The 57,671-nt window shown below is 36.6% G+C and carries 23 protein-coding genes and 1 pseudogene (1 of these 24 running past the window's edge); 10 read left to right on the top strand and 14 right to left on the bottom strand.

Features of this window, described 5'->3' with window-relative positions; all coding sequences use genetic code 11:
• On the bottom strand, nt 1–557 hold the 5' end (the start) of the coding sequence (locus VKJ25_RS16375) for an ABC transporter ATP-binding protein (protein ID WP_324237706.1). It extends 583 nt beyond the left edge of the window; 557 of the gene's 1,140 nt are visible here — the first part of the coding sequence; it begins with the start codon at nt 555–557; its stop codon lies beyond the left edge, outside the window.
• Between the two features lie 361 nt (nt 558–918).
• Here VKJ25_RS16375 and VKJ25_RS16370 point away from each other — a divergent pair.
• Nucleotides 919–1,149, top strand: a pseudogene (locus tag VKJ25_RS16370) (element excision factor XisH family protein); the annotation flags it as partial.
• Between the two features lie 278 nt (nt 1,150–1,427).
• Complete coding sequence (locus tag VKJ25_RS16365) at nt 1,428–1,667, top strand: element excision factor XisI family protein (protein ID WP_324237705.1); 240 nt, start codon at nt 1,428–1,430, stop codon at nt 1,665–1,667.
• Nucleotides 1,668–1,711: 44 nt separating this feature from the next.
• Here VKJ25_RS16365 and VKJ25_RS16360 read toward each other — a convergent pair whose 3' ends face one another.
• From VKJ25_RS16360 to trmD, 4 genes are all read right to left on the bottom strand, one after another.
• Entirely contained in the window at nt 1,712–2,329 is a 618-nt protein-coding gene (locus VKJ25_RS16360) for a DUF4340 domain-containing protein (RefSeq protein WP_324237704.1), read from the bottom strand.
• A gap of 173 nt (nt 2,330–2,502) precedes the next feature.
• A complete protein-coding gene (locus VKJ25_RS16355) occupies nt 2,503–23,070 on the bottom strand; it encodes a DUF4347 domain-containing protein (protein WP_324237703.1) in 20,568 nt (6,855 codons plus the stop codon).
• 664 nt (nt 23,071–23,734) lie between these two features.
• Complete coding sequence (locus tag VKJ25_RS16350) at nt 23,735–25,315, bottom strand: GldG family protein (RefSeq protein ID WP_324237702.1); 1,581 nt, start codon at nt 25,313–25,315, stop codon at nt 23,735–23,737.
• A gap of 486 nt (nt 25,316–25,801) precedes the next feature.
• A complete protein-coding gene (gene trmD, locus VKJ25_RS16345) occupies nt 25,802–26,494 on the bottom strand; it encodes a tRNA (guanosine(37)-N1)-methyltransferase TrmD (protein WP_324237701.1) in 693 nt (230 codons plus the stop codon).
• A 375-nt stretch (nt 26,495–26,869) separates the two neighbouring features.
• On the opposite strand from trmD, the gene VKJ25_RS16340 reads away from it, so the two are divergent.
• Nucleotides 26,870–27,742 (top strand): cyanophycinase, encoded by an 873-nt coding sequence (locus tag VKJ25_RS16340; protein ID WP_324237700.1) that lies wholly within the window; start codon nt 26,870–26,872, stop codon nt 27,740–27,742.
• Nucleotides 27,743–28,185: 443 nt separating this feature from the next.
• The gene (gene cphA, locus VKJ25_RS16335) at nt 28,186–30,900 is read left to right on the top strand and encodes a cyanophycin synthetase (protein WP_324237699.1); all 2,715 of its coding nucleotides are present in this window, start codon (nt 28,186–28,188) and stop codon (nt 30,898–30,900) included.
• A gap of 138 nt (nt 30,901–31,038) precedes the next feature.
• On the opposite strand, the gene VKJ25_RS16330 is transcribed toward cphA, so the two are convergent.
• Complete coding sequence (locus tag VKJ25_RS16330; protein WP_324237698.1) at nt 31,039–31,185, bottom strand: high light inducible protein; 147 nt, start codon at nt 31,183–31,185, stop codon at nt 31,039–31,041.
• A 324-nt stretch (nt 31,186–31,509) separates the two neighbouring features.
• Between VKJ25_RS16330 and VKJ25_RS16325 the strand changes: the two genes are divergently transcribed.
• Complete coding sequence (locus tag VKJ25_RS16325) at nt 31,510–33,891, top strand: DUF4912 domain-containing protein (protein WP_324237697.1); 2,382 nt, start codon at nt 31,510–31,512, stop codon at nt 33,889–33,891.
• A 29-nt stretch (nt 33,892–33,920) separates the two neighbouring features.
• Here VKJ25_RS16325 and VKJ25_RS16320 read toward each other — a convergent pair whose 3' ends face one another.
• The 3 genes from VKJ25_RS16320 to VKJ25_RS16310 form a co-directional block, all read right to left on the bottom strand.
• Nucleotides 33,921–34,787, bottom strand: coding sequence for a pantothenate kinase (locus VKJ25_RS16320; RefSeq protein ID WP_324237696.1), 867 nt, complete (start codon nt 34,785–34,787; stop codon nt 33,921–33,923).
• A gap of 433 nt (nt 34,788–35,220) precedes the next feature.
• Nucleotides 35,221–36,162, bottom strand: a complete 942-nt coding sequence (locus VKJ25_RS16315; protein WP_324237695.1) for a hypothetical protein — start codon at nt 36,160–36,162, stop codon at nt 35,221–35,223.
• A 283-nt stretch (nt 36,163–36,445) separates the two neighbouring features.
• A complete protein-coding gene (locus VKJ25_RS16310) occupies nt 36,446–36,607 on the bottom strand; it encodes a hypothetical protein (RefSeq protein ID WP_324237694.1) in 162 nt (53 codons plus the stop codon).
• A gap of 212 nt (nt 36,608–36,819) precedes the next feature.
• On the opposite strand from VKJ25_RS16310, the gene VKJ25_RS16305 reads away from it, so the two are divergent.
• A complete protein-coding gene (locus tag VKJ25_RS16305; RefSeq protein ID WP_324237693.1) occupies nt 36,820–37,776 on the top strand; it encodes a sulfotransferase in 957 nt (318 codons plus the stop codon).
• A 445-nt stretch (nt 37,777–38,221) separates the two neighbouring features.
• Here the strand turns inward: VKJ25_RS16305 and VKJ25_RS16300 are convergent, their stop codons facing one another.
• A complete protein-coding gene (locus tag VKJ25_RS16300) occupies nt 38,222–43,144 on the bottom strand; it encodes a CHAT domain-containing protein (protein ID WP_324237692.1) in 4,923 nt (1,640 codons plus the stop codon).
• Nucleotides 43,145–43,564: 420 nt separating this feature from the next.
• Here VKJ25_RS16300 and coaE point away from each other — a divergent pair, with 420 nt between their 5' ends.
• Nucleotides 43,565–44,251, top strand: coding sequence for a dephospho-CoA kinase (gene coaE, locus VKJ25_RS16295; protein ID WP_324237691.1), 687 nt, complete (start codon nt 43,565–43,567; stop codon nt 44,249–44,251).
• Between the two features lie 671 nt (nt 44,252–44,922).
• Here coaE and VKJ25_RS16290 read toward each other — a convergent pair.
• The 3 genes from VKJ25_RS16290 to VKJ25_RS16280 all read right to left on the bottom strand — a co-directional run bounded on the left by VKJ25_RS16290 (nt 44,923) and on the right by VKJ25_RS16280 (nt 49,639).
• Nucleotides 44,923–45,669, bottom strand: a complete 747-nt coding sequence (locus VKJ25_RS16290; protein ID WP_324237690.1) for a ComF family protein — start codon at nt 45,667–45,669, stop codon at nt 44,923–44,925.
• Between the two features lie 239 nt (nt 45,670–45,908).
• Nucleotides 45,909–48,434 carry a LamG domain-containing protein gene (locus VKJ25_RS16285; RefSeq protein ID WP_324237689.1) on the bottom strand — a complete coding sequence of 842 codons (2,526 nt, stop codon included), beginning with the start codon at nt 48,432–48,434 and terminating at the stop codon, nt 45,909–45,911.
• Nucleotides 48,435–49,027: 593 nt separating this feature from the next.
• Nucleotides 49,028–49,639 carry a TetR/AcrR family transcriptional regulator gene (locus tag VKJ25_RS16280; protein WP_324237688.1) on the bottom strand — a complete coding sequence of 204 codons (612 nt, stop codon included), beginning with the start codon at nt 49,637–49,639 and terminating at the stop codon, nt 49,028–49,030.
• A gap of 390 nt (nt 49,640–50,029) precedes the next feature.
• Here VKJ25_RS16280 and VKJ25_RS16275 point away from each other — a divergent pair, with 390 nt between their 5' ends.
• Entirely contained in the window at nt 50,030–51,628 is a 1,599-nt protein-coding gene (locus VKJ25_RS16275; protein ID WP_324237687.1) for a M16 family metallopeptidase, read from the top strand.
• 1,030 nt (nt 51,629–52,658) lie between these two features.
• Here VKJ25_RS16275 and VKJ25_RS16270 read toward each other — a convergent pair.
• Nucleotides 52,659–53,531, bottom strand: a complete 873-nt coding sequence (locus VKJ25_RS16270; protein WP_324237686.1) for an FkbM family methyltransferase — start codon at nt 53,529–53,531, stop codon at nt 52,659–52,661.
• Between the two features lie 71 nt (nt 53,532–53,602).
• On the opposite strand from VKJ25_RS16270, the gene VKJ25_RS16265 reads away from it, so the two are divergent.
• Both VKJ25_RS16265 and VKJ25_RS16260 read left to right on the top strand, forming a co-directional pair.
• Nucleotides 53,603–55,933 (top strand): TIGR03032 family protein, encoded by a 2,331-nt coding sequence (locus VKJ25_RS16265; protein ID WP_324237685.1) that lies wholly within the window; start codon nt 53,603–53,605, stop codon nt 55,931–55,933.
• A 655-nt stretch (nt 55,934–56,588) separates the two neighbouring features.
• Nucleotides 56,589–57,254, top strand: coding sequence for a DUF1295 domain-containing protein (locus VKJ25_RS16260; protein WP_324237684.1), 666 nt, complete (start codon nt 56,589–56,591; stop codon nt 57,252–57,254).
• Nucleotides 57,255–57,671: the final 417 nt, after the last annotated feature.

The raw sequence follows: 57,671 nt of genomic DNA, 5'->3' as shown, positions 1-57,671 counted from the left end.
TGTTTGCGTAATTTCAAGTCTAAGGCACCAAGGGGTTCATCTAATAATAATACTGCTGGACGATTTACTAAAGCCCTAGCTAAAGCTACCCGTTGTTGTTGTCCACCAGATATTTGATTCGGATAGCGCTCGGCAAATTTCTCCATTTTCACTAACTGTAGAGCTTGTGCTACCTTTTCCTCAGTTTCTACTTTTCCTAAACCTTTGATTCGGAGTCCAAAAGCAATGTTATTTTCAACAGTTAGATGGTTGAATAAAGCGTAGCTTTGAAAAACAGTGTTGACTGGGCGACGATAAGCCGGAATTTGGCTCATCGATTTACCCCTAATCATTATTTCACCTGCTGATGGGGTTTCAAATCCAGCTATTAAGCGTAATGTGGTAGTTTTACCACAACCAGAAGGGCCGAGAATACTGAAAAATTCTCCTTGACGAATATTGAAGTCCACGCCTCGTACTGCTGCATGGCCATCAAATACTTTGAAGACTTTACGCAATTCAACGTCGTTTTGGGTTTTGGTTAGGGTTGTCCCAATATTTAGTGCAGTTTGAGTCATAATTGCTATGTTTTAATTTGGGAATATGATTGGGAAATTGGGTCTTAATAAATTTAAGTATGAGATTGTTTAGTATTTTAAATTATTTTTAAGGTCTTTGTAGTTCATTTCACTTCAGTGAAGTAAAACACTAACAGGTATCTTGTCTGTTTTATAGATAAAGTATAACTATCTTGGCTGTAATAGCTATACCAGACTTTATTTCAGTCTTCCGATAATTTAGAGGAAGGTAGAAGGAAAAGAAAAATTCAAAGGAAGAATCTTTTTTCAATAATTGTCAAAGTATGATATAATAAAAGTTTTATTTATAACTCAATGCCTCCTGATTTCAGGAGATACTAATAACTGAAATGACCCTTATCCTATTAAATATGAAGAAGTTAAATTGTTTGCAGATATAGCTGGTGAAAAAACAATTTCTGCAACCAGAGAAGGGCAACAAATTGTGATTGAAATTAAAAGTTTTGTGACTCCCTCTCCGATGCTTGAATTTGAAACAGCATTAGGACAATACTTAATTTATCAAACATTTCTTTCTATAGCGCTGCTTTTAGGGAAGAGGCAACAGGGAACAGGTATGGAGGAAGAATGAATAGCCTATAATATAAAGTTTTTAGCTATTCGACACCTCCGGCAATTTGTAAATATTAAGTGCGCACATTGCTATATTATACATCCTAGTTATCAAGTTTATTTAGCAGTTGATCGCGAAATTTATGATTTTTTTTTGTACAAGTTGCAATTGAATTAATACTGCAAAAATATCAAATTATACTATTAGTAATTGACGTCAAAAAAGAGGAGATTATTAAATGTACAAATTGATTAATTATCAAACAGGTTATCGCTCCTGATATTGATTAGCTATTAATGTTTAATGACCAAAGAAGTAAATATCCTTGGTTTAATATTGGTTGGAAAAATGGTCAAATAATTAAAGCAATTTCTGTTTATATTCGGATTAAAAATGAGAAGATTTATATTCAGGAAGATTGGACGGAAGAAGGAATTGCTAATGAGTTATTAAGGGAAAATGTACCAAAAGAAGATATTCTTTTACCTTTCTACGATCTGGAAACTCTTAATTTAACTGAGTTTGCTGTTGTTTAAATAACAGGAAATACCTCTAGAATACTAAATTAATTTTAATTTTATCACTCATCTTTTTTATCTAAAGATTCTTCTGTTTTATCCGATGATTCTTCAATTTTTTCTTGTTCTTCCCATTCAGAAACTGGTTTAGTTATTATATTTTTGAAGTTGATAGATAACAACAAAATAGATACTTTTTCCGGTGCTTCTCCCTCCAATTCTAATTGAGAATATATAAATCTATTATCAAAGTCTGGTTGACCTAAAAATAAACGATTTGTTTTACCATCTTTAAGTTGAATTTCTAAAGTTATTTCTGGTTTTTCTAAACCATATTCTGATAACTGAGAAACTGAAGTAGTAATTGAGTGATCGCTTTTGAGATTTTCTAGTTCATCTAACAAAAATTCGACTGTTTGTAAATCAGCTTTTTTGGCTATAGGTGCAGTTATATTCCAAGATTTTTCTTCTGCTTGTTCGTCAATCTTTAAAGTTAATATTCCTGACTTTTGTTTGATAGTAACAGCCTGAATTTGTTCGTCCTCAAAATCAAACACTCGTTTTCTTTGTTCTTGAATTTCTGCTTGCTTTTGTTTACCTACAATTTCAAATAAGTAAACGAATCCTCCTAAAGTAAGTGCTATTAACATTAATATTAAAGTTGTTTTTTGAATTTTCATATTATTTATTTAAGGAAGTAGGGAGTAGATGGCCACTTGCCCCTATAAATCCTATAATATTACTCAGGACTTACGCAAGTGAACCCAGAAACCCGGTACGAGGGTAGACGTCTATTGCTCAAAACAACAATTTATCCTAGAAACCCGGTTTCTTTGCGTAAGTCCTAATTACTTTAACTTTCAGCAATGAGAAAATCTTCTGCTGTTAGCAAACCAGAAGCTACCCCCGAAACAATAGCCAAGCGTTCCGAGTTCAACTCAACCACAGTGTTTCCTGATTCTTCAGTTAAAGTCAAATCCTCAAAAGCAATACCATCTTCAAGCTGTAAGAAATCAATACCATCCTCAAAATCTAGAATCAGATTGCTGTTACCTGGAGCTAATACAAAGCGATCGCCACCCTGACCACCACTAAGAGTATTATCTCCCTCACCACCATCAATCAAATCATCCCCTTCATTACCTTCTAATAAGTCATTACCCTGATCGCCAAAGATAGTGTCGTTATCTGCACCTCCCAAAATACGATCAGAATCTTTACCACCATAAAGTAGATCGTCACCATCGCCACCATTAATAAAATCTAATCCACGATTACCATGAACTTCATCGTTACCCCCTTCACCTTCAATAGTATCATTGTCATTATTTCCATAAAGAAGGTCGTCACCGTCGCCTCCAATAATTAGGTCATTCCCTTTACCACCATAAGTAGTGTCCTCTCCTGCATTACCATAAAGCACATCGTCATCCCGCATACCGTAAAGCACATTATTGTCCGAACCGCCTGACAAAGTATTGCTACCATCAGTACCTATTGTAACTTGACCTGCTTCTACTTCCTCTTCTATAGACTCTTGTCCATCATTAGGGTCGAGAGTTGTCTGTTCTCCTGTTTCATCTTCTAGAGTTGAGGTATTTTCTGTATCTTCAGTCTCATCAGATATGGTACTTTCTGTATCTTCAGTCTCATCAGACGTAGTATCCTCTGTGTCTTGAGTTTCATCAGACGTCTCTGTATCTTCAGTCTCATCAGGTGTGGTAGTATCAGCAGCATCAATTTCATCATCTTGTTGTTGTGGCGAAGAGTCTTCCTGAATAGGGACAGTTGGTTCATCTTCAGTAACTGGAGGTACTCCCAAAGGATAAGCATATTGTAAGCCAAAGTCGCTCAATAATTCGTTAGTACCCCGAGGCAAAATATTGCTATTAAACTTATTAAAGTGGCGATCGTAAGCTTCCCCATAGTTACCCACAGCTTTAATTATTTGTACCGCGTAATCTTTAGGTAAACCTAGAGTTTCGCCTATATTTTCTTCTAAACCTAAGAAACGACGAATCTGGAGATTTTCGCTATTAGCAATAACATCATCTACATTTTCTTGAGTAATGCCAAATTCTTCTGCTTGTACCAGAGTATGAGTCACCCATCGGACAACATCTGCCCAGTCTGACTGATTTTCATCAATCACTAATGCTAAAGGTTCTTTAGACAAGACTTCATTTAAGATGCGATGTTCCGAAGGATTAGAAAAATCATTAATCCTGGTAGCAATAATCGTTAAATCTGTTGCTAGGGCATCTATTTCATTACTTTCATAGGCAGCAAACAGGTCCTTATTGCTGTTAAATTCTACGGGAACAAAGGTACCTCCTATTTTTGCCAAGTTATCTTCCAGATTTTGCTTAGTAGTCCTTTCTGCTACCACTCCTATTCTCAGACCATTTAACATGGGCAAAGAAGTGATACCACTATTATTTCTGACTAATATTCCTTGTCCGGTATAGAGATAGGTAGGACCGTAGTCGATACCTAAACCTGCATCTCGTACTAAGTTGTGGGAAACAGCCATTGCCGAAACATCTACTTTACCATTGGCTACATTGGGGAAACCCTTAGCAAAATCCTGTTCCACAAAATTAACTCGATCAGGATCGCCAAATAAAGCTGCTGCTAATGCGCGACCTAAATCAACATCAAAGCCTTGCCATTCTCCTTCTCTTTGTTCACCAAAACCAGGACTATTACCAGGGAGACCTACATTTACCACACCACGCTCCAATATTTCCTGCAGAAGACCTCGTTCATCATTATTAATCAATTCTGATGAAATTGTTGTACCGGAGAAAGGTAGTGAGTAATGTAAACCTTCGTTAGTCCAGAGATGGTTGCGTTTACGTTCTAAACCAGGGAAAACACGTTTATATATTTCATCGTAATTACCAACAGATTTAATTACATTTTCTGCGAAGTCTGCGGGTAAACCGAGGGTTTCCCCTAAATTACCTTCTAAATTGCCACCTAATCCTAAGAAGCGACGTATAGCTGGGTCTTGGCTATCGGCTTTCACTTGGTCAATGTTTTTAGAGGTAATGGCAAATTCTTCAGCTTGAATAGGTACATAAGTTACCCAACGCACCACATCTGCCCACTCTGATTCATTTTCTGGCAGGATTGGTGCTAAAGGTCCTTCCGAAATTTCTTCGTCTAGTATTTTGTGGTTGTCGGGATTAGAGAAAGTGGGAATCAAGCTTGCTAAAACAGTACGATCGCTTGCTACTGCATCTATCTCACCGTTATCATAAGATACAAATATATCTTGCTTGCTACTAAAGCTTATGATCTCAACTTCTATACTATTTTCGGCTAAGAAATCTTTGAGATTTTGCTCCGTAGTCGAACCGGCAAATACACCAATAGTCAAACCTTGGAGTTCTTGAGCATTATCAATATCCCTATCAGCTTTAACAATTATTGCATCGTTATCATAAAAGCGAACTGGAGCAAAGTCAATATCTAATAGAGCATCTCTGACTAGGTTGTAAGTTGCTCCCGAATCTAGAATATCAACTTCTTTGTTAGCTACTGCTTCAAACCCTTGGTTAAAGTCTAAAAGTACATACTCAACTGCATTCTCATCACCAAACAGGGCACTTGCTAATGTTTTACCCAATTCAGCACCTGTTCCCCGCGCTGTTCCATCTTCTAGTTCCTCATAAACTACGGGATTATTTACAACTCCCACTTTGACAACACCCCTCTGTAATATTTCTGCGAACAAATTGGCTGGTTCTTTACGAGAGACAATATTAGAAGATGTTGATGGTTCTTCTGCTTCAGCGCCCTCTGTTTCTTGGATTGTAACTTTAGGACTAACCGGAGTTTTCAGAGTTTTAGTGTTTTTGATTTCCAGAATTTCTGATAAATATGAGAAGTAGTTGTAGCTAACTCCTTCATTTTGGATCAGAGCAATTTGTTGCTTTTGGAAATACAAGTAACCATTGAGGAATTGGAAATCCTCCAGGGTAGGATTGTTGAAACCAGCAGAGTCAATAATAATTTTGTCACCCTGAGTCGGATCGAAGTCAACTACTATATCTAATCCTTCCTCTGGAGATTTTAAGACAAAGTAATCTGCCCCATCACCTCCATTGACTACATCTTGACCTTCGCCACCAGTGATGACATCGTTACCAACACCGCCTTGTATCCAGTCATTATTAGCATCACCAGAAATATTATCATTGCCTGTATCACCAGAAATATTGTCATTGCCTGCACCACCAGAAATATTGTCATCATCTGCACCACCATAAATGTCATCGTTATCTGCACCACCGGAAATTCTATCTACCCCAGAACCCCCATGAATTTGGTCATTTCCTTGGTTTCCTTGAAGGAGGTCATCGCCATAGTTGCCTTCAACAACATCTGAACCAGTTCCACCAATAATGGTGTCATTGCCATGACTACCTTGGAGGACATCTGCACCTGCCTTACCCTTGATAGAGTCGTTACCATAATTACCACTCAAGGTGTCTTGTTTTTTTGTGCCCACTAAAGTATCATCGTCAACTGTTCCTGGTTTCCATATTCCTTCTGGTTGATCTCCAGTTGTTAGTTCTTCATCATCAATAATCCGAACCACAGCAGTTTGCATTTCCGAATCTATGACAAAACTTTCCGCTGCGTACCGGAGATTCAAAGTGATAAATTCTGTTAGCTCGCTAATCTCATCGTTTTCGGGAGAGATAGTTATAGTTTTTTGAGTTTCTCCTGGTTCTATGTAAATTTCGGAACCACCATTAGGTAGTCCTACTATTTGATAATCTTCCCCTTCGGTAGCAGTACCGGAAATATTGTAGAGAATATTCACACCTTGATTTGGTGCTGGTTCTCCTAATTCAATAACGATGTCAATAGTTTTACCAGTGTTTTCATCTATCTCCCCATCTCCTGTGGAGTAAACTTTGACCTTGCGAGTATCACTAATGAGTTGTGGCTCCAACCGGTTGCTTTCTTCTAGCTGGGTTGTAAATTGCTCTTGTGCAGTTTCGGGAGTTGATTTGCCCGCAGCAAGTTCTTTTGTGATTTTCGTCAGTTCTCCTTGGGTAGATCGCTTAACGGGAGCAACAGTTGGCATCACCAGTTCGAGACTTTGTTTTTCTGCTGCGGTTGCCATTTCATCAATGAGGGCGTTAGCTTCAGCCACCATTTCGGCTACTGTTTCGATGATATCAGCAGATATCTCTTCACCATTGGCAATATCTGGTTTAGTGCCTTCTTCTTCTTCACCATTGGCAATATCTGGTTTAGTGCTTTGTGCAGCAATTTCTTTTAATATAAATTCTACATCCTCAGCATTGCTGAGGTCGAAACTTACTTTCTCAGATGTCAATGCTTCAGCTAACCCTTGAGTGACGATTTTCTCTAAGTAGATAGAATCAATTTCAGAATTAACACCTTGAACCAAAGCGTTAGCATGAACGATGATATTTTGCAATTCCACATGAGCTAGATAAAATTCTACACCTACTTTCTGGACTAACCCTTGGTCGTCACCAATATCAGCTATGGGGTCGTTGTCTGCTAAACTTCCTCCTTTTGGTAAATCTAATTTCTCAGTCATCAGTTTGTCGGCTGCTTTGTTAGATGCTACATATTCTTCTTGGACTAAAAACTTTTGTAGGTTAGTTAGAGGTGTTAGCACTGCAGATTCTACGCTGCCCACCATTTGAGTGGTAATGTTCACGCCACTGGAAGTATCGACACCCCCCATGGCAACTATTTGCCCTTCTTCTGCATCCAATTTTCCATTGCCGTTAGTATCGTAGTATTCGATGTCAAATTCTAGGTTGTAGTTACCATTGCTATCAGTGACGGTGACAGGTTCATTGTCGTCTAGTAATCCGTTGAGGTTGGCATCTAGGAAGATAGTGGCATCAGCAATATAACTGGTAGAATATTTGCCACCAATAGCGGAAGCACTAGCACCTGATTTGTCGATACGGAATTCTGCTAAGTTGAAACGAGCAAATTCTTTCTCCCAAACTGTTCCCAAACCAAAAACTTTAGCTTCTCCTTTGAGGTAAGCATCGATCTTACCGTAAAGCTCAAATAAGGATAATGGGTCGTTAATTCGAGAAAGAATTTCCGAACCTCGGATTTTACCATCGTTTTTACCAGTTTTCTCGCCCACATCTTCGACATCAAAACTAACATTGCCATCAACACCACCTTTTACTTCAGCAGAGGCGGCTAATATGCTGACATTCACGCCTGCACTAATGTCACCGTCCAAACTGAACTCCGGCTTATCCTTGCCGTCTTTGTCAAAGTCGTCTAAGTAGAAACCATCAAATACTAAATAAGCTTTAGCAGGATCGAAATTATATTTTTTCCACCATTGATTAACACCGTAAGTATCAAAACCAATGGCTAGGTCTGTTTTCGCCGTAATACCTCCTCCTAATTTGCCGGAAATTAGAGGCGGAGTCCAAAAGGGGAAACTTTGGCTGAGTTCAAAACCAAATTCAAGATCGGGAATATCATACTTAATCAAATCCACATTTTTTCCTAAAAGCAAGTAAGCTGCATTGATAGGTTTCTCAATCAAAGGAATAGAAATTCCTTCTAAAGAACTAAATGACTTATAAGCCTCATTTTCTTTTGCTTGTTCTTCTGGTGTAGATTTATCTTTCGATTTATCCTCGGATGTGTCTTTCGATTTATCATCTGTATCTAACTTAATGGAGTCACTCTTCTTGCTGGCATCATCAGCATCATCCTGACTTGCAGCTTTAAAATCATCTAGATTGTAGCTTCCTAAAGGAATTCTTTTATTGCCTTCCTGCTTATTTAAAGCATCAACTGTATCAACTATTCCGCTGACAGTCTTGGCAAATGTAATTGCTGTTTGTATTTTTTTGTTTTCAGGAAGTAGTGTTTCCGCAATCTCTAATATAGATACACCTGGTTTTCCATCTTTATCAAACTTGCTTTCTAACTTTAATTTGGACAGTAACTTAGTATCAGCTTGTAGAGCTTTAATAACTGGCTTAATCGGATCGATAATTCTGTCAACTTCAACGACTACAGGTTTAGCAAGGTCGCTCAAGAAGGTGCCGAGGTCGATTTCGAGATTATTGAAGGCAATATCGAAACCTCGATCATCTGCTTCTTCCTGACTGCCATAGTTAAATAAAGGTAGATCGGCAGCGATATCAACATTAAAAGAAGGGAAAGCTGAGTTACCTTCTATGCTCGTCTTGGTTTTTAATCCCAGATTGGCATCACCCTTAAATTCATAGTTAAATAAATCTGTAAAACTGTATTCGTCGTTGGTGGCGACTACTCCTAAGTCTGCTATGGTTAGGCGATCGCCATCCTCTATAGCTGCTAATTTCCATTTATCGTTTTCGCGCTCTAACCGGATAGCTCCTAGCACTGGCACTCCCAATTGCAATCCAATATCACCAGAGCTTAATTTGCTAACTGCAATATCTCCCGATACCTCTAACCCTGAAGCTGTTGCCTCTATACCTGGTAACAAATCGGCAATTTCTGTAAAATCATCAAAAGAGTCTTTAGGTAAAGTCAGTGTCCCGGTTCCTGAAAAATCGAAGCTCTTATTTTTATCTGTCCCTTTGACGCTAAGATTGGGGTTTTTCAAACTTAAATTTAATCCATCTGGTAAATTTAACCCTACGAAGTCTGCAAAGTCTTTGACAGCAATTTCGCCATCAACACTTAAACTCTTCTCAGTGGGACTGATTGTCGCATCAACTATCCATTTTGGTAAATTACTACTGCTTAATCCTAGTCCGCTAGCAACGACATTAGCGATATCTCCTATTGGGAAGTTATCAACCTTAAAAGTAGTTTGCCCTTTAGCATCTTTGGCGTAGCTAATAGATTTGCTCGTATCTGAGAAACTGTATTTAGTTTCTCCCCCTAGAGTTGTGTAGCTTAAGGTAGGTTTATTAACTTTCCAAGAAACATCATAATTAATGAGCGGTTTCATAAACTTGCCAAAATCTACAGTGCCATCTAAAACTATTTCTTTCTTATTGGGGCTGATTTCAACATCAAGGTTCCCTTTAAAGACTTCACTAGCACCAGAGATGCCCAGATCAGTGTCAATCCATTCGCTTAATTTACCAATGGGGAAATGATCTACGATAAACTCATAATCGTTATTAGATTTTTTGGTGTAGCTAATTGATGACTCATCTGCCAGGGTGAAACTATATTTTGTCTCAGAGTCATCCTTGCTGTAAGTCAGACTAGGTTTATTTAAGCTGAGGGAAGGAATTGGTAAATTAGGATCGTTAGCTGCTGCCTTCACCACAGCACTCAGGTCTAACTCGTCATCAAATTTGACTTCATAACCACCATCTGTTAAGTCTTTATAACTGACATCGGCGTTATTTATCTTACCGCTGATATCATAATTATTTACCTCTTGCTCGCCTTTGGTGACTTTGGTAATTTTAATTACTGCATCATCTACTTTGGCATCTATAGGTAACTCGACTTTGGTGGTATCTTTGACAAATTTCTGCAAATCAAAATTATCTAGTTTGACTTCATAACCACCATCTGTTAAGTCTTTATAACTGACATCGGCGTTATTGAATTTACCTGTAATATCGTAGGATGCTTTACCATCTGTATCTTTAGTGATATTGAATTTGGCATCATCAATTTTTAAGTCTATGGGCAAAGTCACGGTGGTAGCTTTTTCCACAAAGTCTTTCAAGTCAAACTCTTTAATTCCTAGTTCATATCCACCATTGGCTAAGTCTTTGTATGTAACATCGGCATTATTGAATTTACCCTGAATATCATAACTATTAACTTTCTTACCATCTTTGGTACTTTGAGTAACGTTTAATACCGCGCCAGTTATTTCTAAGTCAATGGGTAACTGAATAGTAGTTACTTCCTTAACTAATGCTTTGAGGTCAAAATTATCAATACTAAGCTTATAACTACCATCTGCAGTAGTTAGTTCAACTGTTACATTAGTTGGTAATGTAACACTGAGTTCGTTAATACCCAATTCTGATAAACGGTTAGTTAGGGCATTTCCAGTTAAAGTTTCTGTTGAAGTTGTTGTCCCGCTGCGACGTTGAATTAAAGGCCGATCGCTAGTTTGAGATTCTTGAGTTGCCTCTTCTTCAGTTTCTGAAGTCGTTCCAGACTCACTAACTAACTTAGAATCATCATTATTTTTTTGTTGTTTTTTGTTCTTATTCTGAGATTTTTTACGAGAAACAGTTTCTTCTAATTCCTCACTCTCAGAAAGTTCCGACTCACCTACAGTTTTGCCCTCTGATTTTTTCGGTTTATTCTTGAGTTTCTGAGACTTTTCAGCAGAAATTGTTTCTTCTAATTCCTCACTCTCAGAAAGTTCCGACTCACCTACAGTTTTGCCCTCTGATTTTTTCAGTTTATTCTTGAGTTTCTGAGACTTTTCAGAAGAAATTGTTTCTTCTAATTCCTCACTCTCAGAAAGTTCCGACTCACCTACAGTTTTGCCCTCTGATTTTTTCAGTTTATCTGGGTTCTCTGATTTTTTGCTAGTAGCTTTTTCTACTTCTTTTGATAACTTATCTTTGCTTAACTCAGTTACCTCAACTGTCCCTAATCCTTGATCTACTTTTTCTGCATCAGCAATCTTATTCTCAATAGCTGCCTCTTCAGTAGCAATCTTCTCTGCTAAAATTTCGTCGTTTTCTAGAGAAGTAGATGCAGGAACGTCAATTACTAAACCACTATCAGTAATTAAACTCTTTTGAACGATAGTAGTAGTGGGCTTCTTTGTCTCATCAGTGTCCTTCTTGATATCATCAACGTCATTTAGAGTCGCTGTAAAACTAACCTGTAAAGCTGTAGGGTTTTCTGGATCGTCGGTGAACTCTAAAGCCAAGAATCCTAAGCCGCCACGACCCTTGAAGTCTTTTAAATCAACTTTGATGCCTGTATCAAGAAAGGTGTTGTAGATCGGTTTGCCATCTTTATCCTTAATCTCATCGCCATTTTCATCTTTCTTAGTACCAGTGTCTAGGTAGAAACCAAACTGTTTGTGGATGCCAAAGGTTAAAGACATATCGAAATTGAAAGCAGCCCGTAGATCCCCTTCAGTTTGTAATCCCAGGGCGGGTATCCCTAAATTAGCATCTAGGGGTAGACGGTATTCTTGTTGTTTGCTTAAGTTGATACCGACGATCGTTTCTAGTTCGTTAATTTCGGTAGTAACGTTGAAGAATTCTAAACCTAACTTGCCGAGAACATTTTCGATGGTTTCCTTCAACTTTTCGGAAGTAAGTTGGGTTTGAGATTCCGTATCTTTAGCGAGGGCATTACCCAGATCGCCGATAATACTGGGATTTTTGCCCTTGAGTTTACCAACTAAAGGCAGGGACAATTCGTCGATGCTATCTTGTAGTAAACCTAAGCCTTCCTTCATACCTTGGGCTGTTTCTTTAGCATTGAGAACTCGGTCAACTACTTCTATGGTTTGATTGGGTACGAAAATTTCGTTGTAATTATTATCGCTGCTGGTAACTTCATACTGAATCGAAGTGTTGTGGAAGATACCAGGTTCAGATACCAAATCTTGACTGCCAGCAACGGTTACAGTTTGGAGCTTGAACCAATCTTCTGGCTGAATAGTGATGGATGTGGTTTCTTTTTTAACTTTCTCAACTTTACTGTTAATTGCTATTTCTTGTTTTTGACCATTGACTTCAAGAACAAGCTTGTAATTACCACTTGCATCTCGATCTAACTCATATAGATTAACTTTTCGCAGTTCGTTCCAGTTGCCCGACTTCTTCTCCCCAGTAACTTTATTGACAACCGCAGTTTCATCAGCAGTAAAAGTAATTTCTTGTAGGGGACGACTTTTATCGGTGGGATCTAAATCGTTGGCATCATAGATTTTTACCGTGACATTCTTACTAGGTTTCTCTTTGAGCTTGATGTCAAAGGCTACGGCATCGCCCCGGTCTGTGTTGACTAAACTGTTGAGCTTGATATCAAATGTTTGGTCATCTACCTTCGGTTCCGATGTAGCGAAATTGTAGGTAGTTTTTTCTACTTCAACTTCTGTGGGTGCTACAGGATCGACAAATTCTATCTCGGCACCAGGAGTTAACTTTAGGGTTACAGGTGCGTTAGGTTCGCTGAGGAGAGAAACAGCAAAAGTTGCTGTTTTTTCTTCGGCAACAGTGGTATTTTCTCCCACTTGGACGATCCTCACTCCAGGAGTGTCGTCATCTTGAATGACTAATGTTGCTTCTGTCTCTTCTGGGTTTTCGGCTTTGATTTGATAGCCTTCTCCTTCTAGGAGTTTGACTTGGATTGTTTCTCCAGCAACTTTCGCCTTGGCACCTACGAGAATATTGTCAGCATCTTCATCGTTAACTTCAACTGCCACGGTAGCTGTCAAACGACTATCCGTGACTTGAAATTTCTGACCGCTAGATATTTTTCCTGATATGTCATCAGAAAATTTTAATGTACTATCTGCAAATATTTCTGGGGTTTCAGCTTTAAGAGGAGCATTTACACTCAGAGAATAATCGTTGGTACTACCACTATATCCATACACTTCAATATAGTAATCACCTGCTGGTAAACCATCTAAACTAATATTCTCTACTGTCCTTCCACTAAAATTACTATAACGAATAACCTGATTAATATTCTCTTTTTTGTATAAGCGGATATCTAAATCGCCTAAACCTTCACCACTACTTGATGGAGTCATTTTTATATTGTGCTTGCTGGTACCTGTTTCCAAAAGAGTGAATTTGTACCAGTCTTTATCATTTGAAGAAATACTGAGATTCTCAAAAGACAAATTATCTGAACCAGTTAATATGCTAGCAGAATCAGAAGTATCATTAGGTTCCTGCAAATTTTCTTCTTTGGTTAACGTAACAGTCAAGGGAATCTGAACGTCTAAATTGAGCTTGGTTTTACCATTGCTGGTATCACCTTTCGTAACTTTTGTTACCTCTAAATCCAAATCCTCCACTAACTTATCGTCAATGGGCACAACAATGACGTTATTCTGCACCTCTCCGGGAGCAATACGAACAGAACCTTGTTTGGACGAATTTTTGTTAGTTACTTTATAATCACCCAGTTGTTTATTCTCTTGTAGCGTAGCTGTACCACCAACAATTTCATAGTTAACTTTAATCCCCGTGGAGCCATTTCTATTAGGCACTGGAGCATCTAGCTTAATAGTAAAGTAACCAGGTTCGGAAGATAATTCTGCAGCAGTAGGACCAGATATAATCTTGGCAGTGGGTAGATCGTCGTCTACTATCTGTACATCTAGGGGTTTGAGATCATTTTCCAGTGTCTCGTATTGATAACCTTCGTCAGCGATCACTAAATCGTATTCAATCTTTGACTTTTCAGGACTGAATATTTCTAGGTAATATTCGCCCCTTTCTAAACCATCCAGTTTGACTTCACTACTGCTGGTTTTAACAGCGTTTTCTAAGTCGTCTTCTTTGTAAATTTTAAACTCAAGGTTGTCTTTGTTACCTTCAGTAATATTAAGTCGGACAAAATCTTCGGTAGTAGCAGCGTCAGTGAGAGTAAACTTAAACCAATCCCGGTCTGTTCCTGCTACCCCCAAATTTTTCCAGGTATAACCTCCTTGGATTTCTCCTAAGTCGATCGCCCCCTCAGAATTATCGTTAACCGCTTTCGACTCAAAGTCTTTGTATTTCCCACTCTCAACTTCAAATTCAATCTGACTTTCATGGATAAATTCTACAATGTTATCATCGAAGGCGCTGACTCGAACCACTTGTTCCACATCCCAGTTAGTTTCGTCGAAAGTCAGGGTCATGCGATCGCCAAAATTTTCATCATTGAGACGAATTTGGTCGTTTTGAGGATCGGCAATTACTCGTACTTCTCCTGTCGGTTTGGTAGAGAGCTGAACTTTGTAAATATTTTCCCGTCCTTCTGCTACCCCATCAGTAATTTTCGTAATTTCCAGTTGGGCATTATCTGCGTCATCATTATTTGTTAACTGAATTGGTTCAACTTCCAAACCGCGATATTGACGATCTTCACTTTGAACGGTAGTTATAATTTTGTAGGGAACATTATTATCGTCAATCTCGTCGTCAACGCCACTAACAAAAAACTCTTGAGGTTTGTCCCAGTTATCGGGGGTAAATTCTAGTTGAATAACCTCAGCTTTTTGAGCGATTGGGATTTCTACCTTTGCTAGTCCCCAGTTATCATAACCATTACCATCATGGCTTACTTGTCGCCAACGTAACTGAGTTTTCGGAGTTCGTGCTTCTGGAGGAATTTCTTGCTCAATGGTAGTCCATTCTGCGTAGTCTTCTGTATCGTAACGAGCAATTACAGACCAGCTACTACCGCCATTGGTGGAATATTCCAGAATTACGTCCTCACCATCCTCCGCAGCTTCGCCACCATTACTATTATTACCAAAAATCAGATCGAATGCAACCTTGTCTACATTCGTCCCGTTCAATTCCTCAGTAGTCGCTTGACGGACACCATTACCATCAAAGAACCTTGCGCCTTGGCGAGCAGGGAATTTATTAGGATTCTTGCCATTCTCGACTTCTAACTCAAGTTTTTTAGATTTGCTTGTTCCTAACAAAGCTTCTGTAGCATCGTTACTACCAAAATAAACTTGAACTACATCTGTTGGTTTGCTATCAAGTTTTACAGTATAAGTTAGAGTCTTGCCCTTTTCTGATTCTGAAGTAGTTGTGTCTGTTTGTTTGGGGGTGACAGTCACGCCAGCATTGTCGTCATCACCAATAGTTAATTCTACTTGGTTTGACTTACTATCCACTTCATACTTATTATTTTCATTAATACCGTTTTCTAGGGTGAATTTGAAACTTTCTCCCTCTCCCTCATCTACTCGATCCTGGATAGGTTGAATCGTAACTTCTTTAGTTTTTTCTCCAGCTTTAAAGGTGACTGCTTGGAATTGTTCCAGGTACTCAATTCCTTCATTTGGCGTACCGATAAATGCGTCTGTATCTCCATCCTCATCTAAATCTGTTAAAGCCAAAGCGCTACCAGGATCGATAGTGATACCAGGTAAGATTTGACCATTTTTCACAGTAAAATTCGGGCTGCTAGAGTTACTGTTTTGTAGATACTTAATCTCGCCCTCACTGTTGATAGCAATGATATCTAAATCGTTGTCAAAATCCCAATCAATTAATTGTGGCATGGCGTTATTGCCTAGCTTGGTGATTTCATTGCCAGAATTAGATTTAAAGATTGGTTTGGTAGCCGTCCCCTCATTGAAATAGTAGGTAACAGAACCATTTCCTGCCCCCAATACTAAATCTGGTAAGCGATCGCCGTTTAAGTCTCCAAAGGTAGGTACGCTGTTATTATTAGCTTTAATGCTACTGAAGGGATTAGTTAAATCGGCGATCGCATCCGCACTGAGGAAAAGAGTATTGGTAGAATTGCTCTTATTCACAAAGTAACTGAGATTCCCGTCACCTGCCCCTACTACTAAATCTAATTTACTGTCGTTATTAATATCGCTTAAAGCCGGAGCAGCATTGCTACCGACTTTGATATTATTGAAAGGATTATTAGCACCACTCCTGGCTTGTAAATTACCAATACCAAGGTTTTCAAAATATTTGATAGTGCCATCTGCAGTACCTACTACTGCGTCCGTATCTCCATCACCATCAACATCTCCAAAAGCTGGTTTGGCAGAGTTGCCGGGACTTTCTTCGCCGAAGGGATTATCAAATAATTGAGTTTTATTATTGTCGTCAGCTATAGAGTTAATAAATAGCTTATTACCGAGTTTATAGTCTTCTCCCTCTGTAGCAGTATTGTCGTCATAAGCACTAAACTGAACTGTTACTGTTTCCCCTTCAGGAACTGGTTCACTGAGGCTAATTTCTACTTTACCCGCCTTGGTTTCTGTCATTTGCTCAATGACTTTAACGCTAGCGGTTGGTTTCTTAACTGCTTCTGTTTCTCCCGTGCCGTCTATATCAGTATTGGTGACAGTAATTTTTGTTGTTTCATACTTAGGCTCGTCGCTTGTATCTTTGAAATAAATATTGTATTTTACATCCTTTTCATCTTTGTCGTTTTCCGGATCTGGTTTACCAGTAATGGTGACATCCTGATATTCATCCCAATTATTGGGGGTAAATGTCAAGTTAGTAGGAGTGACTTCCCCTTCCGTGGTGTCAACCTCTGATAATTCTACCGTGACATTGGCATTGGGGGCTTTGGGCAGGCGTACCCCTACTGTTTCCGACGTGCCCTCTTCGGAGGTTGTGACTTCATTGAATGATACAGTGTAGGAAGTGCTTTTCTCTCCTGTTTCCGGGTCTGTTACTTCAATTTTATTCGCCAGTTCGATGTTGCTGTTCTCATCTGTATTAGTGACGGGAATTACGGTAGTTTTGTCGTTGTAATTAACATCGTCGCTCTCTGCTGTGACAGCAATTTCGTATTCTACATCCCCATCATTTTCTGAGTCTGGTTTGCCAGTAATAGTGACATCCTGATATTCATCCCAATTATTGGTGGTAAATGTCAGGTTAGTAGGAGTGACTTCCCCTTCTGTGGTGTCGGGGTTGGATAATTTGAGGGTGACATCGGCACTGGGGCGACTGGGCAGGCGCACGCCTACTGTCTCTGATGTGCCGTCTTCAGAGGTGTTGACAGGAGTAAAAGTTGAGGTGTAGCTACTGGTTTCTTCACCTGTAGATTCTACTTTATTAGCAAGTTCGATGTTGGTACTGTCATTGTCAGCTATTTCGACAGTTGCCGAATCGAATTCGGGATTAACGGTATAGAATACATTTTGATAGCGCTGACTGTAGATACCGTAGTTGGAACCATCTTGACCCTGAGATTCCCAAGCAACAATAAAGTCACCATTTGCTAATGTTGTTATTGCCGAGTTTCTTTGAGCGTTATTAGTATAAGTGTTAACTTGGAATTCATCCCCTACTTTATTACCATCAGCATTGTAGCGCTGACCGTAAACACCGCTGGCAGAGCCATCTTGATTTCCACCAGAATTCCAAGTAACAACAAAGCCTCCATTTGGCAGTGCTGTTACTTCTGAACTATGTTGGTTGCCTATGGTGTAAGTATTAACTTGGAATTCATTCCCTACTTTATTACCATCAGCATCGTAACGTTGACCGTAAACACCTGTTATATCTCCATCTTGATCGCTAGAATTCCAAGTAACGACAAAGCCTCCATTTGTCAGTGCTGTTACTGCTGAATGATCTTGCCAGCTTGTGGTGTAAGTATTAACTTGGAATTCATTCCCTACTTTGTTACCATCAGCATCGTAACGTTGACCGTAAACACCGGTGCCATCGCCATCTTGACCGCGAGAATGCCAAGTAACAACAAAGCCTCCATTTGGCAGTGCTGTTACTGCTGAATTTTCTTGACTGCTTTTGGTGTAAGTATTAACTAGGAATTCATTCCCTACTTTATTACCATCAGCATCGTAACGTTGACCGTAAATACCGGTGCCAGAGCCATCTTGATCGCTAGAATTCCAAGTAACGACAAAGTCTCCATTTGTCAGCGCTGTTACTGCTGGTTTCCATTGCGCGTTTATGGTGCGAGTATTGACTTGGAATTCATTCCCTGCTTTATTACCGTTAGCATCGTAACGTTGACCGTAAATACCGTTGCCAGAGCCATCTTGACCGACAGAATCCCAAGTAACAACAAAGCCTCCATTTGGCAGTGCTGTTACGGCTGGACGTTCTTGCCAATTTGTGGTGTAAGTATTAACTTGGAATTCATTCCCAACTTTGTTACTATCAGCATCGTAACGTTGACCGTAAATACCGTAGTCAGAGCCATCCTGATTATAAGACTGCCAAATAATAACAAAGCCACCGTTGGATAATGCTGTTACTACTGGTTTTAGTTGATGACTATTTGTGTAAGTGTTAACTTGGAATTCTGCGCCAACTGTGGGCAGAGGCTGGACCAGGCTAATTTCTACTGTTTCTTTGTCTTCTAAAATATTGTCATCTACTGCTGCCACAGGTAAAATAACCTGGGTTTCTCCAGCCTCTACTATAATAGTATCAGGTAGCTCTTCATAATCTTCTTTGGTGGTAGCAGTACCCTCTACCGTATATTTAACCTCTAACCCTCCTTCTGGTGCTGGGGCGTTCAAATTAACAATAAATTCCCCTGGTTGGTTATCTCCCTCGCGAACATCTCGTCCTTTGTTGATGCTAACTTCTGGGGTAACAGGAATTAGGTCTGCTGTGCTACCTTCTTCTGTTTGTATCAGTTGGGGTGGGGTAGCGGTAACTGGGATACTGCCACTTTGGTTGCCATCTTTGTTGCTGTAGCTATAACTTAGGGTTGAACTTGTTGTCAAATCATCTATGGTAATAGTTTGCGCTCGATCCCAGTTGCTATTATCGAAATTTACTTGTTTTCCACTAACAGTAACGGCAACCTTCTCATTGTCATCACTAAATAAACCAGCCAGTTTAACTTTAATTGTAGCTTGGCCGTTACCATCGACATATAAAGGATTATTAGTGTCGATGGGGCGATCGAATTTATCTAGGAAGAGCGCCTTTTCTTGATATGCACCATTATCTATAATCTTGACCAGACGAGTTTCGTTATTTGAATCTACTCGGTAGTTAGTATTTGTATTGCTACTACCCGCCTCATTATCAAAATTATGGGGTTTTAAGGTAATGGTAAGTTCTTCGTCTGTTTCTTCCAGTGCATCGGGATTAGCTACAATATAAATCCGACCAGAAGTTTCGCCCTGGGGAATAATAATTCCATCTCGTTCTGAGTTGCCATCGGTGGATACTTTGCGATAGCGAGAGTTGAAGTAATCTTCATTTTGCTTGGCGGTACTGTTGATATCGTAATTCACCCAAAGACCTTGGGGAGCTTCAAAAGGCCGATCCAAGTTGACTTCTATGTAACCGATCTGTGGCGCGGGATTATTGATATAATTAGCTACCTGAACGTTGGCCAATCCCCAGTTATCCCCACTTCCATCGTCACGAATTTGTCGCCAGCGGAATTCAGTCTTGTCAGCCCGAGCATTTTCTGGGAGGGTTTCTTGGATAGCAGTCCACTGGGTGTAATTTTCCGTGTCGTAAATAGCGAGTTGCTGCCATTTATTACCACCATCGGTAGAATATTCCAGAACGACATCTTTTCCTTCGTCTGCTGCTTCTCCACCATTAGTACCATCACTAAAAATCAGGTCGAAAGTAATATTGTCAACAACCGTCGTATCGAAAGCACGAGTAGTTACCTGACGTTTCCCCTCACCTGTAAAATATAGAGTTTTACCCAGATTTTTGCCATCGGGGTTGGCCTGAGAATCAATAAATTGACTTTCGTTGTTACCATTATTAGGGGTAATAAATATATTGTCAACGTAAGTCCCGTGGTTGTCGTTACTAGAACTGTCGTTAGTGTTGTTCTCAAAACTCCAATAACCAATTAACCCTGTTTCTTCTCCAGTTAGGGGAGTCACCATCGCATTTTGAATTTCCCCAGGAGTCCGGGCCACATTCCACAGACGGACTTCATCTATGGCACCTTGGAAGTAGTCACTTTCTCCATTGCGCCCTATATCAAATTGTTGGCTGTTGTCCGGTTTTTTGCCTTTGTATTTATCTGTGGAAACTATTTCGACACCATTGACATAGATTTTATAATCCGTACCATCAAAGGTAGCAGCTAAATGGTTCCAACTATTGGGGTTGAGTACGTTATCTGGAGAGAACAACTCGTGATAAACTTCCCCATCGCCAAAAGCTGCCTTGACTCCTTGTTTCTTAGTTATCCAGAGACGAGGAAAAGCCTTTTGATTATTAGTTTGATAAGTCCCATCACCAAAAATAGCTTGCTCGCCACTACCAGTAACATCAACCCAAGCTTCTTGAGTAAATTTGCCGTTACTGCTGAGGTCTAATTTATCGCTACTAGGAACCCTGACATAACCCTCACCATCTAGTGCGAGAGCTTTACCCAACTCTTGAATAGTGCTGCCAAAACCAAAGCCTTCTTCTGGGTTGACAACTTTACCCAGGGAGATTGTAGGTTCGTTGTCTTTGATGGTGAAGGTTCCAGTATTTTTACTACTATTAATTTTGTAGTATTGCTTGTTAGCGGAGGTAGATTCTGCGTGGTCTAACAGAGTAATTGTTACTGTTTCATCTGGTTCCCAGAGTTCGTCATTAATAGGTTGGACTCGAAGTTTGATGGTTTTAGTGTTAGCAGGAACTTTAACTGTATGGATGTCAGGCTTAGCTTTGTCGGTGCCAGGTTTTAGATAATTGCTTCCCTCTAACTCTAAGCTTTTGCCATTTTCATTTAAGGCATCGTAAAACAGTTTATAATCAGAGTCAGCACTTGGATTGCGGAGAGTTCCATGTTTGGCAGTACCTTCGACTTGGAATTTTAGCTCAAATTCTTGGGGATTGACTTTTGTGAAGTTAATAGTAAATTCACCTGTTGCACCTGCTTCTTCTATTATTCCAGTTGAGGTAATATCAATTTCCGGTTCGTCATCTTCTACGTTAATATTAACAGTATTATTATCGGCAAGTTGATAATATGATAAATTTGGAGCGACAGATATCTGGAAACTTTCATCGTTTATTACATCTGTATTCTTAATGGCAGTTACGGGAACATCAACAGAAGTTTGTCCTGCTGGAACAGTTATAGGGTCAATCCTCAGATGCAAACTACCAGTAGTATTGAATGTAACTGGGGTGGTTTCTTGGAAACCTCCATCACTTATCTTTAACGTCAGATTTGTCTTCCCTTGCTCTGCTTCTTTTAAAGTTTCTCCTCCTCCTTCAAGGGAGACTTTCATATCATTGTCTATAATCTCAGCAGTTGCTGTGGTATTGCTTCCTAGTAAATAGGCAGGATTACCTGGTTTGAGAGTAAATGTTAGTGTTTCTGAGCTTTCATAGACACTATCATTTTTAATCGGTATTTTAACTATGGTTTCTCGGCTGCCTCTAGGAATCTGCCTGCCAAAATAACTTTGACCGTCTTTGGTAGTATACTGTCCGTTCCAACTAAAATTCAAGTCAATGTCATAAGGTGCTGTTTTATCAGCCGTAACTTGAAATTGTGCATATCCACTTCTCTCACTAGACTCAGAATTTAATGGTGTAATAGAAAGCTTAGGAGGGTTATAAGGAACAAATAAGCCCGATAGATTTCTGCTATCACTACGTCCAGGTCCATCTACGGTAAAATCTATCGAAGCATCGCCCTTCCTTTCAAAATAACTGACCTTTGTTTTATAAGCTGTACCCTCCTGGAAATATTCACTACTACTCTTCCCGTCTCCTAGTGTGTACCATCCACTATCTATGTCAAACCATTCATTTCCGTTGGTATCTATTTGAAATCGAACCACATCATCAGCTTTATACGAAAATTTATAAGTTCCCGACTCTGGGGGAACGAAATATCCTTCCCAGACTGCGGAAAAGAAATCTGGATCTTCTCTAGGAACACCATGATTAAAGCCACCCCAATCCTGAGAAATTATATTGGTATTGAACTTAACACTATCCCCAGTAAAATCTTCATTACTATATAAAGTAGCTTTCAGTCCGGTTTCGGGTATTTTTTCTATTTTAATAGCACTAGCTATATCGTTAAAATTATTCTCTAACTTACTATTATTTCCCAGAAAAATAATTGAATCGGATCTTTGTGTATTATCTTTGTAAAGAGTTGCTTTATATCCTTCCTCGACTTTGATAGAGCTAGTGCTATCGTTGCCGACATCTCCAAAATTTGTATAAAATCCTTCACTATAGAAAGACTTACTCCACCCTTGGTAGTTAGAATCTTTGTAAATAGTAACAGGATCCAACACCCCAGCAAAATTAGCCCTCACCTCCGGCAGCAAAGCCGATCGCGCCTCTATATCCCCCGTTTTAAACTCCAAATCCCAATCACCCCCACGGACACTACTCCCCGTCAAATCCTCAGAAGCAGCCACATCACGCCTAGTAATCCGACTCAACTCCTCCACAAAAGTCTTACCATCCCCAGAGGCCACATTACACCCATAAAGGAGAAAATCCCCACCATTAGTCATAGCTTTGCCCCAGGTATCCAACTGGGCACTATAATCCTGCAAATTGCTACTATCCAACTTACTGTTACCCAAATACAAGGCTCCTTCTGACCCGTGGGACAATATTTGGATATTCTTGAGATTCTGACGTTGAGCCAAAACATTAGTAATTACTTCAATGCCATTCTGACTGCCATTAATCAGAATTATTTCAGTATTATTACGGTCTATACCCTCCATTAACTGTTGGTAGTTGGAAATACTGGTATCTAGGAAAACTAGGGATTTAGGTTGGTTGTCCATCTTGTTCTATAAGAGTGTTATGGGATGATTTATATGCAGTTGTTGGGGCAATACTATCAATTAATATAATTATTATCAATAACAAAATGGAAAAAATTTAGCTTACAATTGCTGTAGCATATACCAGGCATGGATTTTAGCCTTGCTTTTTTTGTGATGCAAAATATATTTCAATGCGTATTATTTAATATTTTCAATAGACATCTCCAAAAATAAAAAATTAAATCAATTCTTATCCATAAATTATCAATTATTTCTTCCTGTTCCCAGTTAAGTGTTCCCAGTTAAGTGTTCCCTCTTTTCTGGAGATGTCTAATGATAATAATTTTTATAGAGGATATTAAGTAAAAATGCATACTACATAAACTATCGATATTAATTATTAATAATGGAACCTGTAATCCATTTTCATTGGTTCAGGACTTACGCAGCGACCCTAGATATAGTGCTTAAAACTATTGTGCAATAGTTTTTTAACCCTATATATACAGGACTTACCCATGAGGAAAGCCATCTCAAATACCTAAAACTCGTTCATCATGCGTAAGTCCTGGATAAAATTAAAGATTGTAGGGGTTTGGTCTCCAAACCCTCTACAAACTAGGACTTTTCGCACTTTTTTGAAAGTAAAAATTTAACTCCCAAATTATCAATTATCAATTAATTATCGTCGTTGCCACCAAATTATTCCACCTATTGAAAAAGCTAAAATAGGCAAAATTAAAATTGCCATCCAACCTAAAAATCTAGCTTCTACTAAACTCATAGCAATGCGACGGTTTGTAGCTTTTTTCGGACTAATAGAAAGTGTTTTTTGTTCTGGTTTACTTAACCAAGAAACTGAGTTCAGAAAAACATCTCCATTCAGTTGTTGTTGAAACCAACCATTTGTGGCAAACAGAGAATTTCCTAATACTACTAAACGTGCTTCTTCTGATTTATCTTCTGATTTTGCGTCTTGACTTTTTTCCCCATTACTATTACTAGAACGAGTCAAAGCTATCCCTATAGACAATGGTCCAGTACCATCTTTATCCTCATCAAATGTTAATTCACCCTTTAAATCTGTTTCTGCCCAACTTTGGTCATTAGTCCAAATGAGAGGACTTTCTTCTATTCCTTCTACTTCTTGAGTTTGTATCGGACGAGCAAAGGCATATAATGAAATACCATTACCAAAACTTTGAGTAATAGGATGTTCTCCATATCGAGTCACTAATACTACCCAGGGGTCAAGACCTACTAATCGCCCAATATTTGGATTATCTATTGCTAGGCGATCGTCAATTAATACACCCCATTCTGTAAATAAATTATCTAATCCTGGCTCGGTGCTTGGATCTAACATTATTAATACACCGCCACCTTGGTTTAAATATTTTTGTAAAGCAGTAACTTCTGCTTCTAAAAATTTTCTTTGCGGACCTGCAATAATCACAACATCTGCATCTTCTGGCACTTGAGAAATTGTTGCCAAATTGATAGATTGGACTAGAGAATTTTTATTTTCTAGAGCATTAATAGCTTCAGTAAAACCTTCTTGACCTTCTTTTAATTCTCGTTCTCCATGACCTTGAATTAAGTAGATTTTTAAAGTCTTGCCACCAAGAATTTTTTCGATACTATTTGTTAGTTTAGATTCTGTTAAAAGTTCTATTGGTCTACTTATAATAACTTCTCTTTTATCTCCAACTTCTAAATGAATTTCTCCTAATTGTTTGACTCCAAATTTACTAACTTTTCCTGGTTGTGTTTGAGGGTCTATTAATTCAAATGTAAATTTACCATTTCCTTGGATTTGATAGTTTTTTATTAGTTGGGAATATTGAGGATTTTCCCCTCGGTCGAATATCCAAAGTTTGACTGGTTGTTGGAGGTTTTTTAATACTTGTATAGTTTGGGGTGATAGTGTAAATCTTTGATTTTCAGTAAGGTCTATTCTAATTTGATAACGAACTGCTAGAAAGTTAATTAATGCCAATATTATTAGTACCGAAATAGTGGCAAAAAGTGCATTTGTACCTGCTTCAGTTGCTCGACTTTTCCACCAAGTATTGGTTGATTTTTTTTCTAAAGAATAAACTTGATAAAAAATCCATAAACCAGCTATTACTATTCCAACAGTTATTAAAGTTAATGGTATTGGTTCCCAAGTTCCTGACACAAAACCTGCTGATATACCGATAATAATTAAAATTGGTCCTAACCAAAATAAATAATTCCAAGTACCTTTAATAATTTTCATATTTTAAGAAAGAAGAAAGAAGAAATAAGGAAGATTTTTATACAAAAATAAAATAGGATTACTATAGCTGATAGCTGACTGGTGAATGCTAATTGCTTACATTGTACCTTTGATAATTTTCATATTATCTTTATGAATAATTGATAATGAATATATATAGCAATCCGTCCATAGGTTGCGACAAGTCAAAAAAGTAAATAAAACTTTTGAAACTCTTACCTGTTCTTAGTTAAGTGTTCCCTAAAAAGCAGTAAGATTTTTGCCACGAACAAAATAGGATTCCTATAGCAATATTAAATCATCCATCAGAAAAAACTGTAGGGGTTTGGTTTCCAAATCCCTTGGCACTTTGGTTTGGAGACCAAACCCCTACGATAAAATCTTGCAATTTATTTAGGATTGCTATAGTAAGGTTTATCTTGATTAATTAAGCTTTTATCTAAAATCTAAAATTAAAAAAAATAGCTGATAGCTGAGTGCTGAATGCTAATTGCTTACATTATCATTATTTTTAAGCAAGTCTGGACGACGAGATTTTGTTCTCTCAATTTGTTGTTGATAACGCCATTTTGCTATTTCTGCATGATGTCCTGAAAGCAAAACTTCTGGTACTTTCCAACCACGAAAATCAGCAGGTCTGGTGTAATGAGGATAATCAAGTAATTCAGATTCAAAACTTTCGCATTTTAAAGATTCAGCTTTGCCGACAGTTCCTGGAAGTAACCTAACTACTCCATTAATAAGAGCTAAAGCTGGTATTTCTCCACTTGTTAGAACAAAATCTCCAAGGGATATTTCTTTAGTCACTAAATATTCTACCCTTTCATCAATACCTTCATAATGACCACAAATTAGAACAAGTTGTTCATACTCTGCGGCTAAATGCCGAAACATCTTTTGGTGCATTTTCTCTCCCTGGGGAGTTAATAAAATAACTTCTCGTTGCGGAAGAGTTGGCAATGATTCTACAGCAGCAAATATAGGTTCTGGTTTTAAAACCATTCCTACTCCACCACCATAAGATTCATCATCAACTTTTTTATACTTATCTACAGTATAATCGCGGGGATTAACTAGATTAACCTGAGCAATATTTTTGTTAAGAGCTTTACCAAGTAAACCTGAGCTGAGAGGTGTGGTAAAAAAGTCTGGAAATAGGGTAATAACATCAAATCGCACGACATTTATTTGTAGGGTGATGGGGTGATGGGGTGATGGGGTGTATTAGAATATTTTTTCATCAAAACTTATAAACTTAACTAATCAAAAAAAATTTGGAAAAATCCAAGTTCCATAGTAGACTGACACACCTAAAATGGTGCATCAGGGAGTAGGGGAGTGAGTAAAGACGTTCCATGCAACCTCCGTAGGGGGAAAAAGATTCTGGTTGGGTTTCCTCCCTCAACCCAACCTACATCTAATCAAAAAAATTTGGAAAAATCCCAGAGAGGATAATTTAGGGACTTGCCAGATAATAAGATAGTCTACTATTATAACGAATTATTAAAATAATCGAAATTAAATGTTTATCTGCTGTCCAAGATTAACAATAATATGATGCAGTTAGAGCCTCAAGGTTTAAAAATAAATAGATTACGTCCGACAAAAACAACTATTATGGTTATCGGAGGAGCGGAGGATAAAGTTCATGGAAAAGAGATTCTACGAACTTTTTTTAATCGCGCCGGAGGAAGAGATGCCAAACTAGGAATTATTCCTTCAGCTTCCAGGGAACCAGCAGCTCAAGGAGATAGATACCGTAGGGTGTTTCAGGATATGGGCGCTGTTGATATTACAATATTTGACATCCGGGAAAGGTATCAAGGAGAAGACCCTATCTGGCTAAGAGATTTGGAAGATTGTACCGGAATATTTATGACTGGAGGAGACCAACTGCGTCTTTATGCCTTACTCGCTGATACCCCTTTGATGGACAATATCAGAATTAAAACTTTAGAGGGTAAAATAGCCCTGGCCGGAACAAGTGCAGGGGCGGCAGTTATGGGCTATCACATGATAGCAGGTGGTGGTAGTGGCTCTTCACCAAATAAGTCTCTGGTTGATATGACCAATGGTTTGGCTATATTGCCACAAATAATAGTAGACCAACATTTTCATAATCGGAATCGGATGGCCCGTTTATTAAGCGCGATCGCTACTCACCCAGACAAAGTTGGTATAGGGATAGATGAGGATACTTGTGCATTATTTGAACAAGATGGTCAAATTCAAGTCTTGGGTAAAGGCACAGTCACAATTATAGATCCGATAGAAATATCCTATACAAATGCTGCCCAAGTAGAGGTAGAAGCTCCTTTGAGTTTATCAAATCTCAGATTACATATACTTTGTCATGGGGATAGTTACGATCTTAATTCTCATACCATGAAACCAGAACTGTCTGAAACAATTATTCCTCTTGACTAATAGCATTTCTGTTAGTTAATGGATAATTGATAATGAAAAATAAGCACCTACACAAAATTATTGACAAATTGTCATGTTTACACAGTAATAATTTTAGCTTCGCTCAATGTGTAATTTATTTTTTGACTTGCTTATCTCTAATTAGGGTTTGCTGAATTTTTCTCAAAGTATTAATAGGTAAAAGTATTAGCCTTTTGAGGACGAAAAAAAGTGCAATTTTTTAAACCTTTGTAATCAAAAATTTAGTTAGGATTTTAGGTTGATTAGGGAAGAAAAATAAAGGGATAAAATATCCGAATACTTTCTCTATAATTCCCATTCTTCCTGACTGCTACAAAGAGAAAAAACAGTTTATTCAAGAAACCCTAATTATTCATTATTAATTATTCATTATTAATTATTAATTATTAATTATCCATTATCAATTATCTTCAAATTCTCTTATGAAAATCCTCAAACTGCAGACATTACGCGGTCCTAACTACTGGAGTATTCGCCACCATAAACTCGTGGTTATGCGTCTAGACTTAGAAGACCTTTACGAAAAATATACATCAGACATCCCTGGTTTCTATAAAGGATTAATCGAAACTCTACCAAGTCTGGTAGAACACTATTGCTCCCCTGGAGTCAAGGGTGGTTTCCTCACTCGTGTGGAAAAAGGAACATTGATGGGTCATGTTGTCGAACATGTGGCCTTAGAATTTCAACAACTAGCAGGAATGCCAGTTGGTTTTGGTAGAACCAGGGAAACATCTACTCCAGGAATATTCCAGGTAGTAATAGAATACGAGAATGAAAAAGCAGGTCGTTATGCAGCACGAGCAGCAGTAAGACTTTGCCAAAGTATTGTTGATACAGGTAAATATCCTCTAATAGAATTAGACCAAGATTTAGAAGACCTCAAGGAATTAAAAAATAAAGGCTCTTTGGGTCCAAGTACAGAAGCTATTGTTAAAGAAGCAGAGGCAAGGGGTATTCCTTGGACTCAACTAGCAGCTCGGTTTATGATTCAGTTTGGTTATGGGGTGAATCAAAAAAGAATCCAGGCAACTCTCACCAACCAAACAGGGATTCTTGGGGTAGAACTTGCTTGTGATAAAGAAGGTACTAAAAAAATTCTCCAAGATGCAGGAATACCAGTACCTCGTGGTACAGTTACTCGCTACTTAGATGAACTGGAAGATGCCATTGAGGAAGTGGGAGGATATCCTATTGTGATTAAGCCTCTAGATGGAAATCATGGTCGTGGCATTACCATAGATGTGAGAAATTGGCAAGAGGCAGAACCAGCTTATGATTTGGCTAGTGCTGCTTCTAAAACCAAAACTGTTATTGTAGAACGTTACTATACGGGTAAAGACCACCGAGTGTTAGTGATTAATGGCAAGGTTGTGGCAGTGTCTGAAAGAGTTCCAGCTCATGTAGTCGGAGATGGCAAGTCTACAATAGCAGAACTAATTGAAGAAATTAATAGAGATCCTCAAAGAGGCGATGGACATGATAATGTCCTGACTAGAATTACGGTAGATAAATCTGCTCTTGCTATCTTGGTAAGACAAGGATATAGGATGGATTCTATACCGAAACCAGGAGAAATTTGCTTTTTAAGAGCAACAGCTAACCTCAGCACTGGGGGTATTGCAGTAGACCGTACTGATGAAATACACCCAGAAAATGCTTGGTTATTATCTAGAGCTGCTAAAATAATAGGTTTGGATATTGCAGGTATAGATGTAGTTACTGAAGATATCTCTAAACCATTGCGAGAGGTAGATGGAGTGATTATAGAAGTTAATGCTGCTCCTGGTTTTCGGATGCACGTTGCTCCTAGTAGCGGTTTGCCCAGAAATGTGGCAGGGGCAGTAATAGATATGTTATTCCCTGGGTTAAGAAATGGGCGAATACCAATTTTGGCTGTTACTGGTACTAACGGAAAGACAACTACGACTCGGCTACTGGCTCATATTATGAAGCAAACTGGTCAAGTAGTGGGATATACTACTACTGATGGTACTTATATTGGTGAATATTTGGCTGAAACTGGAGATAATACTGGTCCTCAAAGTGCTAGTCTAATTCTTTCAGACCCCACGGTAGAAGTTGCGGTGTTAGAAACGGCGCGGGGTGGTATTTTGCGTTCTGGTTTAGGTTTTTCTACCTGTGATGTGGGAATAGTATTAAATGTAGCTGCTGACCATTTGGGTATTGGAGATATTGATACTATTGAACAATTAGCTCAACTAAAAAGTGTAGTAGTTGAGTCAGTAATGCCGAAAGGATATGCAATTTTGAATGCTGACGATCCATTGGTAGCAGCAATGGCAGAGAAAGTCAAGGGTCAAGTTGCTTATTTCTCAATGGATATAAATAACGAAATCTTGGTAAAACATACAGAAGCGGGGGGTTTAGCAGCAGTTTATGAGAATGGCTATATTTCAATTTTGAAGGGTGATTGGACTTTAAGAATTGAAAAAGCAGCTAATGTGCCAATTACAATGGCTGGTAAGGCTCCATTTATGATTGCTAATGCTCTGACAGCTTGTTTGGCCGCTTTTACTCAAGGTGTGAAAATAGAGCATATTCAGGAAGGTTTGTCAAGTTTTGTGGCTTCGGTAGATCAAACTCCAGGCCGGATGAATATGTTTAATATGGGTAGTTATCATGCTTTGGTAGACTATGCTCATAATCCTGCTAGTTATGAAGCATTAGGTGGATTTGTCAGAAATTGGCCTGGCAAAAGGATCGGGGTCGTTGGAGGACCTGGCGATCGCCGTGATGAAGATTTTGTTTCTCTGGGTGAGTTAGCAGCGGATATTTTTGATGAAATTATTATCAAGGAAGATGATGATACGAGGGGAAGAGCAAGAGGAAGTGCTGCGCAACTTATTGATGAGGGTGTGAAACAATTTTTGGATCGGGCAAAAAATTCTGAATCAAAAGTGAGTTATGAGTCAATTTTAGATGAGACAACTGCTATTAATACAGCTTTAGATAGAGCTTCTACTGATAGTTTGGTAGTGATTTTACCAGAAAGTGTCAGTCGAGCGATCAGTTTAATAGAAGCTCGTAACCCGGTTAAGGATCTTAAATTACCTGAAGGTGGTATTGAGTCTTCTAGTTCTTCTGAAGAGTTAAAGACTTCGGTGGCACATTAAGCATAGCTTGCCAAGGATAAATTCCTTGGCTGAAAGCTTAAGTCATCTTTTAGATGACTAGATTATCGGGACAACCAGAAATCCTCACAGAAACCCGGTTTCTTTAAGAAACCGGGTTTCTAATTTGCAATGTTTAGTTTACATCAAACCAAGTTGAGAAAGGATGCTTTGGCCAGTCAAAAATTCGGTAGCTATACCAATAATAAAACCTAACATTGCCAAGCGACCATTCCAAGTTTCTGCAAATTCAGTAAAACCTAACTTTTTCCCTTGATTTTCTTCCATATCTATTATTTTGATTTTATTTCAAGTCTATGTAATATAACTTAACTTAAAAACTTAAAGTTCGCAACATTATTTAATATTTTGATGAGGCCAAATAGTTAGGGAATGGACTAAACGGGTGTAAACTGAAATTTTAGGCCGTTGGTGAATCAAGCTATGAAATTTCAATATTGCTTGCTATTAAAGCAAAATTATAGCTAAAGTCATCAACGCCGTTATCTTCGTAACATTCTTTTTTTTGAAATTGGTATTAAATTGAAACTGAATACTAATCTCTATAAATTAATTTAACTATAATTTTGCCAACCTAAAAGCCGGATAAAAATGTCTTCATCTAGCAAAAAATTATTTCAAATATCAGTAGTATTTTTAACCTTAACTGCTATTCCCAAACCCTTAGCAGCTGCTAATATATCTTTGTTAAAGAATACTATTCTATCTAAATCTGTCAACTCAGATACTACGTATCCAATATCTAAATTATTGCCTAGTCTAAATAATAAAACTGAGGCAATATTGTTGCAAGCACCTACTGGTAATGCCAATAAAATAATAGAAAAAAAAAATTCTCTTCGCTGGATATTACTATTATTAGGAACTCCTTTATTGGGAGTATTATTATGGGGAGTGTTAAGAGGGGGTAAAGATAAGTCAGTCGGAGTAGAAGGAACTTCTGTTACTGATACTAAAGTTGTTGAAGCAAATGATATAGCAACAACTAAAACTCTAGAAGATAGTAATGAAAAAACTAAATTAACTGCAGATATTTCTACCGAAAAATCAATTTCAGAAGAGGAAAAAGGAACAAATGTTGATAGTATTTCTGCCAAAGCAGATTTAGTAGAAACTTCAGCAGAAACAACTGAAATAATTCCAGATATTTCTACCAAAAAACCAATTTCAGAAGAGGAAAAGAAGACAGATATTGGTAGTATTGCTTTCAGAGGAAATTTATTAAAAACTTCTGAAGTAACGAGTGAAAGAAGTTCAGATATTTCTACCGAAAAACCAATTTCACAAGAGGAAAAGAAGACAGATATTGGTAGTATTGCTTTCAGAGGAAATTTATTAAAAACTTCTGAAGCAACAACTGAAAGAAGTTCAGATATTTCTAGGGAAAAACCAATTTCAGAAGAGGAAAAGGGAACAAATGTTGATAGTATTTCTGCCAAAGCAGATTTAGTAGAAACTTATGAAGTAACAACTGAAAGAAGTTCAGATATTTCTACCGAAAAATCAATTTCAGAAGAGGAAAAGGGAACAAATGTTGATAGTATTTCTGCCAAAGCAGATTTAGTAGAAACTTCAGCAGAAACAACTGAAAGAAGTTCAGATATTTCTACCGAAAAACCAATTTCAGAAGAGGAAAAGGGAACAGATGTTGATAGTATTTCTGCCAAAGCAGATTTAGTAGAAACTTCAGCAGAAACAACTGAAAGAAGTTCAGATATTTCTAGGGAAAAATCAATTTCAGAAGAGGAAAAAGGAACAAATGTTGATAGTATTTCTGCCAAAGCAGATTTAGTAAAAGTCTGGGCAAACCAAGAAAAAAATAGTAAAATAACTCTCATCCCCAACCCTCATCAAACAGCATCAGTAACTTGGTTAGTTCCACAAACAGACAAAGATGCAGCCAAATTACATGGGGGTAAGCAATATCAACTGCGAGTTTATAATGTTACAGATATTGACCTAGACTCACAAACAGCTCATCATGTCAAATATTATAATTGCGCAGAATCTGATCGGCAATGGCAAGTAGGCAACTTATTGACTAATCAAGAATATCAAGCAGAAATAGGTTATGTTACCAATAATGATCATTGGCTAGTTTTAGCTCGTTCTCAGCGATCGCTAATTTTAGAAGCAGAACTCAGTGAAGAGACTAACACAGCAATAGAAAAAGTAGTTAGACCTACAACAAGGTGGAAATTGATATCATCTCCTAGTCAAATTACTATTACTCCTGATGATACAGAGAAAATGACTGTGGTTTGGAAAGTTTCTAAAACTGCTCAAAATCAAGCGAAAGAAGAAGGAGGAGAACAATGTCAGTTGCGAGTTTATGATGTTACAGATATTGAACTACTAGATACAAAACCAGCTTGCAATGTACAAGCTTATGATTGTGATGAGTCTACTCAGACACAAATGCAAGTTCCTGCGATCGTGAGCGATCGCGAATATCAAGCAGAAATAGGTTATGTCACAGATGATGGTCAGTGGTTAAAGTTAGCTCGTTCAAACCGAGTGCGGATGTCAGCACCTAAAGCTAATCAAGATTTTACTAAAGACAAAAGTACACAACTAAATAGAACTGAGACAACCGTAGGTATTTCTAAGGAGGGGTTAAAATCCTGTTGGGTCATTATAGTTCCTCGTACTAATCAAAGTGTCTATGCTTATTGGGCAATTTCTCAAGCTGCGAAAGATGATGCCAAGCAACAAGGTGGAGAGCAATACCAGTTGCGCATATTAGATGTTACAGACATTGATATAGAGTCACAAAAACCTCATAATATGCAGCAGTATAATTGTGAAGAGTCTAGTCAGAAGAAAGAAATAACTATCAATGGGAATGGCAATGTTAGCTATGTTGATTATATTGCTGAAATTGGTTATGTTACTGATGACTTTCAGTGGTTGGGGGTAGCTAGTTCTAATGCGATGCGAATCCCTATTACTAAAGTTGAGCAAGAGAAATAATATCAGGACTTACGCATTGGGAAGGAGTTTTAGGTATTTGAGATTGCTTCGCTGTCGCTCGCAATGACAGAAATACGTTTTTTTGTGTAAGTCCTGATTATATCATGTCCGGTTTGTTGCCACACCTTTACCATTCCCCAAAAAATAACATCAGGTGCATCTATAACAGTTGCAGCTAATTCGGGAAATAGGGTTGTGAAATGACTCAATAGTATAGAGCGATCGCCTCCAGTGAATACTATTTTACTCTCAGGAAATTCTTCTAACCAAGATATAACATAATCTTTCATACCTGCCAAGATAGTATAAACAATTCCACTTTGAATTGCTGTTGTTGTTTGTTTTGCCCACCTTGGAGGTAATTCTATAGGTATATTAATTGATGGTAACATCGCAGTTCCTTGTGATAAGGATGATAACTGCAATTTTAATCCTGGTAAAATAGCTCCCCCCACTATTTTTTTTTCGGCATCAGCACCAGTAAAGGTCATTGCTGTACCAGCATCTATGACTAAGATAGGCCAACCAAAGTTTGTACCTGCACCCAAAACTGCTAAAGCTCTATCTATTCCCAAGGTAGAATAAAGTCCTTGCAGTGGTAAATTATTTAAGGTAATCAGCTCGGAATCAGGATAAGTTTGCCAAATTGCTGTTTGTTCGGGAACTACTGATGCTATTAACAAAGGTATCCGATAATTCAAGTTTATATTGTTAGTTTCTAAGATATTTTTTAGCTTTTTTTCTATTACTTTTTCCTGATTGAAATAAGATTTAATTTCCTTGTTCTCAAGATGGTTAATATCCCAAGTTTTTTGAGGAATTGCACCTATAAAATAACCAAAATGTAAACGGGAATTTCCAATCATTAAACCTAACCAATTTTGATTTTTAGACATAGCAAAATTATAAGTATTCAGCCGTAAACTATTAGCTATCAGCAATTGTTTTTAGTGTTATATAAAAGTTTTATTCACAATACTTACACAGAACCACTGGTCTATGATTTAGATATTATAGAAATCCTAAATAGGGCTTGCTGATTAAATATCAAAGTATTTACAGATAAAGATTGCACTCTTTTTAGAAAAAAGTGCAAGTTTTTAGGTCTCTCAAGTACAGTTCCCGAAAAATCAAAAATTTAGCATTTGAGGCTAACGATAGCAGCAAAATTATAGAAATATTTTTCTCACTACTTCCTCTATAAATTCCTATTCCTCTTGACTCTGTAGGTAGTTGCATAAGGGCATCCCTACCTACTTGCCAAATACAAAAAGACTTCTTCAGCAAACCATAATTCAAACCTTCTTCCTTTTTCCTTCTGCCTTTTTATCACAGTCCAACGCCCAAACCAAAAGTATATATAGCAACTGCTCTATCTTGCATATTAAAAACCACTTTAATTCCTGTTTGATCGGGATTCATCCATTGATAAGCATTCTTAATTTTCTCCCCTTCTTCCACCTCATTTGGCACTACTTGTTCTCTATTAACTAAACCCTCGTGATCAGCAGTACCATTAAGTTGCATTTCCTTTGCCTCTCTTGATTTTTGAAAAGCTCCCGGATCAAATTCTGTATCTAATTCTCCTTCTTTTTTCAGGATATTTCTAACTTCTTGGTATGTCATTCCTAACTGCAATTTTTCATACTTTTCTCTAGTAATTGCATAAACTGGTTTAGGTTGATTCCAGAAAGGATTACCAAAATTATAAGTATTCATATTTTGGGTTCTAATAGCTACTGCTTTCTGATTAGAATTAAAAACTATACTCAGACTTGTACCATCAGAATTAAGCCAAATATATTCAGTAGTATTAGGATTAGTTAAAGAGTTATTGCTACTAGACTGTTTGGTTCCTCTATTGCCAATAATTTTTGTCACTTCATCATAACTCATGCCAACTTTTATCTCTTCAACATTTCTATTTGTAACTACAGTAAGTTTTCTGTTAGCTCCCAAGCTAGTAGTATTCAAATTTTGAGCAGTTAATTTAATTAACTTATTTTCAGAATTAAAGATAGCAGTTATTCCTGTACCATCATTATTTACCCACCGATAAGCAACCCAAAAATTTTCCAAACCCGGACTATTATATTCAGGATAAATTTGACCTTCTTTACCTAATATTTGTTTGACTTCCTGATAAGTCATACCAATTTTTAAATTGTCATAGTTAGCTTCAGTGATTCGATTAGCAAAAACTGGCTGAAAGTGGATATGTAAAGTATATATCAAACCAGTAATAATTGTGGTTAATAAAAATTTGTGCATGGTTATTACATAATTAGAGTTTAATGATTGATTACTTTTGAGGATATTAAATTTTTCAGAATTAATCTTGTTAGACCTAGTATAAAGTTTGAGCAATGTCTGTCAAAGTCGATACTGAATTATTGTGATATCTACGCTCTTTTAATATAAGGATTCAGCTATTAGTAATAATACTCTACTTTTGTAGTAATATTGAACTTCTGCTTAATAAAAGTTTACCTCTTGAAGTGGGGTAATTTCAGTTATCAGTTAGCCTCCTGGGTCAGAACTTTCCTGCGGAATGCTACGCATTCATGTCGCGCAGCGAAACATTAACAGTACCTTGAAGTTGTTGCCAGAGGGTAGAAATACTGAATTGAAAATTTTTTATCCCTTTGAGAGAGGAAGCTTGAGACCTTATTTTTTGGTCAATAAATACCACCATATCTTCTACTTTAAATCCCACTTATTTAAGTTTCTCTGCTCCCTCCATTTCACTATTCCCAGTAATTATAATATCATCTACAACAAAAAATTTCATTACTTTTAAAGAAGAGGGAACAGATAGAAGTTTCAATTTTTTATTTACTTTTTGATTGGTCACAACTAATTTAAGATTGCTATAATGACTCTCCCTTATCCTCTATACTAAAGATATTAAATACATAATGATAGAAAATGAAGTACCGTAAATTATTTGTAGTTGGTTGTCCCCGCTCTGGTACAAGTTGGTTGACGAAAATAATTAGCCTTCATCCTAATATTCTAAAAGTTCCATCAGAAAGTCATGCTTATTCTCTAACTTACCACTACTTTACCTATTTGAAACAGCAGAAACTAAAAAAAAGATTCAAGTCAGCAAAATGGATATTAAAATTTTATGGTTTAAAACCATTGTTATTAGGTTTTAAATCAGAAGATATTTGGCAAGGTATTTTCAAGCATTATGAGGCATACCAAAAGGGCAAAGATAAAGTTGGACTTCATAATTTAGTAAATTATACAGAGCTACAAGAATTAATAGCAAAAGCTAGTTCTGGTTCAGAAGATGACTTAACAAAAGTCAAAAAATTAAACAAGTTAATGTTTGATCGCTTTTTTGAAAAAAATGGAGGAACTCAAAAGGATATTCTTCTTGAAAAAACACCACAACATTTGCGTTATATTGATGTAATTTTAAATCAGTTTCCTGAATCAAAAGGTATAGAAATTATTCGAGATGGGCGCGATATTTGTGTTTCCTATCAAGCCAGATCAAAAAATGCTCGTTGGGCAAAACAAAGCACAAAAAGTGTGATTCAAATATGGAAAAAAGCTATTGAGAGAGGAAAAATAGCTAAAGCAAACTCAGAAATTAGCGATCGCCTTTATTCAGTCCGTTATGAAAACCTCCGTACTTATCCACAGAAAGAAATAAGCAAAATATTTGATTTTATTGGTTTAGACTATGATGAAACTCTAATTGATGAAATTATTGATGCAACAGATATTAGTAAAGTAAAAAACAAAGGAGAAGGTAAACATATTCGTCAAGGTTCTATTGGAGAATGGCAAACTGGACTTTTACCAGAAGACATTGCTCTTTGGAAAGAGTTAGCAGGAGATACTCTAGCTGGTTTGGGGTATTTAATTTAGGCTAAACAAGAATTGAAAACATTTCCAATGCGAGCCAAAAAGCTCGCGCGTGTGTATATTTAGCGGGTTTACTTCCAACTAACAACTGATTTCCCCATCTCCGTAGGGGCGGGTCTCATCAGTAAGCTAACGCTCTCAACGACAAGCTGACTAGACCCGCCCCCTCCCAGAACTGAAAAACGGCGGTTTTCCCCATCTCCGTAGGGGCGGGTCTCATCAGTAAGCTAACTTAACAACGACCAACTAACTAGACCCGCCCCCTCCCAGAAAGCGATCGCCTTCTGATTCCCCCAAGGAGACTTTAGCTTTTCACCTTTGGCGTTTTCCCTAACTTAACAACTGCCAATTTTCAGTGCGAGCCGGAAAGCTCGCGCCTATATATCTTCAGTCTTCAACTACTCCCTACTCCCTACTCCCTACTTCCTAATAACTGAAAAAACTGATATCACCACGGCGAACCGATCATCGTAAACCCTGCCCAATAATAGGGATGAGATAAATCTTTCTGATCACCTCCAACTAACTGCCGTGGTAAAGACAAAAGTGGATTACCATTTCGGAGTATCAGACCATCTTCTAACTGAACTTCCCCCCTTAACATTGCTAACTGAGCTTCTCGTAATGCTTCTGCTTTAATAGGTCTTTTTGACAAATTTTCATAAAACTCAGTCATTAAAGCTAATGTACCAGTATCACTAACATACCAAAGACTTGCCAAAGCAGACTTGACTCCTGCTTGCACTGCTAACCCCGCAAAACCTAACTCAGCATCTTCATCCCCCACCGCAGTTGTGCAAGCACTCAACACCAATAACTCTACCTGGGGACTATACAAACGTAACTGACGGAACTCATTCAAGCGTAACTTAGTATCCCAAAATTGAATATAAGAATTATCAGCACCCCCTGGATGAAATTCTCCATGAGTCGCTAAATGAATAATTTTGAATTTTTCTTTGCTGCGTTGCTGCAGCAAATTTTTTAATGTAAATTGTTGATTTAAAAAAGATTTACCAGACCAATATTTATTCACAATAGCATTAAGTTCTATAGGTACTGCGGGTAGAGGAGTTTGATTAGCATCAGTAGGAAATTCAGATGCTCCCATTGCCAAAATTTGAGAGCCTTTTAATCCCGTATATCTGGTATCTGTTAAACTAAAACTAGGAATTAACGCTAAACTATATTTTTCTACTAGGTATTGTTTACGCTCATTATCATATAGAGCGGCTATGGGAAGAGTTCTTAAACCACTATCCATTGAAAAAATTATCATGTTTATATGATTATTTCTCAGTTCTCCATATATTGGTTCAATTAACCATTGATATAATATTTGAGAATTTTCTAAATAATTGCGAGAATCTAATTGACTAGGATTTCTAATTTGATTCGTGAATTTTTTAGCAACCTCAATTACTTCTTCTCTGCTTTTTCTAAGACTTTTAACAACTGGTTTACCATTGGGCAAAAATAATTGTAATTCTAAATAATTAGATCGTGCAGAAACATATATAATTGCAGGTTTGATGCCTATTTTAGCAACACTACTGAGAGTATCACGAATGTTTGCTGGTGTGGCAGTTCTCCTAGAGATATTTTCTCCTAAATAACTAGCAAATTCTTTGCCTCTAGTTAGCTCTATCTGAGATATTGTATCTGTTAATCTAATTGGGAAATTATCCTTAGCAGAAATTTCTGAAGCAGTAATAGTCATATTTTCTTCTATCACAATATTTGAGGTTGGTTCCTCTGAAAACTTACCTTCAGCAAAATTTTCTGTAGCAATAGTTGGCTCAGAAACTTCAAAAACTGACGAGTTTATATTAGAATTTGTATCTTCTAAAATAATAGTTCCTTCAGAGTTTGTATCTTGTACAAGAATAGTTTCTTCTGGGTTTTTCCAAAGAAGTCGAGAGGGATTAGTTGGTTCTAATTCTTCTGTAGTTTGCTCTTCTACCATTAATGCAGGAACTTCTTCTTCAGATACTTGGAGGTTATCTACATTTTCTCTCGCTGAGGTAGTCATTTCAGAACTGCCTAAAACTGGAGAGTTTCTGTTGGTTTCTGGGGGTACTATTTGTTCTTTTTGTACTTCTTCATTTGTGTTTACAGATGATTCATTTTCTCTATTCTTGGTGGATGTTTCCTGTAATTCTGATTGAGAGTTTTCTATTTCTTTTAGATCGAGTAGATCAAAGTTTCTAGATAGAGAGTGCTTGGGGGAAATTGTAAATTCTCCATTTGTAATTGTTTGTACAGAACCGTTAGTTGCTGCATTTCCTACGGTAAATTCTTTTTCTGTGCTGATCACAATATTTCCTCCTGCTGACTCTCCTGCGGTAGAAATGCTAGCAAGATTCTGATTTTGATTGGAGAAAGCACCTGTTATCCTCAGAGTATCGTCGGTACTAATTTCAACATCACCTCCAAAATTTCCACCTTCTGCTTTGATTGAAAAAATTTCAATATCATTTTCTGCACTCAATGTAACATCTCCACCCTTTCCTGATTTAGCGCTAGAATTTATTTCTTTTGTGGTCAAGCGATCGCCTGCTTCTATATCAATATTTCCTCCTCTTGTTATTCTTGTAGTAGTTAATTTTCCTGTTTCTATGGAACCTTCATTACTTCTAATATTTATATCTCCAGACACTGAAATATCATCAGTGGAGATATCACGGTTAGCGTTTAAAGTAATGTTGGCATCATCTCTTCCGCTTATTTCACTTGTAGTTGTTGTTCTTGTAGTAGTTAATTTTCCTGTTTTTATAGAACCATCATCACTAAAAATATCAATATTACCAATAATTTTATTTGATGTATTAGCATTCACATTTCCTATTTCAATATTTCCTTCATTGCTTCTAATATTTATATCTCCAGATGCAGAAATATCACCAGTGGAGATGTCACCTTTAGCATTTAGAGTAATGTTAGCATTATCTCTTCCACTTATTGTACCTTTACCTGTAATTCTTTCTGCTTGTATAGTTACCGGATCGTCAAATATCACTCCATTTCTGTCACCGTTTTCTGGAGAATAGATAGTAATAGTACCAGAATTTTCTGATTTCCCGATGTTAATGGAACTAAAACCATTTGCTAAAGCTGTTAATTCTAATGTTGTCAGATTAAGTGCTTGTGTATTTTCAAACCCCCCCAAAGTAATATTGTTATTTTCTGATGTTGACTGTATGGTAAGTTTCCCGTTACTACTAATACTATTTTCCCCACCTAAAAAGTTAACTTCCCTTGCAGAGACGAAAATATTGCCAGTTGTTGTACTGTCACTAGATGTTGATATTCCTTGAAGATTAAGAGTATTTTCAGATGCGATCTCAATATTTCCACCACTTTGTTGACCTTCAGAAATAATGTTTTGTGTATTAATACTAGCAGCAGAATTTATGGTAATATTTCCACCCCTAGATTTTCCACTAGAATCAATTTCTCCTGTAGTAATATTTCTCTGAGCGTCAATATTTATATCTCCACCATTCCTTTCTAATTTTATATTTAAGTTAGCAGTAGATAAATTATTAGTCATAATAAAACCTTGACTACTGGTCAAATTTAGTTCTCCGCCATTAGTATTAATATTACCTGTATTAATTGTGGTTCCCGAAATATTAATTTCTGCTCCTTGAGTATTAATAGTATTTTTTGAATCTATAATAAAATAGCCGGAACCATTTTGGTCGCTATCTGCGATAAATGAAATTTCACCTATTGTATTTATTAAATTTAATTCAGCTTCAGATAAATCATTAATAGTTATATTATCTGCTGCTTCAATTTTAATATTTGCATTTGATATAGTTTCTATTGATGACTGAGAAATTTGAGATTCTGTTGCTTTTTGTTCAGTTAAAGAATTATCTTCTAGTTGAATATTGCTGTGTACAATCTTAATGTTTTCAGCTTTAAAAGATAAATCTCCCAAAGTATTTGCAGAACCTAAATTAACAGTGCCATCAAAAATTAAAATTCCTTGACTAGAAATTTCTACTCTATTTTTTGTAGAGTTTAATTCTACTGAATTAGAAGGTTTTTCAATATAACCAGTAGCTTCTATCTTCCCGAAAAATGTAGTTTCTTCAGCACTAGAAATAACGATATTACCTCCGTCACTAAAAGAAGACTTTGCAGATATTTCTGTTCCTTCATCAACATAAATACGAGTAGCATTAGGAACATTTCTTAAATCAGAAAAATCTCCACCAATTCTAATATTTCCACTGCCATTAATACTAGAAGCATCCAAATTAGCATCAAATAATCCTACTTTTTCTCCAAAAATATTAATTCCACTTGTATTTGATAATTCTGAATCTTCTGTTCCAGAAACATCCAGATAACCAGAAATAATAGTTGTACCTGAATCTGTAGGAATTACCTGATTTGAACCAGTCAAAACTACTTGATTATCACCATTAACCGTTACTCCAGTAGCAGTTTCCATCGCCTCATTATTACCAGTTAACAATTGAGGTATAGATAAAGGATGTAATGTCTCTAATTCTTCACTTAAATTTGTACTTGAACTTTCTCCATCTTCCCTTTTTATTTCTAAATTTAACAAACGCCCTTCTTGACTAATGCGGACTAAATCTTCTCCTAAAATTGTAGAGATTGTAATTTCACCCCCTGGTGCAGATATTTTTCCTGTATTAATAATTGTGCCACCTAATAAAACTACACTTTTTCCTGGTTCAACAGTTAATTCACCTTCATTTATTATTACCCCCAAATTATTTATAGGAAAGGAAAAAGCAGCCGGATTTCCTGTTAAAATATTATAGTTATTTTTACCTGTAGAATTAAATGAACCAGAATTAAAATCAATACTTGAACCAGTAGTTACAACAAAAGAACCAGGTACATCTAATCTAGCATTTGCACCAAAAATAATCCCAGCAGGATTCATAATAAATAAGTTAGAATTTCCTCCAGTTACCTGAATTAAACCATTAATTACAGAAGCATCTCCACCTGTAACACGAGTTAAAATATTTTCTATATTGGGGTTAGATATAAAGTTAACAATTTGGCTTTCTGTCAAACTAAATTCACTGAAACTGTGGAAAATATTAGTATTATCTCTAGAGCGCTTTCCACCTGTAATATCAAAGCGGGTTGGGTCAGAATTGTTTGATGGTTTTACCGGAGTTACTACCGTGTTAGTTGAGTTTGGTTCAGGAACTATGGGTCCGGGTGATGATTGAGCTAATGCAGTTGGATATCCCCCCAACCCCCATTTCAAAGGGGGGCTTAAGAAGAGTGTAGCAGTGTCCAATATCCAAAGTCCAGTTAAGGGGACAGTTATGAGAATATGGTAAATTTTATTAACAAGTACATACTTCATGGTTTTTAATATAGGGAGCTTTTTTAGTATCAGTTATCAGTAGTCCATAGAAAAATAATTAATAATAAAGCACGCACGAGCAAGATGCTCGCAGTATAATAATTCTATCATTTTTAGGGAGTAGGGGAGTAGGGAGTAGGGGGATGGGGGAGTAGGGGAGTAGCCAGGAAAAAAGAAGTCCAATCTACTGAAAGTATAGCGATAAATTTAATGTCCATAATTGTATTATTAAATCAATTACTAAAGTTTTATTCCTACGAATAACGCATAATATTAAGAACCTGCCTACTACCATAACGACACAGCTACTGACTACTTATTCTATAATTCCCATATCTCCTGACTTCTGACTCCGTCCTCTTACTAAAAAACTTTTTTCAACAAATCCTATTTATTATTCAGATTTTTAACTTAAAAATTATGCGTTTTATTGGTTTAACTGGTGGTATTGGTACAGGAAAAACTACTGTCTCTAATTATTTGCATCAAAGTTACCAGTTTCCCGTTTGGGATGCAGATATTTATGGGCGGGAAGCTGTACAACCTGGTTCACCAATTTTGGGGGATATAGTAGAACACTATGGTCAAAATATTATTTTACCTAATGGTAACTTGGATAGGCAACAATTAGGAGAAATTGTATTTAACAATCAAAAAGAATTACATTGGTTAGAACAACAGATTCATCCTTATGTTCGTCATCGCTTTGAAGAGAATATTAAGTATTTTATCATTAAAAATAGTGAATTTAACGATAAAACCTTTCAACAAATTACTTCCTATCAAACTACTTCTCAAAATTCTACAGTAGTATTAGTAATACCACTACTGTTTGAAGCTAAAATGACTGATTTAGTAACAGAAACTTGGGTGATATACTCTACACTCCAACAACAAATAGAAAGATTAATAAAACGTGACCGCTTAACAGAAAAACAAGCTTATACCCGAATTAATAATCAGATGTCCTTGGCAGAAAAATGCGAAAAAGCGGATATAGTTGTGGATAACTCCTCTACCTTAGATATTTTATTGAAGCAAGTAGATTCAGCGATCGCTTACCAGCAAAATAATTCAGTTTCTGGCCGAAAAAAGAACTTAAATTAATAGAAAATTTATCACCCCTTTTATCCTGATCAAGCTGCAAAAGTTCTGTATTAGGAAGTAGAAACTCCTTGTATGGCAAATGGAAAAATCCCATGAGTATCTGCTTATATATTGATATTTCCATTATAAATTCTATGATGGTCTACCCCAACTTCTGCAGCTGTGAATCAAATAATTCATCCTTGAATATCCAAAAGTTTTTAACTCCAGTTGGAATATTTGGTGATGAACGAGGTAGTGGACGAGGTGAAATCTAGTTTAATATAGCTTTTTGCATTTCTCTGATAAAATACATTGAAAATAGCTATTAGCTCAAATCAAAAATATTGATTATCAAAGATTTCAATTTTCTTAGTGTCCTCCTACTTTTTTATAGTGTTGTAACTATAAAGTTCACTTTAATTAACAAATTCCAGGTACTTCCCCGAATCAAATTGATTTAACTATCAATTAGATTGTTATAAGAATCTGGAATTAATTTTTTGGGATTTTTTAGGTATGGAGGGAACCGGGAACCGGGATTATAAACTAACTTCATTTTTGATTTAATTCCTACTTGTGAAACCTAGTTTTTTCACCACTTTCTGACTCTTTAAAAAGGGAATAGGGAACGCTTAACTGGGAACAGGTATGGAGGGAATAGGGATTATAAACTAACTTCATTTTTTGATTTAATTCCTACTTGTGAAACCTAGTTTTTTCACCACTTTCTGACTCTTTAAAATAATTTTTTTGTTAATAGCTTTTTTCGTAGTCGCGATCGCCAACACTCCGACTACTTTAATACCTCCTTGTTGCAAAACCTCTATGGCAGAATTTACCGTTGCACCAGTTGTATAAATATCATCTACCAATAAAACGGAAACGCGGGGACGACAGTTACGGAAATATTTCCCCACAACAAAAGCATCCTTAACTGTCTCCACTCTCTCTCCAGGAGACAAACCATATAATGCTTGAGTCTGCTTCACTCTTGCTAAAGCATTGCGCCGTATCTGCAAACCTGTGGCTGCACAAAAACTATTGGCCAATAGTTCCGCTTGATTAAAACCTCGTTTCCTCTGCTTTTTTTTGTGCATAGGAATGGGTACAACCACTACTCGATCAAGGGTTGCCACTGGAGAAGCTAACCACCCATCTGCTAACCAATATCCTAGAGGTCTTGCTATTTGTGGGTTATCTTCATACTTCATGGCAGCGATCGCTCGTTTGAGACTATCTTTGTATTGACCCCAAATAAATATGGGTACTTCTCCAGAAAATATTTCTCCTCCACCAGAAAACTGACAGCGCCAAACTTGTTCTTCGCAATATTGACAAAACTCTCTGTTTGCTGATCGCTGACAAAGAGGACAATTAGGTTTCAGGAATATATTGAGAAATGGTTTAAGGATTGTTCTCCAGATAAATTTAATCATTAGGGTTTAGGGAGTAGGGAAAGGAGTAGTTAGGGTTGCTGAAAAAGTATCAGGACTTACGCAAACCAGAAATCTCAGAAACCCGGTTTCTATTTGAAATCTGATAGCTGATAGAAGGTGGCAATATACCCCCATACACAAAACTATTAAAGTCCTCAGTGCATTTATGCAATGCCGAAAAAAAACAAGACCTGTAAGGGTTTGGAGACCAAACCCCTACTAATATCAACTTTAATATTTTAACGATAGAAATTGTTTAATCTATTTACCATGTTATTCCTGATAAATAAAACTGCTACATCCCAATAGCGATCGTCTGCATCTTTAATATCGCACTTGATTTTCCATTCTCCATTATCTACTATAGGCATGAGCGTTAATGCTGTTGCTTTGTGTTTCTGCTTTGCCCCACAATTAAATCCGGCAATAACTGCCGTCCATTCTGATGCTGCATATCCGGTTTTAATAGTGGGATTGCCATTTACCTGATAAATTTGATATTCCATAGGTTTTTGGGTTGTATTAGTTGTGTTATCAGTTGATGTGATGTCAGTTGTTTCTGTGGTTGCAGTTTCCCCACTCTCATCATCAGTTGATGGTGTATCAGTTTTCTCAACTTGATCAACTTGCATTATTTCATTAATCTCTTCTAGAGACAACACTCGACCATAAATTCGTAGATGAGCAACCTTACCATCATAAAATCCATCACCAGCACCAAACTTCGCCTGAGTAATTGAATTTATTGGTTTATTTTTATCTGTACCACTGTGCCATAAAGTACCATTGAGATAGATATTCATCTCTCCAGTGATCACATTTTTTGTGAATACCCAGTGAGTCCATTTATCTTGAAAATCAACAGCTTCAGCTAATTTTTCTATTCTGTCAGAAATGTTATCAGAAGTAGAGGTATTTCCACAATCAAAATAGATGCAACTATTTGACGAAGGCAAATGAATATTTACCACATAATGATTATTTTTATCTACTGCACAAAGAAGAGAATTTGTTTTAGGTAAAGACTTACCACCATTTGCCCAAAAACTAATAGTGATTTCATCTCCTTGAGGAATACTTGTTGCCGACAGTTCGATATAGTCATTTACCCCATCAAAGTTTATACAGTTGCCGTTGCCAACACTGGTATCCACTACAGTTCTTGCCCCATGAACTTTAGCATTAAGCTTTTTCCCGGAAATATCAACAACTTCTTTTTCTTTAGCTGCATTTTCGACTATTTCATTTAGTGGTAGATGCAGTTGTAAACCTCGATTTATATTTATTGGTGGTGGTGTTCCATCCACTTCCATCACTTCGTTGATTTCTTCTGGTGATAAAACTCGGTCATAAATTCGTAGATGAGCTACTTTACCATCATAAAATCCATAACCAGTACCAATTTGCACCTTTGTAATTGAAGTTATTGGTTTATTTTTACCCTTACCACTTTGCCATAGAATGCCATTGAGATATATATTCATCTCTCCAGTGGTAACATTCTTAGTAAATACCCAGTGAGTCCATTTATTTTGAAAATCAACAGCTTCAGCTAATTTTTCTATTCTGTCATAAGTGTCATCAGAAGTAAGGGTATTTCCACAATCAAAGTAAATTTTACTATCTGACCAAGGCAAATGAATATTAACTACCCTGTGATTACTTTGATCGTATGTAGTTATTATTGAGTTATTTTTAGGTAAAGACTTACCACCATTTGCCCAAAAACTAATAGTGATTTCATCAGTTTGAAAAACAGTTGTTGTAGACAGTTCAATATAATCATCGACCCCATCAAAGTTTATACAGTTGCCAAAGCGATCATCTGCTACCATTGTTGCACCGTTGACTTTACCGTTGAGTTTTGTTGGTGAAACATCAACAACTTCTTTTTCTTTAGCTGCATTTTCTACTATTTCATTTAGTGGTAGATGCAGTTGTAAACCTCGATTTATATCTATTGGTTGATCTTGAGGAGTTGCATCAATTTTACTTGTAGAGCTGGTATTGCTAGCAACATAAATATCGTGTAAATCGTTAGGTCTTACACCTTGAATCTTTTTCTGTTTGAAAGTAAGAGTAATAGATACATAACGTTGGTTGCTTGGTAACTCAAACAAACCTAGTCCTGTACCTGTACCACAAGAATAACCAGGGTTGGGTGGAGTTGGACACAACTCTTGTTTACCTTGAGAGTTTTTACCAGAAATAGTTTGAGTAGCTGTATCTAAAAATATCCGAGCATTATCACCTTTACCAAGACTTCCACTATTGAATAATTTCCAATCACCTAAGTTAAGTTCACTACCATCTAGAGTTGTTGCTGCGACTTTTATGGTTGTGTCTCCAGCTTTAGTACCATTGAAGAATCTTGATATAGCCAAATAGGTATCACCAGAGGTTGCACCATCAGTTACTTTGGAACCTGCTGCGGAAGCTTTATATTTACTAAAATCTAGGGTGATAGAATAGTTATTTTCCTTTCCCATTGTTCTGATTTGAGGCATAGTAGCAGTGATGCTTTTTACCCCACCTGTTAAGCTAAATTTATCTTCTATTTCCCCAGATAAAAATTTATTTTCAGTAATGGGAATATCACCATTTGGTTTTCCTTTCCAACCAGCGTCGTCATAGTCTATTTGATTATAAGTAATACCTATTTTACCACCTAAACCATCAGGGATTTCTACAGTTTTGCCAAATCCTGGGTAGTTATAATCAGTAGTATTCCAGAATGTAATATTTTTAGTAGCTACTTCAGACACCAATTATTCTCCTTAGTTCTGACTTTATTAATAGGGAATTTTACCACTCATTAAATTGTTGATATGGTTAAATTTTATGAAGAGTTTTGAGAAATTTTCTAATGTAAGGAAGGAGGAAGAAGGAAAGACCTTAATTTTTACACAAATGATACCAACAACTCTAATATTAGGCATGAACGCTATTGGTAGTGGAGTGTTTCATCTAAAACTGTGCATCAGGAAGGCTAAGTAGGGGTGGGTTTTTCACTTAAATTAACGACTTTCAGCTAAAAACTCAATAAACCCGCTCCCAATAATACAATATTTTTCATCAACAGTAGGGGCGGGTTTTTCAGTTAAGTTAATGATTCTCGTCTAGAAATTAAATAAACCCGCTCCTACAGTTCTATTGTGTGAGGGCGGGTTTATGTAAATATTAGGGTAAACATGAAAATCTCTGGGGAAACCCGCCCCTACATTTCTATATATTAGATAAACCCGTCCCCAATAATAATGTGTGAGGGCGGGTTTATGTAAATATTAGGGTAAACATGAAAATCTCTGGGGAAACCGGCCCCTACAGTTCTATATCACCCCTCCAGCATTATTAATTATTAATTATCAAGCACTCCATTGAGGAAAATATCAGCTAACCCTTCTGCCATTTTTTGCATTGCTTGGGGAGAAGCATCGGGTTCTAATAAAGTTTTTTGACTAAAACCAGCGATCGCAAACATTCCTAAAAATACTCGCGCTACCAATTTCGGATCCATTTGCCGATATACTCCCCGTTCCATGGCTGTGGCAAAAAAAGCTTCGGCAACATCGGTCATTTTTTCAATAACTTCCGATTGAATTTTATCCATCAATTCTGGATGAAATTGTGCTTCCAAAAAACAGACTTTCATCATATCTGCATTTTGACTAATATTTAACATCCGGCGACGCATCACTTGGGCAACAGCTTTATAGCTAGACATTTCACTTAACTCTGTTAATAAATCTGTGAGAATTTCCACCCATCCTGCTGTCGCTAATTCTATCAAAATTGCTTTTTTATTAGTAAAATGACGAAATAAAGTACCCTCCCCTACTCCCACTTCTTTTGCTAAATCGCGAATTGTTGTACCATCATATCCGTATTTGGCAAACAATTTTTGAGCTGTTTGCAATATTCTAGTTCGTGTTGTTTTTTCTGGAGTTCGGCACTGAGTGAAAACTTTCATAAGAATTAATATTTTGAGTTTATTTTAACTGCATAATAATATCATGTCTGGTTGAATAGTTAAACTTTGGAGAAAGAAAGGTAGAACCCAGAAGGGAAAGAAAGGGTAAAGGGAAAAAAGTTTTTTATGACTGATTATCCGGACATGATATAATAACTTGATTATGGAAAAATTTAAGTATTAATTAATAAAAAAAAATTTATATAGGAAGTAGGGAACAGGTATGGAGGGAACAGGTATGGAGGGAATAGAGGAAAGTAAATGATAATTTATAGATAAGAATTGATTCCCTGTTTTTTCTTTTTGCAGATGTCTATTATATTATTAGCCAAATTACAGGAAATATAATATAATCTTAAGTTATTAATTGACTAAATTTTACCATTTATTATGCTGAAATTTCCAATTTGGTGTCAAAAAATAATTACTACTAATTTAGACAAGGCCAAACTCCAAAAGCGATCACTTTTATTATGCTTTTGTTTAATTGCTATAAGTTTATTTTGGCTTGGATTTCCTGGTCATACAGTCTTAGCTAAGGAATCTATTCCTGACCAAAAAATCTCTATCAAACCCTATTTAGACCGAGTAATTAAAGAAGTAACAGAATTTCGCCTCGAAAATGGCATGAAATTCATCGTTCTCGAACGACACAATGCTCCGGTAATCTCCTTTCTCATTTATGCTAATGTGGGTGGAGTAGATGAACCAGACGGACAGACAGGTGTAGCTCACTACCTAGAACATTTAGCTTTTAAAGGCACAAGAAAAATTGGTACCAAAGACTATGAGGCAGAAAAACCAGTTTTAGATAAATTAGATCAAATATTCGCACAGATTCAGGAAGCAAGCAAGGATGGTGACACCCAACAAGTTGCTCAACTGAAAGCAGACTTTGAACAAACTCAAAAGCTAGCATCTGAATATGTCGCTCAAAATGATTTCTCAAAAATTGTCAAACAAGCAGGAGGAGTAGGATTGAATGCTGCCACCTCCGCTGACTACACCCAATACTTTTACAGTTTACCTGCCAACAAATTAGAGTTATGGATGTCTTTGGAGTCAGAAAGATTTTTGGAACCAGTATTTAGAGAATTTTATAAAGAAAAACAAGTAATTTTGGAGGAGAAGCGATCGCGCACCGAAAATTCACCTGTTGCTCAAATATTGGAAAAATTACTCGCTCAAGGTTTCCAAGTACATCCTTATGGTCGCCCAGTCATTGGTTACACAGAGGATCTACAAAATTTAACTAGAGAAAATGTTCAGGATTTTTTTGATACTTACTATGTTCCTAATAACTTAACTGTAGGGATAGTTGGAGATGTTAATCCCAAAGAAGTCAAGAAATTAGCGAAAATATATTTCGGTCGCTATGCAACCAAAGCAACACCACCAGAAGTCAATATTGTGGAACCCACCCAAACTGAAACCAGGGAAATAACGATGAAGTTACCATCTCAACCTTGGTATTTAGAAGGTTATCATCGACCAGGAATAAATCATCCCGACAATGTGGTTTATGATATGATTGTGAGTATTCTGAGTAATGGTAGAACTTCTCGCCTATATCAGTCGCTGGTTGAGGAACAACAAATCGCTCTTTCCGCGAGGGGGTTTAGTGGTTATCCGGGAGATAAATACCCACACCTAATGTTATTCTATGCTATAACTGCTCCTAATAATGATGTTGATGAAGTAGGAGCAGCTTTGCGAACAGAAATAGAAAAATTGAAAACGGAGTTAGTTTCTGAGTCAGAGTTAGAGCGGGTAAAAGCTCAAGCGCGGGCAGGTTTATTACAGTCTCTTGATTCTAACATGGGTATGGCATCAGCTCTGGTGGACTACGAAGTGAAAACAGGTTCGTGGCAAAATTTATTTAAAGAGTTGGATAACATTAATGCTGTCACTAGAGAAGATATTCAGCGTGTTGCTCAAGAAACTTTCGTGGCAGAAAACCGGACTATTGGGAGATTACTTCCCAAGTAGGGTTTGCTGAAAAAAGCAGAGTGTGGGGAGTGTGGGGAGTGTGGGAACTGTGGGAAGATGAAGGCATTTTTCTACTTTTTTTCCCTATTTTATTTCTTAATTCCTGACTTCTGATATCATGTTCGGTTGAATACTTATCAATAACTGTTGTGAGGAGTCAGGAGTCAGGAGTTAACCCACCCCTAACCCCTCCCAGGAGGGGAAGTAAATAAGGAATAGTATTAATAATTTCAGTATTTCTTTGACAGGTGTCGGCAGGTGTCAGTCCTTAAACTTTATTATAACTGATTATCCGAACATGATATGACTCCTAAATCCTGATTCCTGTGCAAAAAAACCGCATCTTTGCTAAGTATTAAAATTTTTAGTCTCTAAAATTTCTTTAATTGCGGCAAAAGGGTTGGAAAAAAAATAATTTCAGGTTCAGGAAAACCACTCGCTTTGTAAGTAGTTCTAATTGCTGTTTCAACTTTTTCTCAATCGATAACTTGGGTCAGTTTTGCTATTGCTTTCCACTTTTATACATACTTTGAAAGCAATATTTCTTGTTCTGGGGATAACTCGGAGAAAACCTGTTTTTGCATCTTACTAACACGTCTTAGCATAATTTTAAGAATAGTCTTAAAGTGCTGAACTTAAATTATATCCTAAGTTATAGTATCAGGACTTACGCAAAGCCAGCATATCTAGTAGGAGTTCCCCTACATATTGTGTATGATTTAATCTTTTGCGTAAGTCCTGAGTATAATAAAACCTCTAAATTTGTCATCGTGGGGTCCCATCGCTTACGTCTTTGATCATCGCGGGGTCGTAACACTTGGGTCTTTTATCATCGCAGGGTTACGGTGAAATGGTATAAAAATTGGTTTGTAAGCATGGAATAAAGAGGGTTTTTAATTAATTGAGATGCACCCAATCTATCGGACTAGCAACCTAAACTACCTTTTCAAAGTTCTAAAAAACATTTACAATAAGGTGGTTGATGTCAGAACAGGTCCATTTGAATCAAGATTTTAGAAACTGATGAAGATTATGATTTCTTGATAGCAATAGAGTCCTTCTCCCAGCGCTTGAACAAAGCATTACAAAAAGGAATTGCATTACCTCCGGCCCAGTATGGTAAGATATCATAAAACCCCATCAGGTTAAATTTATATTTTCTCAGAAATTCTTGGATTTGAGAGAATTGGGTGTGATGAGTGTCCTCTTCCCGGAATGTTGTTTCGATATAGATATATAAAATCCGGCCAGAGTCTAATGTTTTTTCTGCACCCTTTAATACATCAGATTCAAAACCTTCAACGTCTATTTTGAGGATGTCAATCTGCTCTATTTTCTGTTCTTGGTTAAGAAAATCGTCAATAGTTATCAACTTTACTTCCTGTGAGGTTATCTCACCTTGTTGACGAATCACTAAAGAGTTTTGGCCTGACTTACTCCCAATATTTATAATTCCAGAGCCGTTTTCTGCAGCTAATGCCATGTTGTAGCAATGAATATCTAAATCATTCTTAGTTGCTTCCTTTAATTGAGAAAAAGTTTTATTGACTGGCTCAAAAGAATACACTTTAGCATTTGGGAATCTCTTTCTATATGAAAGACTCATAACTCCAACATTAGCACCAACATCAAAAATTGTATTTACATTTAATCTAGGCGATACTCTAGCTATATCCTCTTTATGATCGCATCCAAATGGTAAGTTTTCTATATTGTAAATAAAATATCCTTGAGACTCCAGAACATTTTTAACCAGCTTTTTTAACATATTAATGTCCTTATTTGACGATAAAATAGCCTTTACTACAGATAATATCAAGGATAAATATCTACTTCTTATCTGAATCTTCATCAGACTAGAAGATAAAAAGTCTCCTTGATGATTATCATCTCTAAATTTCAACTTTAAATCCGGATTATTAGTTATTTTCCTTGTTTAATAGATTTGTGCCGATTTTCAAAATAATAACTGAAATGAACATGAATAGTCAAGCTGATACTCCTGTGAATACTGACAATTATTTATTAAGAAGTGTACATACAAATAATTTCCCCCATATTTTAGACCAGTTAGGTATATCTTTAGTTGTTTCTACCTATCAAGCAGGTAAATTAATCGTATTGCGTCCGGATAATGGGGTAATTAATACTCATTTTCGCTCTTTTAATAAACCGATGGGATTAGCAGTAACTAAGGAAAAAATTTCTATGGGAACTGCTTATCAAATTTGGGATTTTCGTAATGTTCCAGCAGTGGCAGAAAAAATCGAACCTATTGGTAAACATGATGCTTGTTATTTACCTAGAAATATTCATATAACTGGAGATATTGATATTCACGAAATGGCTTGGGCAAAAGATGAATTATGGTTTATTAATACTCGTTTTTCTTGTCTTTGTCACCTCGGTCATCCTAATAGTTTTGTTCCGAAATGGAGACCTCCTTTTATTACTGGATATGATTTAACAGACCGCTGTCATTTGAATGGATTTTGTTTGAAAAATGATCTGCCAAAATATGCGACAGCTTTAGGAGAAACTGACACTTCAGCAGGGTGGAGAAAGAATAAGGCTAATGGGGGAATTTTAATAGATATAGAAACAAATGAAATTTTAATGCGGGGTTTATCTATGCCTCATTCTCCGAGATGGTATCAGGAAGAATTATGGTTATTAGAATCGGGCAATGGTAGTTTAGCAAAGGTTGATTTAAAAGAAAGAAAATTAGAAACTATTGCTAAGTTACCAGGGTTTACTCGCGGTATAGATTTTTGGGGAGATTTAGCATTTATTGGTTTGTCTCAAGTTCGAGAAACTGCTGTTTTTACGGGAATGCCTATTACTGAACTTCAAGAAAGAATTTGTGGGGTTTGGGTGGTGAATATTTTAACTGGAGAAACTATCGCTTTTTTAAGGTTTGAAGAGGGAGTTCAAGAAATATTTTCTGTGGCAGTTTTGCCAAATATTCGATTTCCAGAAATTATTGAATGGGATGAAAATTTATTAGCAAGTTCTTATGTTTTGCCCGATGAAGCTTTAGCAGAAACTGTTAAACCAATTTCAGAAATAGCTATGGCGGAAACTTATTTAACTAAAGGAAATGATTTATATGAAAATGGTAAGTTAACAGAAGCGATCGCTACTTATCAAGAATGTTTGAAGTTACAACCAGATTTAATTAAAGCTAAATATAATTTGGGTGTAGCTTTAGGAGACAATGAAGAATATGAATCAGCAATTGATATTTTACAACAGGTAATTAATACAGAGCCAGATAATGCTGATGCTCACAATAGTCTTGCTTATGCTTATAGTCAAAAAGGTGATTTAGAGGCAGCTATTAAACATTATGAAAAAGCAATTTATCTCAACGGTAATTTTGCTAAAGCACATTTTAATTTAGCCATGACATTATTAAAAAATGGAGATTTAAAAAGGGGATTTGCAGAATCTGAATGGCGCTGGAAAACATCAGAATTTACTCCTTTTCAATGCCTTCACCCTCGATGGCAAGGGGAAGATATTAGCCAGAAAAATTTATTAGTTCATACTGAGCAAGGAGCAGGAGATGCTATTCAATTTATTCGTTATATTCCTTTAGTAGCAAAACGTTGTCAAAGTATTATATTAGTATGTCCGCCAGAATTAATTCCCCTATTTAAAAATATCCCAGAAATTGATAAATTAATGCCACCAGGAGAACTAAATTTATCAGAATTTGATACCTATATACCATTAATGAGTTTACCTCATATTTTCGACACAACTTTAGAAACAATTCCTAACAACATTCCCTATCTAAAATTAACAAATAATAATTATATAAATCTTGCCAATACTGAATATAAAGTAGGGATTATTTGGGGAGGTAATCCTACTCATAAAAACGATGATAATCGTTCCTGTAAACTAACAGACTTTTTACCGATTTTAAAAACACCAGAAGTGAAATTTTATAGTCTGCAAAAAGGAGAACGTAGCCAAGAATTAAGTCAACTTCCCAATAACATTTACATAGAAAATTTAGGTTCTGAGTTAAATAATTATGCTGATACAGCAGCAGTAATAAATCAACTAGATTTAGTCATTACTGTTGATACTTCTGTGGCACATTTAGCCGGAGCATTAGGTAAAAATGTCTGGACTTTATTATGTTTTAATCCTGACTGGCGTTGGTTACAAAAAGGAGAAAAAACTCCCTGGTATCCAACTATGAAATTATTCCGTCAATCTCAGTTGAGAAACTGGCAAGAAGTAGTTGCAAAAGTTCAGGTGGAATTGTGGAAAATTGTGGCTAGAAAATGATAAGTTGATGGTGTATTATATCATGTGCGGTTGAATAATTAAACTTTGGTGGAAGGAAGGCAGAAGGGAGTTATGCTGAGGGCAGAAGCTTTTCTACCATTTTTACCTTAATACTATACACGCTCCGATGCTACCGGACATGATATTATTATGTGCATTGTCATTATACTTCTCCCAAAAAGAGGGAATGGGTAATAGGAAGAAGTAATTCATAATTTATGAATAAGAATTGATTTCCTGTTTTTTCTTTTTGGAGATGTCTATTATATTTTTTATAAACATGGTAATGGGAGTATTTTTCTCCCTTAGCGGATAAGTTAACCCATTTAAAAATAGACATCTTCAAAGAAGAAGTATGGAGGTTGGCAATGGGCAATAGAGATGAGGTTTATGGGAATATTTTTTCATCTTTTCGGTGTATTTCTTGTATCTACAGAAGAAAACTTTGTACCTCAAAAATTTAGTCTTAGGCAAAGATACTAAGTTGCTTCTATAATAATTCTAAATAGGTTGCGACCAGTCAAAAAGTAAATCAAAAAACTGAAACTTTTACCTGTTCCCTATTCCCTAAAATCAGAAATTTTGTACCTCACAAGTATAGGAACTGCTATATAATAAAAGGAAAGTTTAACGAGAAAATAACTTTCACTTTCAAATGAAAATTAAATATCCAATTAATCTCCATAAAGGAACAACTTTCATATTTGTATTAGCACTAATGATAGCCTACCAAAACTTTACTTTAGGACCTTGGGTTTATCTAGCTCTACATGGTACTTATGGAATTTTATGGTTAATAAAAGATCGTATCTATCCAGACAAACAATGGGAACAAGAAGTTACTATATTCGTAGTCATTATTAGTTTTGGCTTATTATCTTTATATTGGGTAGCTCCCTACATTTTAATTAGTAGTAGAACTGAACCTCCATTACCTTTAGTAGCTGCTGCTATTTCTCTGAATATTTTTGGCATTTTCCTTCACTATAGTAGCGATGCTCAAAAATATTATACTCTTAAATATAAATCAGGTTTAATTACAGAAGGATTCTTTGCCCGTTGCCGAAATACAAACTATTTAGGAGAGATATTTGTCTATATTCCTTTTGCAATGTTAACTCAACATTGGCTACCTTATTTAATTTTAGGATTATTTATTGCCTTAGTCTTTATTCCTAATATGTTTAAAAAAGATAAATCTCTATCTCGTTACCCAGAATTTCCAGAATATAAAACTAATTCTGGTTTAATTATTCCTCAACTATTGGGTAATAATTATCTTAACCAAGAAACTCAAAAACTTAGTGATGAAAATAGTTAAAGTCTTTTTTTGGTGCATCTCAATTTTGAATATATCCAAAAAATTACCGTTTTTAGGAAATAGGAAAAAAGTATTTTGGAAAATATGAGATGCACCTGTATTTTTTGAATAACGAAAAAGAATAAATATAGTAATTCTATTTTATTCCTGTCAAAAATATTACTGCTTTTTAGGGAACACTTAACTGATGAAAGTTACGGTTCCCGATCAATCACTTTTTTGATTTACTTTTTGATTTATCACAACCTATTTACGCTTTGCTGAAAAAGTCTTTTAGAAAAGGGGAAAAGTCAAGATTCAGGAGTGATAATTTAAGGGAACTTAAAGGATGGAGTCAGAAGAATAATCCGTTAATTTTTCTATCAGGTTTTAGCTTTTAATCCTAGATTTTTAAACCGTTTATACCTAAAATATTGC

The organism is Okeania sp. (assembly GCF_035285525.1).
In the GTDB taxonomy this organism is placed as follows: Bacteria; Cyanobacteriota; Cyanobacteriia; order Cyanobacteriales; family Microcoleaceae; genus Trichodesmium.
The sequence above is the reverse complement of the archived record's forward strand: the minus strand, read 5'-3'. Positions and strand labels throughout refer to the sequence as shown.

Coding starts and splice junctions, on each gene's coding strand:
- VKJ25_RS16320 (WP_324237696.1), bottom strand. CDS start 34,787: ATGTCTAAAAATCAAAATTGGTTAGGTTTAATGATTGGAAATTCCCGT.
- VKJ25_RS16350 (WP_324237702.1), bottom strand. CDS start 25,315: ATGAAAATTATTAAAGGTACTTGGAATTATTTATTTTGGTTAGGACCA.
- VKJ25_RS16275 (WP_324237687.1), top strand. CDS start 50,030: ATGCTGAAATTTCCAATTTGGTGTCAAAAAATAATTACTACTAATTTA.
- cphA (WP_324237699.1), top strand. CDS start 28,186: ATGAAAATCCTCAAACTGCAGACATTACGCGGTCCTAACTACTGGAGT.
- VKJ25_RS16280 (WP_324237688.1), bottom strand. CDS start 49,639: ATGAAAGTTTTCACTCAGTGCCGAACTCCAGAAAAAACAACACGAACT.
- VKJ25_RS16260 (WP_324237684.1), top strand. CDS start 56,589: ATGAAAATTAAATATCCAATTAATCTCCATAAAGGAACAACTTTCATA.
- VKJ25_RS16265 (WP_324237685.1), top strand. CDS start 53,603: ATGAACATGAATAGTCAAGCTGATACTCCTGTGAATACTGACAATTAT.
- VKJ25_RS16325 (WP_324237697.1), top strand. CDS start 31,510: ATGTCTTCATCTAGCAAAAAATTATTTCAAATATCAGTAGTATTTTTA.
- coaE (WP_324237691.1), top strand. CDS start 43,565: ATGCGTTTTATTGGTTTAACTGGTGGTATTGGTACAGGAAAAACTACT.
- VKJ25_RS16340 (WP_324237700.1), top strand. CDS start 26,870: ATGATGCAGTTAGAGCCTCAAGGTTTAAAAATAAATAGATTACGTCCG.
- VKJ25_RS16300 (WP_324237692.1), bottom strand. CDS start 43,144: ATGAAGTATGTACTTGTTAATAAAATTTACCATATTCTCATAACTGTC.
- VKJ25_RS16305 (WP_324237693.1), top strand. CDS start 36,820: ATGAAGTACCGTAAATTATTTGTAGTTGGTTGTCCCCGCTCTGGTACA.
- VKJ25_RS16315 (WP_324237695.1), bottom strand. CDS start 36,162: ATGCACAAATTTTTATTAACCACAATTATTACTGGTTTGATATATACT.
- VKJ25_RS16355 (WP_324237703.1), bottom strand. CDS start 23,070: ATGGACAACCAACCTAAATCCCTAGTTTTCCTAGATACCAGTATTTCC.
- VKJ25_RS16365 (WP_324237705.1), top strand. CDS start 1,428: ATGTTTAATGACCAAAGAAGTAAATATCCTTGGTTTAATATTGGTTGG.
- VKJ25_RS16330 (WP_324237698.1), bottom strand. CDS start 31,185: ATGGAAGAAAATCAAGGGAAAAAGTTAGGTTTTACTGAATTTGCAGAA.
- VKJ25_RS16290 (WP_324237690.1), bottom strand. CDS start 45,669: ATGATTAAATTTATCTGGAGAACAATCCTTAAACCATTTCTCAATATA.
- VKJ25_RS16360 (WP_324237704.1), bottom strand. CDS start 2,329: ATGAAAATTCAAAAAACAACTTTAATATTAATGTTAATAGCACTTACT.